The organism is Photobacterium kishitanii, assembly GCF_000613045.3.
Taxonomy (GTDB): domain Bacteria; phylum Pseudomonadota; class Gammaproteobacteria; order Enterobacterales; family Vibrionaceae; genus Photobacterium; species Photobacterium kishitanii.
In genome coordinates this window covers 2,476,336-2,534,006 of record NZ_LN794352.1, presented here as the reverse complement: position 1 = coordinate 2,534,006, position 57,671 = coordinate 2,476,336, and the positions used below count along the sequence as shown (strand labels likewise).

At 41.2% G+C, this 57,671-nt stretch carries 62 protein-coding genes and 1 tRNA gene (2 of these 63 only partly in view); 54 read left to right on the top strand and 9 right to left on the bottom strand.

Annotated elements, in window-relative coordinates; all coding sequences use genetic code 11:
- The 3 genes from PPBDW_RS11880 to wecA form a co-directional block, all read left to right on the top strand.
- Window positions 1-1,053, top strand: partial view of a glycosyltransferase family 4 protein gene (locus tag PPBDW_RS11880; protein WP_036795710.1) — the 3' portion only. Its footprint begins 60 nt before the window's first position; only the last 1,053 of its 1,113 coding nucleotides appear in the window; its start codon lies beyond the left edge, outside the window; the stop codon is at window positions 1,051-1,053.
- Window positions 1,054-1,063: 10 nt separating this feature from the next.
- Complete coding sequence (locus PPBDW_RS11875) at window positions 1,064-2,230, top strand: nucleotide sugar dehydrogenase (RefSeq protein WP_036795709.1); 1,167 nt, start codon at window positions 1,064-1,066, stop codon at window positions 2,228-2,230.
- A 143-nt stretch (window positions 2,231-2,373) separates the two neighbouring features.
- Complete coding sequence (gene wecA, locus PPBDW_RS11870; protein WP_036795708.1) at window positions 2,374-3,453, top strand: UDP-N-acetylglucosamine--undecaprenyl-phosphate N-acetylglucosaminephosphotransferase; 1,080 nt, start codon at window positions 2,374-2,376, stop codon at window positions 3,451-3,453.
- Between the two features lie 67 nt (window positions 3,454-3,520).
- On the opposite strand, the gene PPBDW_RS11865 is transcribed toward wecA, so the two are convergent.
- Window positions 3,521-3,597 (bottom strand) — tRNA-Arg (locus PPBDW_RS11865).
- A 46-nt stretch (window positions 3,598-3,643) separates the two neighbouring features.
- Complete coding sequence (locus tag PPBDW_RS11860; protein WP_036796457.1) at window positions 3,644-4,780, bottom strand: flagellar assembly protein FlgT; 1,137 nt, start codon at window positions 4,778-4,780, stop codon at window positions 3,644-3,646.
- A 146-nt stretch (window positions 4,781-4,926) separates the two neighbouring features.
- Between PPBDW_RS11860 and PPBDW_RS11855 the strand changes: the two genes are divergently transcribed.
- Together PPBDW_RS11855 and PPBDW_RS11850 are read left to right on the top strand one after the other, a co-directional pair.
- Window positions 4,927-5,562: a FlgO family outer membrane protein gene (locus PPBDW_RS11855; RefSeq protein ID WP_036795707.1), complete on the top strand. Its 636-nt coding sequence runs from the start codon at window positions 4,927-4,929 to the stop codon at window positions 5,560-5,562.
- 11 nt (window positions 5,563-5,573) lie between these two features.
- Window positions 5,574-6,020 carry an LPP20 family lipoprotein gene (locus PPBDW_RS11850; RefSeq protein WP_036795706.1) on the top strand — a complete coding sequence of 149 codons (447 nt, stop codon included), beginning with the start codon at window positions 5,574-5,576 and terminating at the stop codon, window positions 6,018-6,020.
- Here PPBDW_RS11850 and PPBDW_RS11845 read toward each other — a convergent pair.
- The 3 genes from PPBDW_RS11845 to flgA form a co-directional block, all read right to left on the bottom strand.
- Window positions 6,017-6,445, bottom strand: coding sequence for a flagella synthesis protein FlgN (locus PPBDW_RS11845; protein WP_036795705.1), 429 nt, complete (start codon window positions 6,443-6,445; stop codon window positions 6,017-6,019). The genes PPBDW_RS11850 and PPBDW_RS11845 overlap by 4 nt on opposite strands.
- Before the next feature lie 39 nt (window positions 6,446-6,484).
- A complete protein-coding gene (flgM, locus tag PPBDW_RS11840; protein ID WP_036795704.1) occupies window positions 6,485-6,790 on the bottom strand; it encodes a flagellar biosynthesis anti-sigma factor FlgM in 306 nt (101 codons plus the stop codon).
- Window positions 6,791-6,927: 137 nt separating this feature from the next.
- The gene (flgA, locus tag PPBDW_RS11835) at window positions 6,928-7,602 is read right to left on the bottom strand and encodes a flagellar basal body P-ring formation chaperone FlgA (RefSeq protein WP_036795703.1); all 675 of its coding nucleotides are present in this window, start codon (window positions 7,600-7,602) and stop codon (window positions 6,928-6,930) included.
- A 152-nt stretch (window positions 7,603-7,754) separates the two neighbouring features.
- Here flgA and PPBDW_RS11830 point away from each other — a divergent pair, with 152 nt between their 5' ends.
- The 11 genes from PPBDW_RS11830 (at window position 7,755) to flgJ (ending at window position 17,521) form a co-directional block, all read left to right on the top strand.
- Window positions 7,755-8,696, top strand: a complete 942-nt coding sequence (locus tag PPBDW_RS11830; RefSeq protein ID WP_036795702.1) for a chemotaxis protein — start codon at window positions 7,755-7,757, stop codon at window positions 8,694-8,696.
- A gap of 52 nt (window positions 8,697-8,748) precedes the next feature.
- A complete protein-coding gene (locus PPBDW_RS11825; protein WP_036795700.1) occupies window positions 8,749-9,576 on the top strand; it encodes a CheR family methyltransferase in 828 nt (275 codons plus the stop codon).
- A gap of 267 nt (window positions 9,577-9,843) precedes the next feature.
- The gene (gene flgB / locus PPBDW_RS11820; protein WP_036795698.1) at window positions 9,844-10,239 is read left to right on the top strand and encodes a flagellar basal body rod protein FlgB; all 396 of its coding nucleotides are present in this window, start codon (window positions 9,844-9,846) and stop codon (window positions 10,237-10,239) included.
- 3 nt (window positions 10,240-10,242) lie between these two features.
- Entirely contained in the window at window positions 10,243-10,659 is a 417-nt protein-coding gene (gene flgC / locus PPBDW_RS11815) for a flagellar basal body rod protein FlgC (RefSeq protein ID WP_036795696.1), read from the top strand.
- A gap of 16 nt (window positions 10,660-10,675) precedes the next feature.
- Entirely contained in the window at window positions 10,676-11,422 is a 747-nt protein-coding gene (locus tag PPBDW_RS11810; RefSeq protein WP_036795694.1) for a flagellar hook assembly protein FlgD, read from the top strand.
- Between the two features lie 8 nt (window positions 11,423-11,430).
- Window positions 11,431-12,783 (top strand): flagellar hook protein FlgE, encoded by a 1,353-nt coding sequence (flgE, locus tag PPBDW_RS11805; protein WP_036795692.1) that lies wholly within the window; start codon window positions 11,431-11,433, stop codon window positions 12,781-12,783.
- A 148-nt stretch (window positions 12,784-12,931) separates the two neighbouring features.
- Entirely contained in the window at window positions 12,932-13,681 is a 750-nt protein-coding gene (gene flgF / locus PPBDW_RS11800) for a flagellar basal-body rod protein FlgF (RefSeq protein WP_036795691.1), read from the top strand.
- A gap of 19 nt (window positions 13,682-13,700) precedes the next feature.
- Window positions 13,701-14,489 carry a flagellar basal-body rod protein FlgG gene (gene flgG / locus PPBDW_RS11795; RefSeq protein ID WP_036795690.1) on the top strand — a complete coding sequence of 263 codons (789 nt, stop codon included), beginning with the start codon at window positions 13,701-13,703 and terminating at the stop codon, window positions 14,487-14,489.
- Window positions 14,490-14,580: 91 nt separating this feature from the next.
- Entirely contained in the window at window positions 14,581-15,303 is a 723-nt protein-coding gene (locus PPBDW_RS11790) for a flagellar basal body L-ring protein FlgH (RefSeq protein ID WP_045044573.1), read from the top strand.
- A gap of 49 nt (window positions 15,304-15,352) precedes the next feature.
- Window positions 15,353-16,444: a flagellar basal body P-ring protein FlgI gene (locus tag PPBDW_RS11785; protein ID WP_036795688.1), complete on the top strand. Its 1,092-nt coding sequence runs from the start codon at window positions 15,353-15,355 to the stop codon at window positions 16,442-16,444.
- Window positions 16,445-16,540: 96 nt separating this feature from the next.
- Window positions 16,541-17,521, top strand: coding sequence for a flagellar assembly peptidoglycan hydrolase FlgJ (flgJ, locus tag PPBDW_RS11780; protein ID WP_036795687.1), 981 nt, complete (start codon window positions 16,541-16,543; stop codon window positions 17,519-17,521).
- Window positions 17,522-17,589: 68 nt separating this feature from the next.
- Here the strand turns inward: flgJ and PPBDW_RS11775 are convergent, their stop codons facing one another.
- Entirely contained in the window at window positions 17,590-17,775 is a 186-nt protein-coding gene (locus tag PPBDW_RS11775; protein ID WP_036795686.1) for a hypothetical protein, read from the bottom strand.
- 153 nt (window positions 17,776-17,928) lie between these two features.
- Between PPBDW_RS11775 and flgK the strand changes: the two genes are divergently transcribed.
- The 34 genes from flgK to PPBDW_RS11605 all read left to right on the top strand — a co-directional run bounded on the left by flgK (window position 17,929) and on the right by PPBDW_RS11605 (window position 54,099).
- Window positions 17,929-19,950 carry a flagellar hook-associated protein FlgK gene (flgK, locus tag PPBDW_RS11770; RefSeq protein WP_243423012.1) on the top strand — a complete coding sequence of 674 codons (2,022 nt, stop codon included), beginning with the start codon at window positions 17,929-17,931 and terminating at the stop codon, window positions 19,948-19,950.
- 12 nt (window positions 19,951-19,962) lie between these two features.
- Window positions 19,963-21,219: a flagellar hook-associated protein FlgL gene (gene flgL / locus PPBDW_RS11765; protein WP_036795685.1), complete on the top strand. Its 1,257-nt coding sequence runs from the start codon at window positions 19,963-19,965 to the stop codon at window positions 21,217-21,219.
- A 361-nt stretch (window positions 21,220-21,580) separates the two neighbouring features.
- Window positions 21,581-23,110 (top strand): flagellin, encoded by a 1,530-nt coding sequence (locus PPBDW_RS11760; protein ID WP_036795683.1) that lies wholly within the window; start codon window positions 21,581-21,583, stop codon window positions 23,108-23,110.
- Between the two features lie 86 nt (window positions 23,111-23,196).
- The gene (locus PPBDW_RS11755; RefSeq protein WP_036795681.1) at window positions 23,197-23,634 is read left to right on the top strand and encodes a flagellar protein FlaG; all 438 of its coding nucleotides are present in this window, start codon (window positions 23,197-23,199) and stop codon (window positions 23,632-23,634) included.
- Between the two features lie 11 nt (window positions 23,635-23,645).
- Window positions 23,646-25,094 (top strand): flagellar filament capping protein FliD, encoded by a 1,449-nt coding sequence (fliD, locus tag PPBDW_RS11750; RefSeq protein WP_036795680.1) that lies wholly within the window; start codon window positions 23,646-23,648, stop codon window positions 25,092-25,094.
- Window positions 25,095-25,102: 8 nt separating this feature from the next.
- Window positions 25,103-25,402 carry a hypothetical protein gene (locus PPBDW_RS11745; protein ID WP_036795679.1) on the top strand — a complete coding sequence of 100 codons (300 nt, stop codon included), beginning with the start codon at window positions 25,103-25,105 and terminating at the stop codon, window positions 25,400-25,402.
- 52 nt (window positions 25,403-25,454) lie between these two features.
- The gene (fliS, locus tag PPBDW_RS11740; protein WP_036795678.1) at window positions 25,455-25,856 is read left to right on the top strand and encodes a flagellar export chaperone FliS; all 402 of its coding nucleotides are present in this window, start codon (window positions 25,455-25,457) and stop codon (window positions 25,854-25,856) included.
- 251 nt (window positions 25,857-26,107) lie between these two features.
- Window positions 26,108-27,553: a sigma-54 dependent transcriptional regulator gene (locus PPBDW_RS11735; RefSeq protein WP_036795677.1), complete on the top strand. Its 1,446-nt coding sequence runs from the start codon at window positions 26,108-26,110 to the stop codon at window positions 27,551-27,553.
- Window positions 27,554-27,866: 313 nt separating this feature from the next.
- The gene (locus PPBDW_RS11730) at window positions 27,867-28,889 is read left to right on the top strand and encodes a sensor histidine kinase (protein ID WP_036795675.1); all 1,023 of its coding nucleotides are present in this window, start codon (window positions 27,867-27,869) and stop codon (window positions 28,887-28,889) included.
- Between the two features lie 29 nt (window positions 28,890-28,918).
- Complete coding sequence (locus PPBDW_RS11725) at window positions 28,919-30,295, top strand: sigma-54-dependent transcriptional regulator (RefSeq protein WP_036795673.1); 1,377 nt, start codon at window positions 28,919-28,921, stop codon at window positions 30,293-30,295.
- Window positions 30,296-30,357: 62 nt separating this feature from the next.
- Window positions 30,358-30,669: a flagellar hook-basal body complex protein FliE gene (gene fliE, locus PPBDW_RS11720; RefSeq protein ID WP_036795672.1), complete on the top strand. Its 312-nt coding sequence runs from the start codon at window positions 30,358-30,360 to the stop codon at window positions 30,667-30,669.
- A gap of 62 nt (window positions 30,670-30,731) precedes the next feature.
- Complete coding sequence (gene fliF, locus PPBDW_RS11715; protein WP_036795671.1) at window positions 30,732-32,477, top strand: flagellar basal-body MS-ring/collar protein FliF; 1,746 nt, start codon at window positions 30,732-30,734, stop codon at window positions 32,475-32,477.
- On the top strand, window positions 32,470-33,510 hold the full coding sequence (gene fliG, locus PPBDW_RS11710) for a flagellar motor switch protein FliG (RefSeq protein ID WP_036795670.1): 1,041 nt from the start codon (window positions 32,470-32,472) through the stop codon (window positions 33,508-33,510). Before fliF ends, fliG begins: the two co-directional genes overlap by 8 nt.
- Before the next feature lie 45 nt (window positions 33,511-33,555).
- Complete coding sequence (fliH, locus tag PPBDW_RS11705; protein ID WP_036795668.1) at window positions 33,556-34,362, top strand: flagellar assembly protein FliH; 807 nt, start codon at window positions 33,556-33,558, stop codon at window positions 34,360-34,362.
- Entirely contained in the window at window positions 34,359-35,675 is a 1,317-nt protein-coding gene (gene fliI / locus PPBDW_RS11700; protein ID WP_036795666.1) for a flagellar protein export ATPase FliI, read from the top strand. The genes fliH and fliI overlap by 4 nt, the downstream gene beginning before the upstream one ends.
- 45 nt (window positions 35,676-35,720) lie before the next feature.
- Window positions 35,721-36,164, top strand: a complete 444-nt coding sequence (fliJ, locus tag PPBDW_RS11695) for a flagellar export protein FliJ (protein ID WP_036795665.1) — start codon at window positions 35,721-35,723, stop codon at window positions 36,162-36,164.
- Window positions 36,165-36,294: 130 nt separating this feature from the next.
- Window positions 36,295-37,665, top strand: a complete 1,371-nt coding sequence (locus tag PPBDW_RS11690; protein WP_054262067.1) for a flagellar hook-length control protein FliK — start codon at window positions 36,295-36,297, stop codon at window positions 37,663-37,665.
- A 93-nt stretch (window positions 37,666-37,758) separates the two neighbouring features.
- Window positions 37,759-38,238: a flagellar basal body-associated protein FliL gene (gene fliL, locus PPBDW_RS11685; RefSeq protein WP_036795664.1), complete on the top strand. Its 480-nt coding sequence runs from the start codon at window positions 37,759-37,761 to the stop codon at window positions 38,236-38,238.
- 7 nt (window positions 38,239-38,245) lie between these two features.
- A complete protein-coding gene (fliM, locus tag PPBDW_RS11680; protein WP_036795662.1) occupies window positions 38,246-39,298 on the top strand; it encodes a flagellar motor switch protein FliM in 1,053 nt (350 codons plus the stop codon).
- A 15-nt stretch (window positions 39,299-39,313) separates the two neighbouring features.
- Window positions 39,314-39,700, top strand: a complete 387-nt coding sequence (fliN, locus tag PPBDW_RS11675; protein WP_036795660.1) for a flagellar motor switch protein FliN — start codon at window positions 39,314-39,316, stop codon at window positions 39,698-39,700.
- Window positions 39,701-39,709: 9 nt separating this feature from the next.
- On the top strand, window positions 39,710-40,066 hold the full coding sequence (fliO, locus tag PPBDW_RS11670) for a flagellar biosynthetic protein FliO (protein ID WP_036795658.1): 357 nt from the start codon (window positions 39,710-39,712) through the stop codon (window positions 40,064-40,066).
- Window positions 40,053-40,892 carry a flagellar type III secretion system pore protein FliP gene (gene fliP, locus PPBDW_RS11665; RefSeq protein WP_036795656.1) on the top strand — a complete coding sequence of 280 codons (840 nt, stop codon included), beginning with the start codon at window positions 40,053-40,055 and terminating at the stop codon, window positions 40,890-40,892. The genes fliO and fliP overlap by 14 nt, the downstream gene beginning before the upstream one ends.
- 36 nt (window positions 40,893-40,928) lie before the next feature.
- A complete protein-coding gene (gene fliQ / locus PPBDW_RS11660; protein ID WP_036795654.1) occupies window positions 40,929-41,198 on the top strand; it encodes a flagellar biosynthesis protein FliQ in 270 nt (89 codons plus the stop codon).
- A 58-nt stretch (window positions 41,199-41,256) separates the two neighbouring features.
- Window positions 41,257-42,039: a flagellar biosynthetic protein FliR gene (gene fliR, locus PPBDW_RS11655; protein ID WP_036795653.1), complete on the top strand. Its 783-nt coding sequence runs from the start codon at window positions 41,257-41,259 to the stop codon at window positions 42,037-42,039.
- A gap of 61 nt (window positions 42,040-42,100) precedes the next feature.
- Complete coding sequence (gene flhB, locus PPBDW_RS11650) at window positions 42,101-43,231, top strand: flagellar biosynthesis protein FlhB (RefSeq protein ID WP_036795652.1); 1,131 nt, start codon at window positions 42,101-42,103, stop codon at window positions 43,229-43,231.
- Between the two features lie 159 nt (window positions 43,232-43,390).
- Window positions 43,391-45,487 carry a flagellar biosynthesis protein FlhA gene (flhA, locus tag PPBDW_RS11645; RefSeq protein ID WP_036795650.1) on the top strand — a complete coding sequence of 699 codons (2,097 nt, stop codon included), beginning with the start codon at window positions 43,391-43,393 and terminating at the stop codon, window positions 45,485-45,487.
- A 51-nt stretch (window positions 45,488-45,538) separates the two neighbouring features.
- Window positions 45,539-47,161 carry a flagellar biosynthesis GTPase FlhF gene (gene flhF / locus PPBDW_RS11640; RefSeq protein ID WP_036795648.1) on the top strand — a complete coding sequence of 541 codons (1,623 nt, stop codon included), beginning with the start codon at window positions 45,539-45,541 and terminating at the stop codon, window positions 47,159-47,161.
- Window positions 47,154-48,044 carry a MinD/ParA family protein gene (locus PPBDW_RS11635; protein ID WP_036795646.1) on the top strand — a complete coding sequence of 297 codons (891 nt, stop codon included), beginning with the start codon at window positions 47,154-47,156 and terminating at the stop codon, window positions 48,042-48,044. Before flhF ends, PPBDW_RS11635 begins: the two co-directional genes overlap by 8 nt.
- A complete protein-coding gene (locus PPBDW_RS11630; protein WP_036795645.1) occupies window positions 48,037-48,759 on the top strand; it encodes an RNA polymerase sigma factor FliA in 723 nt (240 codons plus the stop codon). The genes PPBDW_RS11635 and PPBDW_RS11630 overlap by 8 nt, the downstream gene beginning before the upstream one ends.
- A gap of 76 nt (window positions 48,760-48,835) precedes the next feature.
- The gene (gene cheY, locus PPBDW_RS11625; protein WP_036795644.1) at window positions 48,836-49,207 is read left to right on the top strand and encodes a chemotaxis response regulator CheY; all 372 of its coding nucleotides are present in this window, start codon (window positions 48,836-48,838) and stop codon (window positions 49,205-49,207) included.
- Window positions 49,208-49,238: 31 nt separating this feature from the next.
- A complete protein-coding gene (locus PPBDW_RS11620; RefSeq protein WP_036795642.1) occupies window positions 49,239-49,958 on the top strand; it encodes a protein phosphatase CheZ in 720 nt (239 codons plus the stop codon).
- Between the two features lie 8 nt (window positions 49,959-49,966).
- Complete coding sequence (locus tag PPBDW_RS11615) at window positions 49,967-52,075, top strand: chemotaxis protein CheA (protein WP_036795641.1); 2,109 nt, start codon at window positions 49,967-49,969, stop codon at window positions 52,073-52,075.
- Window positions 52,076-52,148: 73 nt separating this feature from the next.
- Window positions 52,149-53,312 carry a protein-glutamate methylesterase/protein-glutamine glutaminase gene (locus PPBDW_RS11610; RefSeq protein WP_036795640.1) on the top strand — a complete coding sequence of 388 codons (1,164 nt, stop codon included), beginning with the start codon at window positions 52,149-52,151 and terminating at the stop codon, window positions 53,310-53,312.
- Between the two features lie 10 nt (window positions 53,313-53,322).
- A complete protein-coding gene (locus PPBDW_RS11605; protein WP_036795638.1) occupies window positions 53,323-54,099 on the top strand; it encodes a ParA family protein in 777 nt (258 codons plus the stop codon).
- A gap of 133 nt (window positions 54,100-54,232) precedes the next feature.
- On the opposite strand, the gene PPBDW_RS22960 is transcribed toward PPBDW_RS11605, so the two are convergent.
- Window positions 54,233-54,859 (bottom strand): hypothetical protein, encoded by a 627-nt coding sequence (locus tag PPBDW_RS22960; RefSeq protein WP_243423011.1) that lies wholly within the window; start codon window positions 54,857-54,859, stop codon window positions 54,233-54,235.
- Here PPBDW_RS22960 and PPBDW_RS22810 point away from each other — a divergent pair.
- The 3 genes from PPBDW_RS22810 to PPBDW_RS11590 are packed head-to-tail and all read left to right on the top strand — an operon-like array spanning window position 54,848 to window position 56,267.
- On the top strand, window positions 54,848-55,318 hold the full coding sequence (locus tag PPBDW_RS22810; protein WP_243423010.1) for a chemotaxis protein CheW: 471 nt from the start codon (window positions 54,848-54,850) through the stop codon (window positions 55,316-55,318). The genes PPBDW_RS22960 and PPBDW_RS22810 overlap by 12 nt on opposite strands.
- 20 nt (window positions 55,319-55,338) lie before the next feature.
- Window positions 55,339-55,833, top strand: coding sequence for a chemotaxis protein CheW (locus PPBDW_RS11595; protein WP_036795635.1), 495 nt, complete (start codon window positions 55,339-55,341; stop codon window positions 55,831-55,833).
- Window positions 55,833-56,267, top strand: a complete 435-nt coding sequence (locus PPBDW_RS11590) for a DUF2802 domain-containing protein (RefSeq protein WP_036795633.1) — start codon at window positions 55,833-55,835, stop codon at window positions 56,265-56,267. Before PPBDW_RS11595 ends, PPBDW_RS11590 begins: the two co-directional genes overlap by 1 nt.
- An 18-nt stretch (window positions 56,268-56,285) precedes the next feature.
- Here PPBDW_RS11590 and PPBDW_RS11585 read toward each other — a convergent pair whose 3' ends face one another.
- Window positions 56,286-56,597, bottom strand: coding sequence for an EscU/YscU/HrcU family type III secretion system export apparatus switch protein (locus tag PPBDW_RS11585; RefSeq protein ID WP_036795632.1), 312 nt, complete (start codon window positions 56,595-56,597; stop codon window positions 56,286-56,288).
- Between the two features lie 20 nt (window positions 56,598-56,617).
- Window positions 56,618-57,472 carry a hypothetical protein gene (locus PPBDW_RS11580; protein WP_036795631.1) on the bottom strand — a complete coding sequence of 285 codons (855 nt, stop codon included), beginning with the start codon at window positions 57,470-57,472 and terminating at the stop codon, window positions 56,618-56,620.
- A 114-nt stretch (window positions 57,473-57,586) separates the two neighbouring features.
- Between PPBDW_RS11580 and ccmA the strand changes: the two genes are divergently transcribed.
- On the top strand, window positions 57,587-57,671 hold the 5' portion of the coding sequence (gene ccmA, locus PPBDW_RS11575) for a cytochrome c biogenesis heme-transporting ATPase CcmA (RefSeq protein WP_036795630.1). The gene runs 566 nt beyond the window's last position; 85 of the gene's 651 nt are visible here — the first part of the coding sequence; the start codon lies at window positions 57,587-57,589; its stop codon lies off the right edge, out of view.

The window sequence follows — 57,671 nt, the reverse complement described above, 5'->3', positions numbered from 1 at the left end:
ACTATATTAGCGTTAATCGAAGCTGGTCATACTGTGACGGCGATTGCTCCTCGCGATGATTATTCAATAAAGCTTGAACAATTAGGGGCTCGATTCATTGATATTGATATTGATCAAGGCGGCACGAACCCGGTTAACGATGCTAAAACTTTTTTTGCGTTTAATAGTATTTTCAAGGCTGAAAAGTTTGACGTTGTACTAAACTTTACCCCTAAAAATAATATTTATGGCACCGTAGCGGCTTCTAAAAATGGCACAAAAGTCATTAATAATATTGCCGGTCTGGGCATTATTTTTATTAATGAAAATTTGACAGCAAAAATTGCACGCGGCTTATATAAATTTAGTCAACGTCGTGCAGATAAAATTTTCTTTCAAAACGAAGATGATCGCGGATTATTTATTGATAATAAGTTGGCGGATATTTCAAAGACGGATCGTTTACCTGGTTCTGGTGCTGATCTCTCACGCTTTGCAATATCACCAGCGGCTGACGATGGCGTAGTGAGCTTTTTATTAGTAGCACGGATGCTGTATGACAAAGGTATTGGTCATTATGTTGAAGCTGCTCGTGAATTGAAGCAACGCTATGGCGATAAAGTACAATTTAATTTACTTGGCTTTCTCGATGTCAATAATCCTTCTGCGGTGTCAAAAGCTGAAATGCAAGTATGGGTTGATGAAGGTATTGTTAACTATCTTGGTTTTTCAGATAAGGTTGAAGAAGAGATAGCTAAAGTAGATTGCATGGTATTACCTTCTTTTTATCGTGAAGGTGTTCCGAAGTCATTACTTGAAGCGGGGGCAATGGGAAAGCCTATTGTCACAACAGATAATGTTGGTTGCCGCGAAACTGTAGATCATGGTGTAAACGGCTATCTTTGTCAGACACGATCAACAGCAAGCCTGGTGGAAATGCTCACTAAAATGATTGAGCAAACTCACCAAGAACGGCTTAATATGGGCTTAGCGAGTCGCCAGAAAATAGAAAATGAATTCGATGAAAAGATTATAATTAACAAGTATTTAACAGCTATTGAAAGTATTATCTAAGAGAGATTTGATGAAAATTACTATTGCAGGTACAGGCTATGTAGGTCTGTCAAATGCCATGTTATTGGCACAAAACAACGATGTTATTGCAGTTGATATTATCGAAGAAAAAGTAAATCTTCTTAATAATAAAAAATCACCGATTGTTGACCGCGAAATTGAATATTTTCTAGAAAACAAAGAACTTAACTTTGTTGCAACACTTGATAAGCAAATGGCTTACAAGGATGCTGAATATGTTATCATCGCAACGCCAACAGATTACGATAGCGTTAATAACTATTTCAATACTTCTTCTGTAGAAGCTGTGATTCAAGATGTGTTAGCGATTAATCCTGATGCTGTAATGATCATTAAATCAACAGTGCCAGTAGGTTACACTAAAGAAGTTAAAGAAAAGTTTGGTTGTGATAATATTATTTTCTCGCCTGAGTTCTTACGTGAAGGCCGTGCACTATACGATAACTTATATCCATCACGCATCATTGTTGGTGAGCAAAGTGAACGCGCAATGGTCTTTGCTAAGTTATTACAGCAAGGTGCTATTAAAGAAGATATAGAAGTACTGTTTACTGACTCCACAGAAGCAGAAGCCGTGAAGCTATTCTCAAATACTTATTTAGCGATGCGCGTGGCTTACTTTAATGAGCTAGATACTTATGCTGAAACTAATAACTTGAATGCGCGCCAAATTATTGAAGGTGTTGGTTTAGACCCTCGAATTGGTAATCACTACAATAATCCATCATTTGGTTACGGCGGCTATTGTTTACCGAAAGATACTAAGCAGTTACGCGCTAACTATAAAAATGTACCTAACAGTATTATTGGTGCGATTGTTGATGCTAATACAACCCGCAAAGATTTTATCGCTGATTCTATTATTAGCCGTAATCCAAAGCGTGTCGGTATATATCGTCTTATTATGAAGTCTGGATCTGATAATTTCCGCGCTTCAAGTATTCAAGGTATTATGAAGCGTATTAAAGCTAAAGGTATTGAGGTTGTTATTTATGAGCCAGTACTTGCAGACGCTGAGTTCTTCCACTCTAAAGTCATTAAAGATTTAAATCACTTTAAACAAGAGTGTGATGTTATTGTTTCTAATCGTATGGCTGAAGAATTGAGTGATGTAGCTGACAAGGTTTATACTCGCGATTTATTCCAAGAAGATTAAATATAATAACAATCAATGGATTTATATCTTGGTATTAATTTAATTGATTAATGATCGCAAATAAATGAAACAGTAGGGAATTAATTGTTCGCTATTGTTTCTTTTTATTTGCGGAATGTATACGATTTAAAAAAGTGTTTGTTATGTTTACTGGATATTGTTTTATATTTATCTCATCATTGATATTTTTATTTGTGATGAGAGTTATAGCAAAAGTTGTTGGTTTAGTGGATAAGCCTAATGATCGAAAACATCACAAAGGAGCAATTCCTTTAGTTGGTGGTATTTCTATTTTTGCTGCTATATCAGTTACCTTTTTATCATTTCTACCCCATACCCGCGATTTATATTTATATTTAAGCTGTGCTTTAGTGCTGATTATTCTTGGAGCATTTGATGATCGTTTAGATATAAGTTTTAAAATACGCTTAATTGTTCAAGCCGCTATTTCTATCGCCATGATTGTGATTGGCGGACATAGCTTACATAATCTTGGCTTTTTAATGGGCAGTGAAACGATTCATTTGTCGGTCTTCACTAGTTATATTATTACTGTTATTGGTGTTATTGGTGCAATTAATGCATTTAATATGGTTGATGGTATTGATGGATTATTAGGTGGGTTAGCTGCGGTTACTATTGGCTCGATGGGCGTTGTTTTCTACTTATCTGGTAATACTTACTTAAGTACAGTTTGTGGTTTGATTGTGGTAGCGATTATTCCTTATATCATGCTTAATCTTGGCATTCCATTTGGCTCTAAAGCAAAAGTCTTTATGGGTGATGCTGGTAGTATGTTTATCGGTTTTACTGTTGTATGGTTATTGATTAAAGCAACTCAAGATCCTGCGTCATATGCTTTTAAGCCTGTAACTGCATTATGGCTTATTGCGATTCCATTAATGGATATGGCTACAATTATGATTCGTCGTGTTCGTAAAGGCCAGTCACCATTCAAGCCGGATCGTGAGCATCTACATCATATTTTTCAACGTCTTGGATTATCATCGCGTCAGACATTATTAACTATTTGTTCTATGGCATTAGTGTGTTCTGTGATTGGTCTATGGAGTGATTATATTGGTATTGCAGAATCAACAATGTTCGTTGCTTTCTTAGTGATGTTTGTGTGTTACTTTACTGCAATTAGTCATATTTTTCGTATTGTGACTTTTGTTCGTAACATACTGGGTATCAAAACGCATAAATCAAGATCTCGTTAATTCGTCAATACTATCCCAGAAACGACAAAGGCTTAGTAATCGATGATTACTAAGCCTTTGTTTAATATGGCGCTCCCTGCTGGAGTCGAACCAGCGGCCTTCCCCTTAGGAGGGGGACGCTCTATCCATCTGAGCTAAGGGAGCATTCGCACAGTATACGCGAAAATTAGCAGAGTTTAAGAAAATAGTATCATTGATTCAACTGCTTGGTTAGTAAATCACCAGGTTGGATGCTTGAAGCCAGTTGTGGTTGGTTAACGCGAAGTTCTGCCGACTTTTCATAGACGCGATCAACGGTTAGGGTAATTGCAGTTTCAACCATGCGATTACGCGGAATCCCCTTTTGATCGATAAACCCTGCACTATGCCATAATTTAAGTTGATCACCATTACGTACGCCATGTACTCGGCCAACATTGATTTGAGCCACACCCTGATGAATATTAATGATTTCAGGTAAGCTAGCACGACATGAAAGTGCACTTTCAATATCGAGCATCATATTTTGAGTAATGCGTTGAATACTTTGGCCATAGGGTGAGACCCAAAAACGTGCGCTTTTAGTATCAACATGACTCGTGCGAGCAAAAGGCCATAAGCCAATATCACGGTAGCTATTTTGATAGATCATTTCACCCGTTTTGCCATCCATAATATCTAAGCTAACAGCAAACTGACGGTTAATGGTGTCAGCTTGTAATAAGTGATCATCAACGGTGGCTGAAATATCAGTGATCTCGCCACTGACTAAATATTGTGCGTCATTATCTTCAGCTAGCATCATCATGGCATCGGCATGGTTGGCACTAAAAGGGACTTGAGTAACTCCCGTAACTAAAAAACTTTGTGAACGTCGCTGAATGTTTTTTTGTAATACTGTTGAAAAATCTTCACCTAATCGATAAATACTCCCCATTGCCGCCTGTTGCGGCTCTGCTAGTGAAAATCTCCCCAGTAATAATCCTTTCTTATATTGTACCTTGTGGCAACTTTTTGCCGAAGGGTAAATATCTATTCTGGCTGTGACATACATTTTGCCGCCAGCATCTTTTTGTTCTAGCACACTGATATGCCGAATCTCATTGCCACTAAAGCGGTATTGTTGCCGATCTTCTTGTAAATAAGTTTTGAGCTGCGGTAGGCTCGCAATCTCACCGCCAGTAAATGTCATCGCTTGAAATACAGCATTCTCTAACGCATTCACTCGCGCTGTGGCTTTACTTTCAAGAATGGTTGCTTCGCCTGTCACTTGTACCCATTGCGCGTTACTGGAGTTTGAGATCAGTAGGCACAATGCGCTCAAACAGATTAATATTTTTTTATTCATAAAAGACCAGTTTAGGTATGTTTTTTGCTTTAATCGAGACATAGCCGTAAATGAATGCAAAGAGTGTTCCCAATTGGTGTTTATCATTAAAGAAATTGTGTTCGTGAACGATATATTCTTTATCACGCGTATCGAGAGTGGCAAAAATGAACAATATTATACTGGTGGTGTGTGCGCTGTTATTAACAGCCTGTGCAGCACCCCAAGTTTATAACGGTAAAGAGCAATTTTCCTCAGCAGGGTATTCATTAACAACAACGCCACGCCATACGGTTGATTACTTTGTTGAAGGCCTTACTAATCAGTTGATTGAATCCAATCAATATTTAACTGCAAGTACTCCTTTAGCGGTGACTTCATTTGTTGATTTGCAGGATATGGGGGCAACTAATTGGCTCGGAAATGTAGTCAGTGAAAACTTTATGTTTCAAATGCAGCAGCGCGGTTTTACGGTGGTTGATTATAAGTCAACAGGCGTAATTAAAGTCACTCGTAATGGTGATTTTAGTATTAGTCGAAATTGGCAAGAGCTATCTGCGCAACAGCCTGTTGATTATGTACTTACTGGTACCATGTTACGTCAAAGTGGGGGGGTGTTGGTGAATGCGCGTATTATTGGTATGCGATCGCATGTAGTGATTGCCACCGCGCAAGGCTTTTTACCTGCTGAGCGTATTGGGCGTGATTTAGACTTCATGAATAAGATTCAACTTCGTAATGGCGTGATTATGCGTACTGAACTACAACAGCCGACTACTAATAATGTGGTACTGCGACCTTAAGGATAAGCTCAATGACTCAATGGCTAATAGTAATGTTATTAGTAGTAATATCAGGATGTTCAACTTCAAACGGTGGGCTTAATCCTGATTTAACCCATAGTAATGAAATCGTGTCTGCGGTTGGTTATGCATCAATAAGTGAACAAAGTGGTCGTACTCAAGAAGAAAAAAGTTTACGAGCTATGCGAGCATCTAAGCTAGATGCTTATCGTGAGCTTTCTGAGCAAATTTATGGCCTTCGAATATCTGCCACGACGTCATTATCGAACCAACAATTAGGGCCTGAAAATACCGATGGCGCGGTTGATGGTATTATTCGAGGCGCGAAAGTGATCCGCAGTTACCCTGTTGGTGATAGTTATGTGACGGAAATGGAATTGAATCTAGGTTTAATGGAGCGCATGAAACAACACGGTGAAGTGTTTCATGTGCCTAATAATCAGCAAGTGATGTTTTAGGCTTTAAGGTTGGTGCCTAATGAGCGCACATTTTGCGCCTTACCATCACAATTGTAGGTCATTTGATGGCGACCACGACTTTGTTGAAAGAGGTTATTGAGTTTATGAAAACTTAATTGTGCCCGTTGTAATACTTCGCCATTGATGTCATTACGCTGTTTACATAACGTAACCAGTTGCTGAATTTGTTCAACTTGTTGGCTTAGTTGGACATCATCATGCAATTGTTGCCGTTGCGGATGATTGGCAATTAAATAATCATGCTGTTGAACACTATTAATGATCGCAAGCTTTTCTTTAGCAAATTGTTCTATTTCTAATGCTCGTCGATGAGCGATGGCTATTTTTTCTTGGTTGAGTAATTCAGCAAGTGATACCAAAGCTGCATGTTGAAGCTCAAGCAATTGCTCAATAGTGTATTTCATAACCAAGATCCTTACAGTGAATGCGTAATAACATTAGTCTTAAAGACCATTAAGTTCATCTTCAAATTTAATCATGTTATTAGCAAGTTTATCGGCATCAATAGTATAGCTGCCATTGGCGATTGCTTGTTTAATTTCAGCCACTTTTGTGGAGTCAAAGCTGGTTTCAGCGGCTAATTGTTGATGGATTTGACCAACAGCTTTACCTTGAGAGCTTAATGATACCGCATCGTGCTGTGGTTCTACCGTTGTTGTTGGCGTATTCACTGTCGCTGTTTTGGTATGATTAACAGTACGAGTTGTGTTTAGTGGTTGCCCACCGCGTAAATGATCAATACTTGTCATAATGTTGTACCTGTCGATGTCAATGGTTATAGTCAGTTATCGACGTATAGACTACAAACTTTAGCTTTTTTTATTCACTAGCGCCAAAATATTATCGCTTATTGTATTGAGCTTGATAAGCATATTTTGTGGGTGAATTAATATTTTACTGACACTTCACCTACAGCAGTAATTACGCCATCGATAATACGTTTTGATTTACTGTTCTGGACTCGAATCTCGTCACCTATCGCCCCATCAGATAATGCCTTCCCTGTTGTTACTATCGCTAATCCAGCTTGGCCAGCTCTAATTAATACGCTGTCATTACGGCATACTAAACAGATATCATTGGCTTGAATAACATCACCTGCTTTAACGGTTCGTTTTACTTTTGAGCCGATAATTTGTTGTGGATCATTAAAGCTGACACCGCGTTGAAAACGGCTTTCTACCATCGCAACTTTTAAATTGGCAGCACTAAGTAGTACGCCACGGCCTAAATGAGTAGTGGCAATCACTTGCGGCAATGTTTGTTGGACACTGACGGGTACATATAACTGCCAATTTTCACTCTCACAGCGAACTAATACCGTAACATTGCCTGATAAGGTTTGTTTACCTGGAATAGATGCCAGTAGTGGACTGGTGCAGGGAGAAAACTTTAATCGTGTATCGAGTTTGGCTGCGGTGACGTTAATGCTGCCAAACTCGGGTTGAATTAGGGTGTGTTTTATGTGATCTGCTGCTGTTTTTTGAATAAGACTTTGCTGTGATTGTGGGCTTGCATGAATATTTACACTAAAGCTCAGCAATAGACTGCCGATAATCATGCAAACTAGATTTAAATATCGATGAGTGATCACGGCGTTATATTCTCTATCGGTGTTAGAAAGTCGGTCGTTAAGTGGTATATCATAAGTAATTATTCATAACATTGCATGTATTGGTCAGGTTAATATTCTCAGATAGGGAGCTATTTCACATGTCAGGCATTCTAGATTCCGTCAATCAACGTACCCAGTTGGTAGGACAAAATCGATTAGAGTTACTTACTTTTCGACTTAATCGGCGACAGCGATACGGGATTAATGTATTTAAAGTCAAAGAAGTTTTACAGTGTCCTAAGTTGACCTCGATGCCGAATTTACACCCCTTTGTAAAAGGGGTTGCGTATATTCGTGGACAGACTATTTCAGTCATCGATATTAGTCTCGCAACGGGTGGACGACCAGTCGAGGATGTCAGTAATTGCTTTATTATTATTTCTGAATTTAACCGCTCAGTGCAAGGGTTTCTCGTCTCAGCGGTTGAGCGCATTGTTAATATTAACTGGGAAGCAATTTTGCCACCGCCACAAGGCGCTGGACGAAGTAATTATCTCACTGCAGTAACCGAAATTGATAATGAGCTGGTGGAAATACTTGATGTTGAAAAAATTCTTGATCAAATTTCACCTGTTGATACCCGTTTATCAAGTGATTTACTTGATGAAATTAGCTTGATCACGCCTACCGTAAAAACAGTTTTAGTTGCTGATGATTCGATGGTGGCACGTAAGCAAGTTCAGCGTGCGATTGAGTCTATAGGTTGTGATTGTATTTGCGTTAAAGATGGTAAAGAAGCACTGCAAACGTTACAAAATATGGCGAAAAAGGGCAGTATTTATGACCAATTAGCGTTGGTTATCTCTGATATTGAGATGCCAGAAATGGATGGTTATACCTTAACTGCTGCTATTCGTGGCGATCAAGCATTGAAAGATCTGCATGTTATTCTGCATACCTCTCTGAGTGGCGTCTTTAATCAAGCAATGATTGAGCGTGTTGGTGCTAATGCCTTTATCCCTAAATTTAATCCTGATGAACTAGGACGAGCGGTCAAAAATGCCATGACACCCATTGCGACAGTGAACATAAACGCTTAACCATAAATATACTCGATGTGTAGTAATAGTCTAAAAATAAAAAGAGCAATTAATGACAACATTAACGGTAAATGATCAGGATTATTATGACTTTTGTCATTTTCTTGAAGCACAATGTGGCATTGTTTTAGGGGACAGTAAGCAATATTTAGTGCGTAGCCGTTTAAGCCCGTTAGTTAAACGTTTTGGGTTGTCGTCTTTGTCTGATTTATTGCAAGTGACGCTAAAAGGGCGTAACCGTGAGTTACGGGTTGCAGTGATCGATGCGATGACAACTAATGAAACATTATGGTTCCGTGATAGTTATCCTTGCGCTGTCTTAGCCGATAGGGTGCTACCTGAATTAGCGGCCAATAGACGGCCATTAAAAATATGGTCTGCGGCGAGCTCATCTGGGCAAGAACCGTATTCTATTGCGATGACTATTTTAGAGCAGCAGCTGAAGCGGCCGGGGTTATTACCGAACATTCAGATCACCGCGACAGATATTTCACAAACGATGCTCGATATGTGCCGTGAAGGAGTGTATGACCAGCTTGCGTTAAGCCGTGGGTTATCTCCCGAGCGTCGACGAATATTTTTTGAGTCGCATCTCAGTGGTGGTATGCAAGTGAATCAGCGGGTGAAGCAGCTGGTTAAATTTCGCCCACAAAATTTAAAAGATAGTTACGTTTTATTGGGTAAATTTGACGTGATATTTTGCCGTAATGTATTGATTTACTTTTCAGCTGAAACCAAAATTAAAGTGCTTAATCAATTAGCTGCTAGTTTAAATCCTGGTGGTTATTTATTTCTAGGTGCATCAGAATCATTAACAGGGCTTTGTGACCGCTTTGAGATGGTGCGTTGTAATCCTGGTATTATTTATAAATTAAAATAATATTATCAATAGCAAGTGCAGGTAATTTAGGTGCGAGGTTTTGAGGCTCGAGTTTTCGAGGTTTAAAACCCGAACTGGAGAGGCTGACACAACATTGTCAACTATCAAGCTCATATTCTCGCCACTTGCTCTTCCTTGTAACTAGTAAACTAACTCTTGCTTTCTCTGCTTTCTCTACATTTTCCTCTTCCCCTTTTCCATGTTGGCATTGTCCTTGCTTTATTACTGTTGTCATTGTGACTGTGAATAACACCGTAGAGGCAAAGCATGTCGATTTCTTTTGATAAAGCATTAGGTATTCATCAACATACTGTTGGCGTTCGCGCAACACGCGCTGAAACCTTGGCTAGCAACTTAGCGAATGTCAATACTCCTGGCTTTAAGGCAAAAGATGTCGACTTTAGCCGCGTTCTTCAATCGGCAACCGCAGGGGCAAACGTTGGCCTTAATCGTACTAATGGGCGGCATATTGCTGCCTCATCTGCCGCTAGTGGTGAGCAGCTTTATCGCGTACCAACCCAGCCTGATACTGGTGATGGCAATACAGTTGATGCTCAATTAGAACAAAACTTATTTATGCAAAACAGTATTGAATACCAAGCATCGTTGGATTTTTTAGGTTCTAAATTTAAGAACTTAACCAAGGCATTGAAAGGGGAATAATGGATGAGTTTATTTAATATCTTTAATGTTACAGGCTCTGCCATGAGTGCAGAATCGGTGCGACTTAATACCACCTCAAGTAATCTTGCTAATGCCAACAGTGTCAGTAGTTCTGCGCAAGAAACCTATAAAGCCCGTCATCCTATTTTTGCCGCTGCGCTTGATAGTGCTTCTTATCAAGGTGGTGCCAGTGTGCCAGTGCAACTGCAAGGTATTGTTGAAAGTAATGAACCATTAAGTGCGGAATATAATCCTGAGCACCCATTAGCGAATAGTGCTGGTTATATTTACAAATCTAACGTCAATGTGATGGAAGAAATGGCAAATATGATTTCTGCGTCACGCTCTTACCAAAATAATGTTCAAGTGGCAGATGCAAGTAAGCAAATGTTGATGAAAACGTTGCAGATGGGCAAATAAGTTAGGAGTTCGCTTTATGACAACAATTAATGGCACTGGGCAATCTCTTTCTTATCTTGACCAGCTAAAAGGCATGCAAGACAAAAAAGTCGCGCAAGAGCAGCCAACCACGGGGACGAATCAACTAAAACAAGATGATTTTTTATCTTTGCTAACCAAACAATTAGCCCAGCAAGATCCGTTTAAACCCGTGGGTAACGATCAGATGATCGCTCAAATGGCCTCTTTTGCTACCGTTGACGGTATTAATAAAATGAATGAGCAATTTGGCTCACTCAATAGTGCAATGACATCAAATCAAGCCTTACAAGCCTCATCCTTGGTTGGGCAGGATGTGTTGATTCCTAATGTATCTGCATTGAAAAGCCATGATGGTGAGATGGCTGGCATGGTGCGAATGCAGCAAGGGGTTGATAACGCGATTTTACGCGTTGAAAATGAACAAGGGGTATTAGTGAAAACGGTCACTTTAGGTGCTAAGTCAGCGGGAGAACACCCGTTTGTTTGGGACGGTAAAGATGATGCTGGCAACCTGATGCCACAAGGTAAATATAATTTTTCAGTGTCTGGTGCTGTCGGCGGTGAAAGTCAGCAATTTGAAGTGTTAACGCATGCCAATGTTAATAGTGTATTGCTTGGTAATGGGGACGGTAAGGTGATGTTAAACCTTGCTGGGGTGACAAAACCAGTCAACTTAGCAGATGTATTACAAATTGGTAAAAGTGCACAATCTGCGACACCACTTAGTACACAACAAGGATAATTGAATTTATGAGTATGAATATTGCTTTAAGTGGCTTGGGTGCTGCGCAAAAAGATTTAAACACCACCAGTAATAACATTGCCAATGCCAATACATTTGGCTTTAAAGAGTCTCGAGCTGAGTTTGGTGATGTGTACTCTAATTCAATTTTTTCAAATGCAAAAACCACCACTGGTGGCGGTGTACAAACATCGACAGTTGCACAACAGTTTCATGAAGGCTCAAGCATTTATACCAATAACCCATTAGATTTACGGGTTTCTGGTTCGGGTTTTTTTGCCGTTGCAGATAATAAAAATGAAGCAGCAAATAGCAATTTAACCCGTAATGGTGCATTTCAATTAAACAATGAAAATGAATTAGTTAACTCTGAAGGTAAGTTCTTATTAGGTTATCCCGTTAATAAAGATACCAATACTGTCGCTTCTTATGAAGCAAAGGCACTGAAAATTGATGATATTTTTGGGCAACCAACAGCATCTAAAAATATTACAGTATCGGTTAACTTACCCAATAAAGAGACGGTACCGAAAACTCAGCCGTTTGACTTTAATAATGCTGATTCATTTAGTCGTTCAACATCCTCGACTATTTATGACTCATTGGGTAAACCCTATAAAATGACCACTTACTATGTGGCAAAGTACGATCCTAATGCTGTTGCTCCTGCTGTAACTAATGCGAATACGTGGGACGTTTTTCAAACAGTTACGGATAATAATGGCACTGAAAAAGCATTAGATGCACAAGTGCCGGGAGTTGCGCCTAATCCAAATTCAGCTGCTGGTAGCAATGGACACATGGGTTACGTCTTGAAGTTTGATGCCAATGGACAACCATTACAAACAACACCATTAAATATTCAAATGGAAACTTTTGCTAATGCTGGGATTGAGGTTGGTGGCGCCGATGCAACGCAAGCTATAGCCATGAATTACGATGATTTGACTCAATACGCATCAGCGTTTGAAGTGCGTAAATTTCAAGATGTTGATGGCGCATCTACTGGGTACTTATCAAAAGTTGATATCGATCCTGATGGTAATATCTTGGCATCGTATTCTAATGGTAAAGATTTGGTTGTGGGTCGAATTGCGATGGCACGAGTTGCCAATGAGCAAGGGCTAACTCAGCTTGGTGGTTCGCTATGGAACTCGACTCAAGAGTCAGGTGAAGTTATTTGGGGCGATGCTTCTCAAGGGTCATTTGGCGCTATTAAAAGTGGTACTTTAGAGCAATCAAACATTGATATGACCCAAGAGCTAGTGGATCTGATTAGTGCGCAGCGTAACTTCCAAGCGAGCTCGCGGGCATTGGATGTTAATAACCAGCTTCAACAAAATATTCTTCAAATCCGTTAAATTAGTATTGTGATCTTCTAACGCCACCTATGCTGGTGGCGTTTTTTTCCTTCTTAAGTTCTCATTTCTTACTCGTCATTATTCTCTCCTCACATCTTGGCGTAATTTTTGCTTTAAAACAGCTAACGAACAGAGGAGTGTCAAAAAAATGGATCGGGCGCTGTTTCTCGCCATGAGCGGGGCAAAACAAGATATGCAAGGTATGCGAGTTCATGCCAATAACCTTGCCAATGTCAGTACCACTGGTTTTCGTGCTGATTTACAGCAAGCACGCAGTATGCAGGTATTTGGTGAAGGTGTTCCGAGTCGTGTGTTTACTATGGCTGAACGTACCGGTAATGATTTTGCTCAAGGCTCAGTGATCAATACTGGTCGTGAGCTTGATGTTGCCGTTCAAGGTGATGGTTGGCTAACCGTTCAAGATGCAAGTGGTCAAGAAGGCTATACCCGTGCCGGTCATCTTAAAGTTGATCAAATGGGAATGCTTCAAAATACCAATGGTCAGCTAGTCCTTGGGCAAAGCGACAGTCCTATTTTTATTCCTCTGCCAATCAATAAAATTGAAATCAGTAAAGATGGTACGGTGTCGGTATTACCTAAAGGCGCACCGCCAGATGCAATGGTAACGATTGATCGTATCAAGCTAGTTAAACCTGACAATCGGAGCTTATTTAAAGATACCGATGGTTTATTTAAAGTGATTGGTGATCGACAACCGTTGGATGCTGATGCCAGTGTCAGCTTAGCCAAAGGTATGCTTGAAGGCAGTAATGTTAATGCCGTGGCTGAAATGACCAGCATGATCGATTTACAACGGCATTTTGAAATGCAAGTGAAGTTAATGAAAACAGCGGAAGAAATGGATAAATCCTCCTCTTCACTGATGCGTATCAGCTAATTACTAAAGGACAAGTATCATGCATCCAGCATTGTGGGTCAGCAAAACGGGTTTAGATGCCCAACAAACTAATATCTCAACAATTTCTAATAACTTAGCTAACGCCTCGACCATTGGTTTTAAGAAAAGTCGTGCTGTTTTCGAAGATTTGTTCTACCAAAACATTAATCAGCCGGGGGGGAAATCAACCCAAGATACCACCTTGCCGAGTGGGTTAATGTTGGGAGCTGGTGCCAAAGTGGTTGCTACCCAAAAAGTATTTACTCAAGGTAATACTCAAACGACTAACAACGCCATGGACATGATGATTGAAGGCGACGGTTTTTTTCAAGTGTTACTGCCCGATGGCAATATTGGATATACCCGTAACGGTCAGTTTACTATTAATGATCAAGGTATCTTAGTGACTAGTGGCAGTGGTTATCCGGTTCAGCCTGAAATTGTCGTGCCTGATAATGCGGTGGGTATTACTGTTGGTACTGATGGTGAAGTCTCCGCGCGTATTCGCGATCAACAAGAAAATGAAGCGCTCGGCCAGTTAACGACAGTTGATTTTATTAACCCAGCAGGTATGGAACCGATTGGACAGAACTTGTACTTACCAACGGGTGCTAGTGGTGATCCTCAAGAGGGTACGCCTGGCTTAGAAGGTTTTGGTTCTATTCGTCAATCAATGCTTGAAACTTCAAATGTTAATGTGACCGAAGAGCTAGTAAATATGATTGAAGCACAGCGAGTATATGAAATGAACTCGAAAGTGATTTCAACCGTTGACCAAATGCTGAGTTATGTTAATCAGCAGTTATAAGTTTATTTACTAGGGAATCGCTGTGAAAACACACCAAAATCGTTATTGTCGCTGGGGATTTATTGCGCTTATTTGTGGTTTAAGCGGTTGCATGTCAACGCCAGATACTGTTGGTAGTGATATTGAAAAAGCCACCACCAATGTTGATGCCGTTGAAGGTAAGCAAACTCAATCTAAAAGTTTAATTGACCGTTTGCGCTCGCGTGATGATGCCCAAATGAATGATCCTGCGTGGAATCCAGTTCGTCCTCAAGAAAAACCTGAACATTATGCAACTGCAACAGGATCGTTATTTAATCAAGCTCAAGCGCAAGATTTATATGATGATACTAAGCCGCGTGGTATTGGCGATATTGTGACGATCCTACTGGAAGAAAAAACGGCCGCTAAGAAAAGTGCTAGTTCTGATCTGGATAAAAAAACCGATCTTAATATGAAGCCGATTGATCTTGGTGGTAAGCCAGTCACTTTGCATGATTTCACGTTGTCTTATGCCATGGCGAATAATAATACTTTTGCTGGCTCTACCTCGGCAGATCAAAGTAACAGTATTAAAGGCTCTATTTCGGTAGAAGTTGTTGATGTGCTCAGTAATGGCAATTTAGTGATCCGTGGCGAGAAGTGGCTAATGCTCAATACTGGTGAAGAATATATTCGAGTCAGCGGCAATATTCGCCCTGATGATATCGATCAAGATAATACTATTGCTTCAACCCGTATTTCCAATGCTCGAATTCAATATTCAGGTACTGGCGATCGTCAAGATATTCAGCAGCAAAATTGGCTGTCGCGGTTTTTTAACGTTGCCTTTTAATATTGCCTTTTAACTTGATTTATAGCTTTAACCTGTATCGGAGAGTCGCTTGAAATTTTCGACAATATGTATTTTAGCATTGGCTTTATTTACCTCAACCGCTCAGGCGGCACGCATTAAAGATGTCGCGGCTGTTGCAGGCGTGCGTAGTAACCAATTGGTTGGTTATGGGTTGGTGGTTGGTTTACCAGGGACAGGGGAAACCACCCCGTTTACCGAACAAACCTTTAACGCCATGTTGCAAAATTTTGGGATTCAACTTCCAGTTGGCACTAAACCAAAAACGAAAAATGTTGCCGCAGTTGCTGTTAATGCAACTTTGCCAGCGTTTACTAAGCAAGGACAGACAATTGATATCACCGTATCTTCGATTGGTTCTGCGAAAAGTTTACGTGGCGGTACTTTATTACAAACATTTTTAAAAGGTCTTGACGGTAAAGTGTATGCCATTGCGCAAGGCAGTTTAGTCGTTGGTGGTTTTAGTGCAGAAGGCGCAGATGGTTCTAAAGTGGTCGGTAATACGCCGACTGTGGGTCGTATTAGTAATGGTGCGATGGTAGAACAAGAAGTCTCAAATCCATTTGGACGCGGTGATTATTTAACCTTTAATTTATACGAATCTGATTTTACTACTGCGCAACGAATGTCAGATGCGATTAACCAGTTTTTAGGCCCACAAATGGCATCAGCGGTAGATGCAACTTCGATTAGAGTACGTGCTCCGCGAGATGTGAGTCAGCGGGTGGCATTCTTATCAACGGTGGAAAATTTAGAGTTTGATCCAGCCGAAGGTTCAGCCAAAATCATTGTTAATTCACGTACTGGTACTATTGTTATCGGTCAGCATGTCAAATTACGGCCTGCTGCAATAACCCATGGTGGTATGACCGTTTCAATTAAAGAAAATGCCCAAGTTAGTCAGCCCAATGCGCTTGCTGGTGGTGAGACCGTGGTGGTACCTAATTCTCAAATTACGATTAATGAATCTGATGCTCGTATGTTTAAATTTGAGCCGGGAGTAACCTTGGATGAATTAGTGCGAGCAGTTAATCAAGTTGGTGCTGCGCCATCAGATTTAATGGCAATTTTACAGGCATTAAAACAAGCTGGTGCGATTGAAGGTCAGTTAATTATTATCTAAAGCGGCATCGTCATTCCCTGCACTGAGTACCTGTGAGGATGGTAGGGAATCATGCTTTTTAATGTGATCAACTAATTAATATTTGAGAAAATTGCAATGAAGCAAATAGAGCCAGGTTTTATTCATGATTTAAGTAATCTAGATCGCTTACGTGCAGGGATTAGTGAGGATAAACAAGGCTCTTTGCGTGAAGCGGCAACTCAGTTTGAATCTATTTTCACACAGATGTTATTTAAATCGATGCGTGAAGCCAATAGTGCGTTTGAATCTGATTTAATGAGCAGTAATAACAGTAAATTCTATCAGCAAATGCATGATGAACAAATATCATCCCAACTCAGTACTACTGGCAGTTTGGGGCTAGCGGATATGATAGTTAAACAACTTGGGGGCGAGCCACAAGATCTGAGTCAGCATCAGCCGACGACCGATTTATATCCGCAGCAGCCATCACAACCGTTTTCAATTAGGGCGATAAATGCCGATCCAGTCGCTTTACCAACAATAATGAAATCCCAATCATCAGCACCTTTATCAGCCCCACCATTACTCGACAAAGTCGCTCCTGTTGCCGCAGCTGAAACATTACCAACCAAGCAATTGCAGCCGACAAGTTTTGCCTCGGCAGAAGCATTCGTTAGTCATATGAAACCTTACGCCCAACAAGCAGCGCGAGCATTAGGTACTGATCCTGCATTATTGATTGCTCAAGCGGCATTAGAAACGGGCTGGGGAAAAAAAGTGATTAGCAATACCCTTGGTTCAAGCAATAATTTATTTAATATAAAAGCGGATCCACGTTGGCAAGGGCAAAAAGTTGCCACAAAAACATTGGAATTTCATGATGGGATTGCCGTTCAAGAGCAGGCCGCATTTCGTTCTTATGATTCTTATCAGCACAGTTTTGATGATTTTGTGAATTTTTTGCAGCACAATCCACGTTATTCAAAAGCACTGACTCATAGTAACCAGCCGCAGCAATTTATTCGTGAAATTCATCAAGCAGGTTATGCCACCGATCCTAATTACAGCAACAAAGTATTAGCGGTAATGAAAAAAGTGCGGAGCTTATTGTAATCAGGGTTTATTGTGATCAAAGAAGTACAACAATAGCAGAGTTAAAGCAGCAGTAAACAGCAATTATATTACACAACAATATCAATTAAACTCGAGACCATTTTAATTAGGTCATTACTCTCAAATAACGCACCTTCTACTTCCTTATCAGATACTTGCTGTGGCTGTTGTTTATCATCGACACTGTCAGTAATGAGCGGTACTACTACTTCTTTTATCGCGTAACCAATTAATCCTGAAAGTAAAATATTCATTAACTCGATCCTTTGTTAGGTATTTGGTTTTGCCGTTAGTTTACCTATATCGGCAGCACCGCCAAAAGTATAAGTAAATAAATGCCAATTAACAGTATTTATTTAAACACGGATGTTACGAAGGGATTTATTTAAAAGTGGTTCATTTCTTGCTTGTTAGCTGCAGCGTTATCGCAACACGTTGTAGGTAATGGTTTAATTTTCAGTGGGGAGCAATGGGCAATGGCGTTAGATTTGATGCAAATTGGTGTGAGTGGCTTACGCACATCTCAAAAACAATTAGATGTGGCAAGCCATAACATCACCAACGTCAACACTCCTGGTTATAGCCGTCAAGTTGTTGAACAAAAAACCGATGATGCCCAATGGAATGGCAATAGTTACTATGGTACTGGTGCTTACATTGATAATGTCAGTCGTGCTTACGACCAATTTGCTGCCCGCGAACTCACACTTTCAACGACTCAGTTAGAAGAAGCGAATGTTAAACAGCAACATTTAACGATGTTGGATGACTTTACCTCTAAAAGTGCGGTCAATAGTGTTAATAGCATGAATGATTTTTATCATTCCGTACGCTCACTAGCTGATACCCCCAATGATCTTGGTAGCCGCCAAACCGTGTTAGAACATGCTAATCAAGCGGCGGCTAATTTAAATAATGCACATGAAATGCTGACGAATATTCGCACTGATGTTAACCAACAATTAAGTGTGTCATTGGAGCGGGTGAATGCATTAGGGCAAGAACTTGCCGCGGTAAATACCAGTTTGCAACAACAATCTAGCCGTGATGGCAGTAATGATCTGTTTGATCAACAGCGTACTCTTATTAATGAATTAGCCAAATATACCCAAGTTACTGTCTTGGCGGATAAAGGCAGCTTAGCCCACACCGTTATTATTGGCAGTGGCGATACTTTAGTGTCAGGCGTGAGTGCATCACAGCTGAAAGTCGTTGATGGTGATCCAGATATTGCCAATAAACAAATAGCGTTAGTTAATGGCAATAGTAGCAAGCCAATAAAAAGTGACACCATTGGTGGTAGCTTAGGCGCGATGCTGACAGTACGTGATGATGTTATTGATAAAAGCCTAGATCAACTCGGACAGATGGCGATTGGGTTTGCTTCTCAAATGAACCAATTGCAAAAACAGGGCGTTGATCTTGAAGGTAACCAAGGCCAAGATTTGTTTAACGATGTTAATAGTGCTAATGCTATGTCGCAGCGCGCGCTTAAACCGTTTGGTAGCCAAAGCGATATTAGCGTTAAAATTGAGGATATTAATCAGCTTAAAATCGGTGATTATCAATTAGTCAGTGAGGCTACTGGGCATACGTTAATTGATCAACAAGGTAATAAAACTCAGCTGACCGTCAATGCTAATGGTAAATTTTCTACCAAGATTGATGGTTTAGAAATTACCGTAAATACCCCACCGACGTTAATTGCAGGTGAAACAGAAACAGCAGTGATTCAACCATTGCGCCGTGGCGCTGCTGATATATCGCTCGCCATGACAGATCCTCGTGGACTTGCTGGACATAGCCAATTAATGGCGATAGCAACAGAATCCAATACTGGCTTGGCAACCATTGCTAAAGTATCGACGGCGGTTCCCGATAATTTTTCTGGCCGTTACCAATTACAGTTGAATGCAGCGGGCGATCAAATCACGGTTACCGATTTAAAAACTAATGCTACGGTTGAATTAGCTGATAATAGTTATTCAGCCGTAAATGGTGCCACTGTTGCTTTTAAAACCGGTACTACAACGTCAACACCAGTGATGACTTTGTCGGCTGGTGCGCAAGCTAATGACAGTTTTGAAATTGAGCTCGGTGCTCAAAGTGCCCAAGGTGGTAACGGCAACTTTTTAGCAATGCAGCAAGTGCAGCATCAAAAAACCATGGCAGAGGGTAAATCAAGTGTGATTGATTTATTTGAAGGCTTAGCAACCGATATTGGTATGCTTAAAAAAAATGCCGATAAATCGAGTGAGATTAATCAGCTTGATTTTGATTCCGCGTCTGAACGAGTATCCAATTTATCAGGGGTTAACCTTGATGAAGAAGCAGCAAACTTAATGAAATTTCAGCAATCGTATATGGCGTCATCACGGATTATGTCGGTGGCAAAAGAAACCTTTGATACTTTAATGCGCGCAGTATAACGAGGAGTTGTCATGATCAATCGCGTCTCAACCGCAAGCCAATACCAAAATCTGACTTCCAACTTAATGCGTAAGCAAGGTGAACTTAATCAAACTAATAGCCAACTCTCTAGTGGCAAACGGGTTGAAACCGCCGGTGATGATCCAGTGTCATCGGTCACTATCCAGAACTATCGCCAGCAGTTAACTCAACTTGATCAATACAATAGTGCGATCACTTTGGCTAATAATCGTCTGCAAACTATGGAAACCGCGGTGGCTGGGGTTGAAGATAATTTAAGCGCGACCAAACAAAAAGTGCTGGGAATGATCAATGGGGCGATGGCAAGTAATGATCGTACTGCGTTTAAAGACGAATTAATTAGTTTGCGTGATGGTTTACTTGAATTGGCAAATAGCCGTGATGAAGCCGGTAATTACGTGTTTGCGGGTAATCAAGTTGATACCAAACCATTTATGCAAGCCCGTGATGGCAGTATGGATTATCACGGTGATAGCCAGTCACGTTATGCGCAAATAGATAAATCGGTCAATGTTAAAACCAGTTTACCGGGTGATCAATTGTTCACTGATATCCCTAATCGCTATGGTGATTTTAGACCAGTATTTAGCGATGGTGCCGGCGGTTTAACGGAAGATTCTAAACTACATTTACTGTCCGCTACCACTACCGATTTTGCCAGTGCTGAAGAGATAGGTGTTAGTTTTGAGAATATTGAAACCACTGATACTGCAGGTAATACAACCACTACCATGCATTACAGTTTAACGGTTGGTGGTAACTTAGTCGCTGATAAGCAGCCTTATGATCCTGAGCAAGGGATAAATTATCAAGACCCCGCTGTTGCAGGGAGTCCGAGCTTAGAGTTTAAATTTGGGGCGGTGAGTAGTGGCGATAGCATCACTTTACAACCTGCTCAAACCATCAATATTTTTGATTCGATTCAAGACGCGATTGATAATGCTGAGCGTCCAACATCATCACCTGCGGCAGAAGCAAACTTACAACGGGTGATTGATGATCTCGATAGTGGCTTTGTACACATGAACCAACAACGTTCAGAAGTCGGCACCATCATGCAGCAGGTTGATCGTCAATTAGAGCAACATCTTGATTTTGAGTTAACCCTAAATCAGGCTCAAAGTGGTTTAGAAGATCTTGACTACAGCAAAGCAATCATGGATATGAATCAACAAATGATGGCACTGCAAGCCTCGCAACAAGCGTTTGGGCAAACCAAGCAATTGTCATTGTTTAATTATATTTAAGGGAAGAGCAGGGACGAGTTTCGAGGAAGAGCAGAAACGAGTAAAAGCAGTGGTAAGTAATGAGAATTTATTTTTTGATACTTGACTATAAGTTGAGGATATTGAAAACTCGCCACTCGCCACTCGCCACTCGCCACTCGCCACTCGCCACTCGCCACTCGCCACTCGCCACTCGCCACTCGCCACTCGCCACTCGCCAAATATTCCCTCTATTTATCAATTGTTAAATTCATATACAAAATCCTAAAAATAATCCTAAAGCTTCGCCAAAAGGTGCCGTTAACTTAAGCACAAGTTAATTAAATCTCTTTTTAACCCGGCAACACGTCTGGGAAAGATCATATCAAGGAGTGTCACCTTTATGGCTATTACAATTAATACCAACGTAACAGCAATGACTGCCCAGCGTAACCTTAACAATGCAAGTAGCAGTGTTGCCGACAGCATGCAAAAGTTATCATCTGGTCTGCGTATCAACTCAGCAAAAGATGATGCTGCGGGTATGCAAATTTCAAACCGTTTAACTAACCAAACCAATGGTCTAAACGTAGCAATGCGTAACGCCAATGATGGTGTGTCAATGGCTCAAACCGCAGAAGGTGCGATGTCAGAATCAACTACCATCATGGAGCGTATGCGTGAGCTGGCACTACAATCTGCGAACGGTTCAAACTCAGATAAAGACCGTGAAGCAATGCAGAAAGAAATGGGTGATCTGCAAAGCGAAATGAACCGTATTGCTGATACCACGAGCTTTGGTGGTCAGAGCCTACTTGATGGTTCGTTTGGTTCAAAATCATTCCAAATTGGTTCGAATTCAAATGAAACTCAAAGCCTTGAGTTAATGGATGTGTCTGCGCATGCTGTGGGTCGTTCATACTCAGGTGTTGCAACTGCTGCTGATGCAGTTAAGACTGGTTTTGATGGCGGTATGTCAACTGGCTCATCAGAGTTTGCATTTAAACTCGGTGATGCTGAGCATAAGATTGCTGTAACACAAGACATGACTGCTGAAGATTTCCAAAATAAAATTAATAATGCAGGCGGCGTGAGTAATGTCTCGGTAACAGAAAAAACTGCAGGTGTTAAAGCTGAAGATGCAGTTGTTGCTGAACAAAAGCTATCAGGTATCACTGGTAAAGTTAGTCTTGCAATTGGTACCGTTACTGTTGCTGTTGATGCTGCAACTCAAGATACAGATCAAAAGATGGTTGCTCACATTAATGCTGAAATTCAAAAGAGTAGTAATGCTGATGAAAAAACAATGAAGGCATCTATTAATGATGACGGTGAAATTATCATCTCGGGGCAAACAAAAGGCGCAGATTTAGATATTCAAGCAACAGTAGTAGCTGGTAATGCTGGTACAGTTACGGTAGGAACTGAGACTGCTAATAGTGATGGTACAGCTATTGTTGCACAAGGTACCAAACAAACCACAACTGGTGAAGCAGCTGTCACTGAAGAAGCCGCAACCTTTAATATCGATTTCTCGAAAGCGAAATTTGATACTGATATTAAAACGTACGATATTGGCGCTGGAAATAAAGATATTGCAACTGGCACAGTAACCACTGAATCAGTAGCAAGCCTAGATCTATCAACTCAAGAAGGTGCACAAAACGCAATCGACGTGCTTGATTCAGCGATGGAGCAAGTGGATGAGAAGCGTGCTGAAATCGGTGCTTTCCAAAACCGCATGAGCCATACCATGAGTAACTTGGCTAACATCAACGAAAACGTAAATGCGTCAAACAGCCGTATTAAAGATGTTGATTTTGCCTCTGAAACTATCAACATGACCAAAGGTCAGATCCTGCAACAAGCGGGTACTTCTATCCTTGCGCAAGCAAAACAAATTCCCCAAGCAGCACTTAGCCTACTAGGTTAATTCGCCGCACAGTTATGCCCTGCTGATACTATCAAGCAGGGCATTATTATATTTTAATCGCTGATAATAAGCTCAAGGAACTAGCTATGGCGATCAATCCTACTTCATTACCTTATAACGTGTTTACTCACTCGTTAGTACAAGAGTCCAATAGCAAATCAGCGACTCAATCAACCGCATTAAATGTCCCCTCAGAATCTGGTACCGATATTAATACAGGCAATGATTTGCCGCCAACAGAACAGGTTAATGCGCTTAATCGAACTGACATTGACGATCCTCTTAATTCATCTTTGCCACAAGACCATTCAGAGCAAGAGAGAATTAAGCAGATTGAAATGGTTTTACAGCAATTTAACCGTAGTTTACGTTTCCACCAAGATGAAGAAACAGGCAAGCAGATTGCCACAATTGTTGATAAAACCAGTGGTGAAGTGATTCGCCAAGTTCCGGCACAAGAATTGCTAGAGTTAAACAAAAATTTAGCCAAGCATGCACTGGGCTCTATCAGTAAAACGGTGTAGAGGACATAACTATGGGGTTAAGTGCTGCCGGAATGGCATCAGGGCTCGATATTGCAGGGATGACACAGCAGCTGGTGGCTGCTGAACGTAAACCGAAAGCGGATCGAATTGAAACGCAACAAAAACAGGTTAATGTCTCCCTTAGCGCTTACGGTCAGGTAAAATCATCCGTGAGCGCGATGCAATCTATGTTAGAAAAATTTGGCAAAGATGAAGCGTTTAATGGCCAAAAAGCCACTTCAGATAACAGTGATTATTTATCGATAAAAGCCACATCAACAGCCAAAAACGGGGTGTATAACATCAACATCCAGCAAATGGCACAATCACATAAATTGATGAGCAAAGAGTTATTCAGCGCTGATCCGGAAGCCTCTTTAGGTAGTGGTGAGATGGTGATTAAGGTTGGTGATAAATCCATGACCTTAAATATCGGCGAAGATAATGATGATCTATCGTCAGTGGTTGATGCGATTAATAACGCTAATGATAACCCCGGCGTTACCGCAACTTTAATCAATACCGGCGAAGAAGGTGGCTCTAAAATTGTATTTTCAACCACTGAAACTGGTGAGAATAATACTATTGAAATAGATACCTCGGCCATGACGGGGCAATTAGCCTCGTTAGCTTACAACGCAGATATGCCCGAGGTAGAAAGAAAAGTTGAACAAATGCAGGCTGCGCAAGATGCAAAGATTAGGATCGATAATTTCACCACTGTTAGCAGTAGTACTAATACCTTTGAAGATGTAATTGAAGGGGTAACGTTAGATCTTAAAAAGCTCACGGGCACATCAGGTACGAGTAATCCTGAAACTGATGATATCGACGTCAAATCGGTAAAAATCACTATCGAAAGTGATGAAAAAAGTACCAAGGATTCACTTAAATCATTTGTTGATAGCTACAACAGCTTGATGAGTACCATCGATAAGCTAACTGGATTTGATGCAGATAAAGATCCTGATGATCCCAATCGTGCCGGCGCATTGAATGGCGATAGTTTAACTCGTTCAGTGACCACGCAAATGCGTAACTTACTTAATGAGCCGATTGATATTAACGGCAAGCTTTATCAAATGTCTGATTTCGGCATCTCGATGCAACGCGATGGTACGTTAGAGCTTGAAGAAGACAGCGATAAACTTGATGACATTATCAGTGACAATTTTGCCGTTATCGGCCAATTTTTTGCTCAAGAAGACACTGGCTTTCTGGCTAAAGCGGATAAGTTATTAGACGGTTTTACTGATAAAACTGACGGTTCATTAACTGTTAAAGAAGACACATTAAAAGAACGGCAAAAATCGTTAGACGATGATATGACAGATCTCAATAAACGTATGGTCGCTTATGAAGATCGTACCTATAAACAGTTTTTAGCGATGGATGAAGCCATCGGTCAAATGAATAATCAGCTCAGTAGTATGATGAGCTTAATGTTGTCATTTGACTAAGGATAACAATGCAACAGCTAACTCAATTAGAACACCAAATCGAGCAATTATTGCTAGCAGAAGATTATCCTGATGATTTTCCGCAGCAATTAGAAAACTTAGTTGCTTTGCGTCATCAACAAGTGGAATTAGTGCTTAAACAACCGAATTTATCGCGGGCTGTTTTTGATGATGTGGTGGCACGTACGCAAGTCATGAAAGGGTTATTACAACAACATAAAGATCGTATTGGCGCACAGTTAGTACGCTCGAAAAAAAGTCAAAAATCATTATCGCTCTACAGCAATATTCAACAACATGGACAATAACGATTGATCTCAGGGTTATTGATAACGTCCCAGCTATTTAAAGGATAATAACATGCGTGGTTCTCTTCAGGCATATAAGCAAGTTTCAGTGAATGCACAACTCGCTAGCGCATCACCGCACCGTATCATTCAAATGTTATACGCAGGAGCGATAGAACGTCTGATTCAGGGCAAGGCGGCGATGGAACAGGGTAATATAGCGGTTAAGTGTGAGCGTTTGACTAAAGCGTTAGATATTGTATTAAGTCTACGCGATTGCTTATCAATGGAAGAAGGCGGTGATATTGCAAAGAACCTTGATGCACTTTATGATTTTATGGGTAGCGAGATTTCACGCGCTAATGCGGAAAATGTGACTCAGCCTCTTGATGATGTGATTGGTATGCTACGTGAAATAAAATCAGCATGGGATCAAATTCCAACAGAATATCACTATCTTACTGAAACTAATTAAAGGTTATTTATTATCGGCAACCATCATCAATGTTGCCGATAATAGTTATTTTTAGTGTTTTTAGGCTAAAAATGGAATAAAAGCCGTTCAAATGCATAGTTATTTGTATTGGTATCACAGCTTTTATACGTCAAATCTTGCCTTATGGCGCGCATTAATTACAATGTAGCTACCATCTTCTTGACTGTTGTTCCCTTCACTACATTGAATATACAGTCAGGGTGTACTCTTATAAAGGCAATATCCATCTTATGCTCGGTTTAGTAAATACGCTTGTTATTGATGACGATCCACAGCAACGTCATGATTTAGGTGTCATCCTTAATTTTATGGGTGAACATCATAGTGCGCTGTCATCACAAGATCTTACCGTGTCATTATGGGAACAGCCATGGGGTATTTGTCTGTTAGGTACGATCACTAATACCAAAAGGTTAACTGGTATTATCGATATGCTTAAACTATATCCACAGATTCCTGTTGTTGCATTAACTAATCATCATGAGCTGTTGTCAGAATTGCCTAATTATATTGGCGATCTTAAACTCCCGCTACATTATAACCAATTAGCAGATGCCTTCCGTCATTGCCAAGAATACTTAGGTAAACGAGTTCATCAAGTGCCTTCTTTAGGGCGTAAGAACATGCTATTTCGAAGTATGGTGGGTCGTAGTGAAGCCATTAGTGATATTCGTCGGTTAGTCGAGCAAGTTGCCGCGTGTGATGCTAGTGTATTGATTTTAGGTGAGTCAGGTACAGGCAAAGAAGTCGTCGCGCGTAATGTACATTACCATTCAGAGCGTGGTAAGGGTCCGTTTGTACCAGTGAACTGTGGTGCTATTCCACCAGATTTACTTGAAAGTGAATTGTTTGGTCATGAAAAAGGTGCATTTACTGGGGCTATTTCAACCCGTAAAGGGCGGTTTGAGTTAGCAGAAGGTGGCACCTTATTTTTAGACGAGATTGGTGATATGCCAATGTCGATGCAAGTTAAATTGTTACGTGTATTACAAGAGCGCAGTTTTGAACGAGTTGGCGGTAGTCAAACGATTAAAGTTAACGTGCGTATTGTTGCAGCAACCCATCGCGATCTAGATAAAATGATTGCTGAAAGATTGTTCCGTGAAGATTTATATTACCGCTTGAATGTATTTCCAATTGATATGCCAGCTCTAAGGGATCGCATTGAAGATATTCCGTTGCTATTGCAAGAACTGTTAACTCGTATGGAAGCGGAAGGTGCTAAACGGATTCATTTCACACCGCGAGCAATTGCATCGTTAATGCTGCATGATTGGCCTGGAAATATTCGTGAATTAGCTAATTTAGTTGAGCGTCTAACGATTCTTTATCCTGGCGAAATGGTAGATGTAAATCATCTGCCAGTGAAATATCGTTATGGGCATTTACCTGATTTTGTACCAGAAATCAGCACGACTTCAATAGAAGAGCAAGAGCAACAAGCGTTGGCTGATATGTTTGCCGCGGAAGATACTGAGATTACACCATTAGGTAATGGTTTACCGCCAGAAGGGTTAAATCTTAAAGAGATGTTAGCAGAGCTTGAAGTGGAAATGATCCGTCAAGCATTGGGTGCTCAATCGAGTGTGGTTGCACGTGCTGCTGATATGCTGGGTATGCGCCGTACTACTTTGGTTGAAAAAATGCGTAAATATGGCTTGTCGAAAGACAGCTAATTCACCCTGACCATTTTTATAAAAAAGCCACTGTCATTAATTTGGCGGTGGCTTTTTTTATGTGATATTGAGAATAGTTGTTTAATAAACAATCACAAAATATAGCTATTACCAATATTTGACAGCTAAATGAGAGCATAAATTCATCATTATCGATAAAGGAAGCTAATTGCATTCATTAAATTGTTACTAGTGTCATAAAAGTGACACTACGTGTGAGTGGTTGCAATTATTAACCTATTGATAATTAAGTATTAATAGTGGTATGTAACTTGCATTTGGTTACTGTTATTGTATTCGTTTCAGGTTAATCATGAGTGACTCACCCGCAACATTATTGGCGTTAAACCAGCAAGTAGAACGTTATCAACAGGTATTAAAAGTGATGCCCGTTGCTGTCATTTTGTTGGATGAGAAAGGTGTTATTACTGAAGCTAATCAAGAGGCATTGCGGCTGTTAGGTGAGCCATTAACAGGTCAACGTTGGGGAGAGATTATTCAACGTAGCTTTGCTCCACAAGATGATGATGGTCATGAAGTATCACTACGCAGTGGTCGTAAAGTGAAATTAGCCATTTCAGCCTCAGCAGCAGGACAGTTAATAGTGATCACCGATTTAACTGAAACGAGGCAGTTGCAATCACGGTTAAGTGAAATGCAACGTTTATCATCATTAGGGCGGATGGTTGCATCATTGGCACATCAGGTACGGACACCCCTTGCCAGTGCGTTGTTGTACGCGGCTAACTTGGCTTCATCAGGGTTAAGCCCAACGACTCGCTCACGGTTTCAAACTAAGCTAGTGGATCGATTGTACGATCTTGAAAAACAAGTCAATGATATGTTGCTATTTGCTAAAGGTGGTGACAATAAAGTGGTGAGTGAATTTACTGTTGAAAGTTTACTCAACAGTTTAGAGGCGATGATAGAAACCCAAGTACTGAGCAATGACGTTGATTTTAGTATTGACTGCGATGATGAAACATTACAGTTGCTAGGTAATGAAAATGCGTTAGCTAGTGCAGTCTGTAATTTGATCACTAATGCGATTCAAATGGCGGGTAAAAGCTGTCGCGTCGCAGTGCGGTGCCAGCAACAGGATCAGGTGTTACTACTTAGTGTGACTGACAATGGTCCCGGCATTGCTGTAGAGGATCATCAAAAAGTGCTAGAGCCCTTTTTTACCACTCGAAAACAAGGTACTGGATTAGGGTTAGCGGTAGTACAGATGGTGGTATCAGCCCATAAAGGCCGTTTGATATTAAATTCACAGCTCGGATGTGGGGCAACATTTACCTTGCAGTTACCGTTAGTTGCATCAGCCCAAATAGCATAATGGTTCAAGTTAACGATGGAGAGTAAAACATGAGTCAAACACGGGTATTAGTCGTAGAAGATGATGCAGGTTTACGTGAAGCTTTAGTCGATACACTCGCACTGGCGGGCTATCAATGGCTAGAAGCGGAAAGTGCAGAGCAGGCGTTAGTGCTACTGAAATCTGAACCGATTGATATTGTAGTGTCTGATGTGCAAATGGCTGGTATGGATGGTTTAGCTTTATTACGCAGTATTAAATTACAGTGGCCCAAAATACCAGTGCTGTTAATGACAGCTTACGCCAATATTGAAGATGCAGTCGCTGCGATGAAAGATGGCGCGATTGACTACATGGCGAAGCCGTTTGCACCGCAAGTGTTACTTAATATGGTTGGTCGTTATGCACCAATTAAACGCCATCCTAACGATACTGTCGTGGCTGATCCTAAAAGTATTCACTTATTAGCAATGGCAGAAAAAGTCGCTAAAACCGATGCCAGTGTCATGGTATTGGGTCCAAGTGGTTCTGGTAAAGAGGTGTTGTCACGTTATATTCATGATCATTCACTGCGCTGTGATGGGCCATTTGTCGCGATTAACTGTGCTGCAATTCCAGAGAATATGCTCGAAGCAATGTTGTTTGGTTATGAAAAAGGTGCATTTACAGGGGCTGTGCAAGCTTGTCCTGGTAAATTTGAACAAGCACAAGCCGGCACTATTTTGCTGGATGAAATCAGTGAAATGGATATCAACTTGCAAGCTAAGCTATTACGAGTATTACAAGAACGTGAAGTTGAGCGGTTAGGTGGTCGAAAAAGCATTAAATTGGATGTACGGATTATTGCAACCAGTAACCGTGATTTAAAAAGCTATGTTACAGAAGGTCATTTTCGTGAAGATTTGTATTACCGCTTAAATGTATTTCCAATTACATGGCCTGCGCTCACTGAGCGTGAGGGCGATATCGTGCCGTTAGCGCAGTTATTTCTCCAGCGTCATGCTTGTCAGCAAGGTATCGCTGTACCTGTGATGAGTGATTGTGCGCAGCACAAATTATTACAATATTCATGGCCTGGAAATGTGCGTGAGCTTGATAACGTGATTCAACGCGCGTTAATCATACACGATAACCTTATGATAACTGGGCAACATATTCTACTTGAAGGGCTTGATTGGTTGCAGATAACCAATGTACCAGTAGCGTCTGAAAGTGCAGCAGTAGTTGCCACCTCAGCAGGATCACCAACCGTTAATGATAGTTTGGGTAATGAATTACGGGGGCAAGAATTCAGTATTATTTTAGATACTCTAGTTGCTTGCCAAGGTAATCGTAAACACATGGCAGATAAATTAGGAATTAGCCCTCGAACATTGCGCTATAAGTTAGCCAAAATGCGTGATGCAGGGATTGAGTTGCCAGTGTAAGCCGATTGACTATATACAATAACAATCCTTTTTAGTTGTAAATAAAACAGTGAGATTATGCAATGAAAGTTAATGGATTAGCGACTGAAATGCAGACGATGCGTTTAGAAGCACAGAACACTATTCGTCCAGCTACAGGCCAGCAAGTGAGTGCTGATTTTGGCAATTTACTCAATGACGCGATTAAGTCGGTTAATACCCTTCAAGGCCAATCAAGTGATTTAGCAACCAGTTTTGATCAAGGTGATCGCGGCGTGTCGTTATCGGATGTAATGATTGCGCGCAATAAATCCAGTGTGGCTTTTGAAGCGACGGTTCAAGTGCGTAATAAAATGGTTCAAGCCTACAAAGAATTAATGAATATGCCGGTATAAAGACCGTTATTATCGTCGATGTGGTAAGCGCATCATTTTGCTATATGTGTGAGTAATAAATAGTGTCAGATCAAATTGTTAATCAACAAGTTACGGTTGCAAATAATAATACTTCGCCGGTATTGCGCGATGAATCTCAAGATCCCGATCTTGCAGAGAAGAAAGCATCGCGTACCGACAGTATTTTAGGCAATCTTGATCTGTTACGGCAGGTAATTTTAGTGCTATCAGTCGCTATTTGCGTGGCGTTGATTGTGATGGTCGTGGTGTGGATAAAAGAGCCAGAAATGCGGCCATTAGGTAGCTATGATACCGAAGAATTGATCCCGATATTGGATCACTTTGATCAAAAGAAAATTGATTATCAACTTGATGGCAATACCATTCGTGTTCCGGCGGATAAATACAGCAGTATAAAATTAGATTTAACGCGTAGTGGTTTAAACAGTCGCACCGCAGAAGGCGATGACATTTTATTGCAAGATATGGGGTTTGGTGTTTCACAGCGATTGGAAAATGAACGTTTAAAATTAAGTCGTGAACGTCAATTAGCCCGTGCTATTGAGCAAATTAGCCAAGTGCGCAAGGCACAAGTGTTGCTGGCAATGCCAAAGCAAAGTGTATTTGTGCGCCATAATCAAGATGCAACCGCTACGGTTTTTTTAACCTTAGCTTCAGGCAGTGCGCTGGGCCAACAAGAAGTTGATTCGATTGTTGATATGGTTGCAACAGCGGTTCCTGGTTTACGTCCGACTCGAGTTACTGTCACCGATCAACATGGGCGTTTATTAAGTTCTGGCACCGAAGATCCTAGTTCCAGTGCTAAACGTAAAGAATATGAACTAGAGCGTAAACAAGAACAGTCATTACGTGAAAAAATTGATGCGATTTTAATGCCCGTTTTAGGTTTGGGTAATTATACCTCGCAAGTTGATATCGCGATGGACTTCTCCGCCTTAGAAGAAACGCATAAACGCTACAATCCTGCAACGGCCGCTACTCGAAGCGAATTTACCCGCGAAGATAGCAATGGTGGCCAAGTGACTGCTGGTATTCCCGGCTCATTAAGTAATCAACCGCCAGTCAGTAGTTCTATTCCTGAAAATATTAAAGATATGCAAGCGGGTAGCAGTAGTGGCAGCGGTCGTATGCACCGTGAATCAACCCGTAATTATGAATTAGATACCACGATCAGTCATAAGCGCGCTCAGACTGGGGTGATCGATCGCCAAACGGTGTCGGTTGCGATTGACTATAAAACCATTGTTGATCCCAAAACGGATGCCGTTACGCGAGTACCGATATCTGAAGCTGAAATTATTAAAATTCGTCGTTTATTAATGGGCGGGATTGGTTTTTCAGAAGCTCGAGGTGATTTATTAGAAGTCTTATCAGTGCCGTTTGCATTACCAGAAGAGCAATTGTTAGCCGAGATGCCGATTTGGGAAAATCCTAATTTTAGTAGTTGGATTCGATGGTTGGCTGCTGCATTAGTGATTATTGTGGTGATCGTAGTATTAGTGCGTCCGGCAATGAATAAGCTGCTATATCCAAATAAAACGGCTGACGGTACGTTATTAGATGAAAATGGTGTACCCATCTTAACTCACAGCAGTAATAGTGATGGCACAGGCTTAATTGGTGGTGATTTAGACCCACATGAAAGTTTTGAGTTAAGCAGTAGTAGTTTAGATCTCCCTAACTTACATAAAGATGAAGACTTACTTAAAGCGGTGCGTGCCTTGGTTGCCAATGAGCCAGATCTTGCCGCGCAAGTAGTGAAAAGCTGGATGAATGAAGATGGCTAATGACGTAGCAACAGTTGATAATAAATTTGATATTAAAAGCCTTAATGGTGCTGAAAAAGCAGCTATTTTATTATTAAGTCTCAATGAGCAAGATGCAGCGAGTATTATTCGTCACCTCGATCCAAAGCAAGTGCAGCGGGTCGGCGGAACAATGGCAAGTATGAAAAACTTAAATCAAGATAAAGTCTCTAGCGTTCATCGTTTATTTTTAGAAGAGATTCAAAAATACACCAGTATCGGCATGGGTAGTGAAGATTTTGTTCGTAATGCATTAGTGGCAGCATTAGGTGAAGATAAAGCTAATAACTTGGTCGATCAAATACTGATGGGAAGTGGTTCACGTGGGCTTGATTCCTTAAAATGGATGGATCCACGTCAAGTTGCCAGCATTATCCTTAATGAGCACCCTCAAATTCAAACTATTGTTTTGTCATATTTAGAACCCGAACAATCTGCTGAAATTTTATCGCAATTTCCTGAGCGAGTACGGTTAGATTTGATGATGCGTATTGCTAATTTAGAGGAAGTACAACCTGCAGCATTACATGAATTAAACGATATCATGGAAAAACAATTCGCTGGCCAAGCGGGTGCGCAAGCTGCAAAAATTGGTGGTCTTAAAGCGGCAGCTGAAATCATGAACTATCTCGATAATAATGTTGAAGGGTTGTTGATGGATCAAATTCGTGAAAACGATGAAGAGACTGCTACCCAAATTCAAGATTTGATGTTCGTGTTTGATAACTTGATAGAAGTTGATGATCGCGGTATTCAAATTTTATTACGTGATGTACCTCAAGAGCTATTACAAAAAGCCCTTAAAGGTGCTGATGATATGTTGCGTGATAAGTTCTATAGCAATATGTCTAAGCGTGCGGGTGAAATGCTGCAAGAAGATTTAGAAACAATGGGACCGATTCGAGTTGCTGATGTAGAAGCGGCTCAGAAAGAGATCTTATCTATTGCTCGCCGTTTATCTGATTTAGGTGAATTAGTGTTAACGGGTAATGGAGGCACTGATGAATTCTTATAATCGCGTTGTTATTTCAGCGGTTGATGATGAGTGTGAAAATCTATTATGAGTAATGAGCGCCGCCGTGGTTTCATGCGAGTATCTGAACATCAAGCTCAAGAGCTTGAACGTTGGGCGTACCCAGATTACAGCAATGATGAGCATGAGTCTGAAAATGCCTTTAATTATGATCATCAGTATTATCTCGATCAGCAACAGCCGGAGCCCGAACCTGAGCCACCACCGCCACCATTAACGGCTGCAGAACTAGAAGCAATGCAGCAATCAGCCTATGACGAAGGGGTTGATCAAGGTCGCCAAGCAGGACATAGCGAAGGTTTTAGTCAAGGTCATGCGGAAGGGATCACTGCCGGACATGCAGAAGGGCTAGCCCAAGGACTCCAGCAAGGACTTGAACAAGCACAAGCACAAATTGATCAGCAAGTAGCATTGTTAACTGCTGTGATGGATAAATTTGCTGATCCAATCGCGCAGGTCGATGCCGACGTTGAGCAACAATTATTGTTATTAGTTAATGGTCTAACGAAGGCACTTATTCGTGTTGAGGTTAAAACTAACCCCCAAGTGTTACTTAACACGCTACGTGAAGTTGTCGCTACGCTACCGATTGTTGAGCGAGAGATCAAAATGCATTTGCATCCTGAAGACGTTGCATTAGTGAATGCCAGTTTTGATGATGCTGATTTACAGCAGCGTAAATGGTCATTAATTGCAGAGCCCAGTTTACAACGAGGCGATCTGCAATTGGAATGTGGTAGCTCAAGTGTCGATTATTTAATTGATGATCGTATTCAGCACTCATTAACGACCTTTAATGATCTCAATAGTAATTTACAAGAGCCAACGGTATGACGCTTGCGCAACGCTTAAGCCGTTATCAAACTGCTAATACTGCTTGTAAACCAGTGGCTTCTGGGCGTTTAGATCGCGTTGTCGGGCTAACTCTGGAAGCTATTGGCTGTCGAGCACCCGTCGGCAGTGTGTGTAAAGTCGAAACCCTTAATGGTGAACTAGAAGCGGAAGTGGTTGGCTTTGCTGGTGAAACGCTGTTTTTAATGCCAAGTGAGCAATTATTAGGGGTGATGCCTGGGGCGAAAGTGACTCCTATTTTACATAACAGTGGTATTCCCGTTGGTCCTGAATTATTGGGACGAGTGATTGATGGCATCGGTAATCCTCTCGATGGCTTAGGGCCCATTTTTACCGAGCAACGGGCTTCATTTACCTCTGCACCTATTAATCCCTTATCACGTAAACCGATTAAAGAACCGTTAGATGTTGGAATTAAAGCAATTAATGGCTTATTAACTGTCGGTAAAGGTCAGCGAATAGGTTTATTTGCAGGTTCTGGTGTTGGTAAATCGGTAACCTTAGGCATGATGACTCGCGGTACTAGCGCCCAAATTGTGGTTGTGGGATTAATTGGTGAGCGTGGACGAGAAGTAAAAGAGTTCATTGATGAAATTTTAGGAAAAGAAGGCCGTGAGCGAGCCGTTGTTATTGCTGCACCTGCGGATGCTTCGCCATTAATGCGTTTAAAGGGCTGCCAAACATCATTGACGATTGCGGAATATTTTCGCGATCAAGGATTTGATGTGTTGTTGCTAATGGATTCATTAACTCGTTTTGCTCAAGCACAACGTGAAATTGCGTTATCCGTTGGCGAGCCGCCAGCAACCAAAGGTTATCCCCCCTCTGTATTTGCTAAGTTACCTGCGCTCGTTGAACGTGCTGGTAATGGTAATGAAAATCAAGGTTCAATTACGGCTTTTTTCACCGTCCTAAGTGAAGGTGATGATCTGCAAGATCCTATTGCTGATGCCTCACGTGCGATCCTTGATGGACATATCGTACTATCGCGTGAAATGGCAGATGCCGGTCATTATCCTGCCATTGATGTAGAACGTTCTGTCAGCCGAGTAATGCCTGCGATTGTTAGTGATGAGCATATGCTGATGTCGAAAGCGGTACGTCAAATTTTATCTATTTGTCGTAAAAATCAAGATTTAGTCGCGATTGGTGCTTATAAGCCGGGTACTGATGCCACTATCGATCAAGCATTCAGTTTCAAACCCAAGTTAGACAGTTATTTGCAGCAAGAAATGAAAGAAGCAGTGCCCTATGAAATGTGCGTCAATATGTTGCGCTCAACATTAGGTGGCTAACAGTGCTCGAAGGTACGGTGCTCGAAGATATAAGGTCATTATAATATGCCATTGAGAACGTTTGAATTATTGATAGAACAAGCCCAACAACAAGAGCATCAAGCGAGTCTTGCTCTTAATCAAGCCCAACTAGAACAACAAAACTATTTACAACAATTAGCTCAAATTGAGCAGTACCGGTTAGATTATTGTCGTCAGCTTTCTGAGCGAGGACAGCAAGGGCTAACTGCCAGCCAATATAGTCATTTACAAAAATTTTTAACTCAACTTGATACTACCTTAGAGAAGCAAAAACAGGCTGGTGGCTATTTTGCCAATCAAATTGAACAATGCCGTCAGCACTGGCAAGCAATGCAGCAAAAAAAACGCGGTATCGAGTGGTTATTAGAAAAAAAACAGCGCGAACGGCAGCTTTTTTTAGATAGACAAGAACAAAAAATGATGGATGAATTTGTAACGTTACAATTTGCGCGTCGCCAGCAACGGTAGAAGTAAAAACTGGTTTGCTTTTTGCATTAACATAGAACATCAGTGTTGAATAAACGTTTTTTTGACGATTTATTTCAAACAGTTATTCATTTATCTGTCGTTTGTAGCGGCACGTATTAAAAGAGTTATTATGAATCTATTTAATGTGTCATCAATGCAAACGGCAAAGTTAGCAGGAGCATCTGCTGCAGCAGAGTCTGAAACCGTCGCTATAAGTGATAATGACTTTTCACAACAATATCAGCAAGCTATTGATGAAAACCAGCCGTTGCCAGTCGTTGATAGTGAGTTAACCGCGAGCATTGATGCTCCCGCAATCGATACTGAGATAATCAGTGCTGATCTCAATATTAATATCACTGATATTAGCAGCACCGATATTTCCTCTGAGCGATTAGTTAGCGATCCAATGGCAGCCACAGATGCAGTGGATAACACCTTAATCAATATCGATAATACGACTATTGTTGATGACGCGACTCAGTTAATGGCAGCTGGGAGTGCTTTCTTACAACAGTTAACCCAATCTAATCAGCAGCTTAACTCGGAAGTTAAAACGGATGCTAATGCCGTTAATACTAGCGGCAATAGCTTGCCTCTTTCTGCGCCGCTCATTACTGATGTTGTTTTAGTTGATGGTGTAAAAGTGCCGATTCAAGTATCGGCAACAGAGACTGATACAACAACAGTATCATTAGCCTCGACAGCATCATTAACTACGCCACTTACCAGTGCCACATTGGTATCACCAGCAGCAATGGTTGCTGATGGACAAAAATCTGACATGAATGTTGATGGTGGTGTCAATAATTTGCCACTACCAACAACCACAGCAATAACCGCTTCGACGTTAATAATGCCAACCCCAAATACGCCTCTAGGTGCGACAAAATTCGATGGTTCACTAGTGGATGATAGTCGTCTCAATTTGGGGGAAAGTGTCAATACTTATAATGATTCATTGGCTCAACAACTTTCTGGTTTAACTTCTACTAGTTCAGGGCTTAAGCCTGAGCAATCAGTCGTCATGACGAATGTGCAATCCCCATTACTACTCACGCGTGAACAGGCTGGTGAACAGGTACATGAGCGGATCAATATCATGATGGCAAAGAATCTTAAATTCGTTGATATTCGTTTAGATCCGCCTGAACTTGGAAAAATTCAAATTAAATTGACTCTCAACCAAGATCAAGCGTCAGTGCAATTTACTGTTAATAACCATCAAACGCGTGACATTGTTGAACAGGCCATGCCGCGCCTACGAGAGATGCTGCAACAGCAAGGACTGCAATTAGCGCAGAGTTCAGTACAACAAGAAACTAGCCAGCAATTTTCAGGACAACAAAGTAATAGTTCAGCACATTCACAGTCTGGTCAGCCCCCCTCGACAAAAGCAACGGCTGTAGAGGGACAATCTGTAGCAGAGAGTGATCAACTTGATCAACAAGCTAGTGTGTTTGTTACTGAGAATAAAGACCAAGTTGATTATTACGCTTAGCGTTTTTGGTCAGGCTTATAACGAACACTTACTTAATAAGGACAAACATGCAGCAATGTCATGTGGCAAGAAAACAGCAACCAAGGATCAATAATGGTAGGTGAAAATAGTAAAAAAATAACCATTATTAGTTTGGTGTGCGTGGTAATAGGTGTTGCGATAGCTGGCGTTTTTTGGTTTTTTTACTCAGCACCAACAGCGTCTCAAACAACGGCGGTGTCATCATCAGAGTCTCCTCAAGCGCCACTAAAAATGTCGTCGTATTACATCGTATTACCTGATCCATTTATTTTTAATGTGAGTGGTAAAGATCGTGATCGAGTGGTGCAAATAAAAGTGCAGCTCATGGTACGTGGTGAAGTCAATGAGGCATTAGCAAATAAACATGCGCCATTAATTGAAAGTGTGTTGTTACAAACTTTTGCAGCAACCACTGTTGAACAATTACGTCAGCCTCTCGGGCGTGAGCAATTACGTCAACAAGCGTTGACGACAGTACAAGCAACAATGAACAAGATGACTGATATGCCTGTGGTTGAACGGGTGTTATTTACTGGCTTTGTGATGCAATAGGTGCGCTGTGAGTGATTTATTAACCCAAGATGAAATTGATGCATTATTGCATGGGGTCGATGAGCCTGAAGATGAGGAGGATGGCGATCAAGGTTCCGGTATTACCGCCTTTGATTTTTCCTCACAAGATCGCATAGTCCGTGGACGGATGCCGACCCTGGAATTGATCAATGAGCGATTTGCCCGCCATATGCGGATCAGTTTATTTAATATGTTGCGAAAAACGGCTGAAGTGTCGATAAATGGCGTTCAAATGATTAAATTCGGTGAATATCAAAACACGCTTTATGTGCCAACTAGTTTAAATATGGTGCGCTTTAGACCACTAAAAGGTACAGCATTGATTACCATGGAAGCACGATTAGTGTTTATTTTGGTAGAGAATTTTTTTGGTGGTGACGGTCGTTTTCACGCCAAAATTGAAGGGCGAGAGTTTACTCCCACTGAGCGCCGTATTGTACAAATGTTACTTAAATTGGTGTTTGAAGATTACCGTGAAGCATGGTCACCCGTGATGTCGGTTGAGTTTGAATATATCGATTCTGAAGTGAACCCAACGATGGCCAATATTGTGAGTCCGACAGAAGTGATCGTGGTGAGTTCATTTCATATTGAGATCGATGGTGGTGGTGGCGATTTTCATGTGGTAATGCCGTATTCGATGGTTGAGCCAATCCGTGAATTACTCGATGCGGGGGGGCAAAGTGACAAGATGGACACTGATGTTCGTTGGAGTAAAGCTCTGCGTGATGAAATCATGGATGTGCCCGTGAATCTACGCGCTAAGTTATTGGATGTTGATATTTCATTACGTGACTTAATGGAGTTACAAGCTGGTGATGTTATTCCGATTACGATGCCAGAATCTGCGACAATTTTTGTCGAAGATCTACCAACATATCGCGCCAAAATGGGCCGTAGTGGCGATAATGTCGCGCTAAAAATTACCGATAAATTAAAACGTCCAGACATGGTGAAAACGGATTTGGCTTTCTTAGATCGTGAACTATTAAGCTCTACATTATTAGAGATGAATAGTGACAATGAAACGCACTCATAATTAGCAGGAATAATAATGTCTCAAAATGATCAACAAATGGCAGATGATTGGGCGGCAGCTTTAGCTGAACAAGAGGATCATGTTCAACCCGCACCATTAGAAGAGTTAACCGATGATACCGTGCCAATCTCAGATGATGAGCGCCGTAAATTGGATACCATCATGGATATTCCAGTGACCATTTCAATGGAAGTCGGTCGCACTCAAATTAGTATTCGTAATTTACTACAACTTAACCAAGGTTCGGTGGTTGAGCTTGATCGTATAGCCGGCGAATCATTAGATGTGATGGTTAATGGCACCTTGATTGCTCACGGTGAAGTCGTGGTGGTAAATGATAAGTTTGGTATTCGTTTAACTGATGTTATCAGTCAAACCGAACGCATTAAAAAATTACGTTAAGAGTCAGTGATGGATCAGTCAATGACATTAGGGCAAGCGCCCGATCTTAATTTAGCCACGACATTAGCGTCATTAGTACTCGTGATTGTGATTATTTTATTTTTAGCGTGGCTGCTGAAAAAAATGCGTCTGGTCGGCGTTCACAGTAATGATAATCGACTGACTATTGTTAAGCAGTTAACACTTGGACAACGGGAAAGAATCGCATTGATTCAAGTGGGCGATGAGCAATTGTTAGTCGGCATTACTCAGCATAATATTTCGTTGCTCAGTAAACTTGAACAGCCTTTAATCACGGAAGATGTGCCAGCTAAAGATTTTGCTTCTCAGCTGAGCCGGTTGATAATTACTAATGATAAAAAATAATCTTGCACTGGGTTTAAAAGTGGCATTGCTGGTGCTGTTTATCGGTAGTTGGAGCATTTCAATGCCAGTATCAGCAACAGAAACTATTACTCAAACAGCAATGACCGCGGAAAATAGTGCTGCACATTTAACGACTGGTGCGCGTAGTGGGGGCGGTATTCCCGCATTGTCTGTCACTATGAACCCAGATGGCAGCGAAGATTATTCAATCACGCTGCAAATATTAGCACTCATGACTGCATTGGGTTTTTTGCCTGCGGTGGTGATTCTAATGACATCCTTTACTCGCATAGTGGTAGTGATGTCGATTTTGCGGCAAGCGATGGGATTACAACAAACCCCCTCAAATCAGGTGATTATTGGGATCGCGATGTTTTTGACCTTTTTTGTGATGTCACCTGTCATCGATAAAATTAATGTCGATGCAGTACAACCCTATATCAATGAACAGATCAGTGCTCAGCAAGCATTAGCTAAAGCAGAAGCCCCGATGCGGCAGTTCATGTTGAAGCAAACGCGAGTGAAAGATCTGGAAACTTTTGTCAATATTTCAGGATCAACCGCAACCGATCCACAAACTGTGCCGCTAACGGTATTAGTACCAGCATTTATTACTTCAGAGCTTAAAACCGCGTTTCAGATTGGTTTTATGTTGTTTTTACCCTTTTTAATTATCGATTTAGTAGTGGCATCGGTATTAATGGCAATGGGTATGATGATGCTATCGCCGATGATTGTATCGTTGCCGTTTAAGTTGATGTTGTTTGTGCTGGTTGATGGTTGGAATTTAATTCTGTCTACGCTAGCAGCCAGTTTTGGAACCTAATAAAAAAGTGGCTTCAATGGAGAGGATAACCCAATAATGACCCCTGAAGCGTTTGTCGGTATTTTTCAAGAAGCGTTATACATGGTGTTAATTATGGTGTGCGCGATTGTCATTCCGGGCTTATTAATAGGCTTAGTGGTGGCAGTGTTTCAAGCCGCCACCTCGATTAACGAACAAACATTGAGTTTTTTACCACGCTTAGTTGTGACCTTATTAGCATTGATGTTTTTTGGCCATATGATGACGCGAATGTTGATGGATTATTTTTTTCGCATCATCGATCAAATTCCACAGTTGTTATATTAGGATGATTAATTGCATTGCTATCACAACCTAATATTCGCTTCATGAGTAACCATAGCTTATGCACTATACCTCGAGCGTGTTATTAGAGTGGATTGCCAATTATTTTTGGCCGTTCACTCGAATCTCTTCAATGATGATGGCAATGACCTTCTTTGGGGCGCGTTTTGTGTCACCCAAAATTCGGTTATATCTGGCGTTAGCAATCACTTTTACGGTGATGCCAATGTTACCCAAAGTACCGACGGATATTGCCTTACTGTCATTGGCTGGATTTATCGTTACTACCCAGCAAATCATTATTGGGGTTGCGATGGGATTAGTGACTCAGTTTATTACTCAGACATTTGTGCTGTTGGGGCAAATTATCGGTATGCAATCGAGTTTGGGTTTTGCCTCGATGGTGGATCCTGCTAATGGCCAAAACACGCCAGTGCTGGGGCAGTTTTATATGTTTTTGGCTATATTGCTTTTTTTGGCAACCGATGGTCATTTAACCATGCTTAATGTCGTCGTGTTAAGTTTTACAGCCTTGCCTGTCGGCAGCAGCATGTTGGTCGCGACAGATTATTACCAATTAGCTGGTTGGTTCGGGCATATATTTAAAGCTGGGGTTGATATGGCACTTACGGGTGTTATTGCATTATTAACCGTTAATCTCTCGTTTGGGGTTATGACGCGTGCGGCACCACAGTTAAATATTTTCGCGTTAGGATTTTCATTTGCGCTGTTACTTGGTTTAGCCATTAGTTGGTTTATTGTGCTAGGGATTGTGCCGCAGTATGAAGCGATTTGGCAAACAGGGTTAGATCAAGTCTGTAGCTTGGCAAGGCTTAACTGTTGAGTTTAATATCGTATTAACCATCACCATTTTTGTTGTATAACTTCACCATGGACGTACCAATATGTCGGATGCTGACGGTCAAGAACGTACCGAAGACGCCACCGCGCGAAAACGTGAGCAGGCGCGGGAAAAAGGTCAAGTACCGCGCTCAAGAGAATTAGCCTCCGTAGCAGTATTGGTGTCAGGTGCTGTGAGCTTAATGTGGTTTGGTGAAGGGCTTAGTATTGCGTTAGGTAAGGTCATGACGCGCATGTTCACTTTAAGCCGTGAAGAAGTGTTTGACGTACATTTATTGCTGACGGTAGTTTCTAATGCGGTATGGCAGGTTTTTTTGCCATTAGTACTGGTATTAGTGTTTCTCTTTACAGCAGCCTTAATCGGTGCTGCAGGCTTGGGGGGAATACGATTTTCTTCTGAAGCGGCGATGCCAAAATTATCTAAAATGAGTCCAATAAGTGGTCTTAAAAGGATGTTTGGTAGTCAAAGTTGGGTCGAATTAATTAAATCCATCCTCAAGGTTGGCTTGGTAGCAAGTGTGGCTGGGTATTTAATTTATTCAAGTTTGGATGATTTTTTTCAACTCAGTATTGAAACCTTTCCGGCTAATTATTTTCACGCCTTGGATATTCTACTTAACTTTGTGTTATTGATTTGTTGTTCGTTGTTGGTTGTGGTGGCGATCGATGTGCCTTATCAAATTTGGCATTTTAGCGATCAATTAAAAATGACCAAGCAAGAAATTAAAGATGAATATAAAGATTCTGAAGGTAAGCCTGAAGTAAAAGGTCGTATTCGTATGCTGCAGCGTGAAATGGCACAACGACGAATGATGGCGGATGTACCACAAGCTGATGTAGTGATCACTAACCCTGAACACTATTCAGTGGCATTACGTTATGATCCTAAACTTGACGCAGCCCCAGTTGTTATTGCTAAAGGTGGCGATCACTTAGCACTAAAAATTCGCGAAATTGCCAATAAACACAATATTGATATTGTGCCTGCTGCGCCATTAGCGCGTGCGATTTATTATACTACCGAGCTAGAGCAGCAAGTACCTGACGGCTTGTTTGTTGCAGTAGCACAAGTGTTAGCTTATGTTTTTCAATTAAAAGCCTACCGTCGCGGTAAAGGTCAAAAACCCATTTTATCAGCCGCAGCAACAGATATTCCCCAAGAATTACGTCATTAATAACGCGATATAGGAAGCATAATTTTGCCGTCAAAATAATGGCAGAATTATGCGGCACGATACTTGCTATAAGCGATTGTATCTGTGAAGGATTATGGTGAATTATTCGTTAATAAGTGCCGCCTTCATATCAATAAATCGTGATTTGATGATAATAGAATGAAGCTTTCAATTCCTTTTGCTGCGCGACTACCTTTAGCTCGTTTACAAAATATGCCTGCAATAGGTGCACCTGTGATGGTGCTAGCAACCTTGGCGATGATTATTTTGCCAATACCGCCACTCATGTTGGATATGGTATTTACCTTTAATATTGCGCTGGCACTAGTGGTGTTGTTAGTCACTGTTTACACCCGTCGTCCTCTTGATTTTGCTGCCTTTCCAACGGTATTGCTTATCGCGACCTTATTACGGTTAGCGCTTAACGTTGCTTCAACTCGAATAGTGTTACTGCATGGTCATGAAGGGCCAGAGGCCGCCGGTCAAGTGATTCATGCTTTTGGCGCCGTTGTTATTGGTGGTAATTATGCTGTCGGTTTGGTGGTATTTATTATTCTAATGATTATTAACTTTATGGTAGTAACCAAAGGTGCTGGTCGTATATCTGAAGTTAGTGCTCGCTTTACTCTTGATGCTTTACCCGGTAAGCAAATGGCAATTGATGCTGATTTAAATGCAGGCTTAATTGATCAAGAACAAGCCCGTACTCGTCGTTTTGAAGTGACCAAAGAAGCTGATTTTTACGGTTCGATGGATGGTGCCTCTAAGTTTGTTAAAGGGGATGCGATAGCCGGTATTCTGATTTTATTTCTTAATATTATCGGTGGCTTAATCATCGGTATGACACAACATGATTTAGCTTTTGTTGAAGCGCTGGAAATATATAGCCTGCTGACTATTGGTGATGGGCTCGTCGCGCAGATACCGTCGTTATTATTGTCTATTGGTGCTGCAATGCTGGTTACTCGTCAAAATACTGACGAGGATATGGGCCAGCAAATGTATTTCCAAATGTTTAATAATCCTCAAGCTTTGATTATTACAGGCGCAATTTTATTTGTGATGGGTATTGTTCCTGGTATGCCCCATGTGCCGTTTTTATTTTTGGCGGCCATTATTGGCGGGGTTGCTTATTGGCGTTACAAAAAAGATCAGACTGCTGCGTTAGTGACCAAAGAACCGCAAACTCACGATATGGCGCCGATTCAACCAATGAAAGAGTTGTCATGGGATGATGTTCAACCTGTCGATACCATTGGACTTGAAGTAGGCTATCGACTGATTTCGATGGTTGATAAAGACCAAGGCGGTGAACTGTTAGAGCGAGTAAAAGGGGTACGTAAAAAACTTTCGCAAGATTTTGGCTTCCTCGTCCCTCCGGTACATATTCGCGATAATTTGGAGTTACCACCGAACAGTTATCGTATCAGTTTAATGGGAGTGACCTGCGGTGAAGCAAATATTCATCCGAATATGGATTTAGCTATTAACCCTGGGCAAGTGTTTGGCAGTATTGATGGAGAACGAACCCTTGATCCTGCGTTTGGCTTAGAGGCGGTATGGATTCAAGTATCACAACGTGAACATGCTCAAGCTTTAGGTTATACCGTGGTTGATTCTGCTACCGTCCTCGCGACTCATTTAAGTCAATTGTTGACTAACCATGCCGCCCAGCTATTAGGCCATGAAGAAGTTCAAAATTTACTTGAAATGCTTGGGCAATCAACCCCGAAATTGGTAGATGGTTTTGTCCCTGATCAATTACCACTTGGCGCGGTGGTGAAAGTGATGCAGAACTTACTCAATGAAGCGATTCCATTACGGGATATTCGAACGATTGTTCAGACCTTGTCTGAGTACTCAACCAAGAGTCAAGATCCTGACATTTTAACTGCCGCTGCACGTATTGGCTTAAAACGTTTAATTTGTCAGGAAATCAATGGAATAGACGCAGAATTACCCGTCATAACCTTAGTGCCTGAGTTGGAACAAATATTGCATCAGACAATGCAATCTGCTGGGGGGGAGTCATCAGGGATTGAACCTGGGTTAGCTGAGCGTCTACAACGATCATTAACAGAAGCGACCCAGCAACAAGAATTAAAAGGCGAGCCTGCAGTATTATTAACATCCGGTGTTTTACGTTCCACTTTGGCAAAATTTGTCAAAAATACCATTCCAACCTTGAGAGTGCTTTCTTATCAAGAAGTACCAGATGAAAAACAAATTCGTATTGTTAATGCGGTTGGCCATTAATGGTGTTGAAACTGAATACTAATTTAAGCGCTTGCGGATAGGGAATTAAGTTTGAAAATTAAACGATTTTTTGCCAAGGATATGAGAACGGCACTTAGCGAAGTCAAAGAAGAACTTGGCCCTGATGCAGTGATTATGTCAAATAAAAAAGTGTCTGGCGGTGTTGAAATTGTTGCTGCTGTCGACACTGATGCCAGTCCAGTGTTAGCGAAGACTAATCATGCTGTCCGTGATGAATTAGAGCATGGCTTAGGGCAAGCGCGACGTAAACTTGCTGATGATAAAGTCAATGTTACTCCGTCAGTATCTAAACAGTTTGCGAGTGTATTGCAAAATTATGCAGCAACAACTGAAACCCCTGACAATATGGCATCTGTTGATTCATTAACAGCATTATTGCAACGTCAATCTAAGCATCAAGATCAGCAGCAATCACAATCGAATCGTGCAACTGAGCTTAACCGAGATCAAGCTCGACAACATTATTATCACAGTGATAACCATGAACAACATCGCCAACAGCATGGTATTGATCGTCAACAGTCATCGTCACGAACGAAGCAAGGTCGTCGTTATGATGAGCATTCACAAGATCTTAATGTGGGCGATTATAACCGTCCATCATCAAAACAATACGAACGTGAAGTGAGTGTAGGTCGCAATGATTATGGCACCGCCTCACATAAACCTCGCTTAGATCCTAGCCGTTATGAAGTGAAAGGCGCTCGAAAAGATGATGAATTAGACGCTATGCGCGCTGAAATAACCTCTATTCGACGTTTATTAGAGCATCAATTATCAGGGTTAATGTGGCAGGAAGTTGAACGCCAAGAGCCGATGCGGGCGATGATGATTAAACGGCTTGAAAAGATGGGATTGTCTGATCAATTAGCCGATCAATTAGCGTGTTATATTCCAGAAGATTTACCGACTAACGAAGCATGGCCTGCGTTACTGGATCTATTATCAGATCAATTACTTACCACTAACGATTGTATTTTAGAAACCGGTGGCGTGGTGGCGCTACTTGGGCCGACTGGCGTCGGTAAAACAACCACGATCGCTAAACTTGCAGCTCGAGCGGCAATGGAGTTTGGCCCTAATCAAATCGCACTGATTACCACTGATAATTATCGTATTGGTGCCCATGAGCAACTTGCTACTTATGGCCGAATTATGGGATGCCCAGTAAGAGTGGCTAAAGATGCGCAGGAACTGGCCGATATACTACATCAGTTACGTCATCGTCGTGTAGTGTTACTTGATACCGCAGGTATGGGTCAGCGTGATATTCGTTTATCCGAGCAATTAGATACATTGATGCAAAACAGTGGCGCCAAAATACGTAGCTATTTAGTGATGCCAGCAACTTCACAGCGGCGAGTGCTTGAAGAGACGATTGAACATTTTCGTCGTATTCCATTATCTGGGTGTGTGTTGACCAAACTTGATGAATCGTTAAGTTTGGGCGAAATAATTAGTGTCGCTATTCAGAGTGCTCTACCGATTGCCTATTTAACTGATGGTCAACGGGTTCCTGAAGACTTGAAAGTAGCAACTGGAAATTACCTAGTTTCGCGTGCCAATGAGTTGTTAGAGCTAGAGCTTTCACAACAATCTCATGTCTGGTCTAGTGATAGTTCAGATAACAATGCGGCCGATTTTTATGACTGAGAACATCATGTACGATCAAGCGAGTGGTTTACGTCGAATGACCCAATTAACCTCGACGAAAGTCATTACGGTTACTGGCGGTAAAGGGGGCGTAGGCAAAACCAATGTCACTCTTAATATGGCAATTTCAATGGCTCGTCAAGGCAAGCGCGTTATGGTGCTTGATGCTGATCTTGGGTTAGCAAATGTCGATGTGATGCTCGGTTTACGTGCAGGGCGTAACCTGTCGCATGTGCTGGCTGGGTTATGCGAACTTGAAGATATTATTATCGAAGGGCCTTACGGCGTAAAAATTATTCCGTCGGCTTCTGGTACGCAAAATATGGCAGAATTAACCCCAGCCCAACATGCCGGTTTGATTCGAGCTTTCGGTAATTTGCAGCATGAGCTTGATTTTTTTATTGTCGATACTGCGGCTGGTATTTCTGACATGGTGCTGAGTTTTGCTCGTGCCGCTCAAGACATCATTATTGTGGTGTGTGATGAGCCGACATCGATCACAGATGCGTATGCATTAATGAAAATTTTGAGTCGTGAGTATGATATTCAACGATTTAAGATTGTTGCCAACATGGTTCGTAGTTATCGTGAAGGACGTGATTTATTTATTAAATTAACTCGAGTAACCGAGCGTTTTCTTGATGCCAACCTTGAACTTGCTGCGTGTATACCGCTTGATGATAATGTTCGCCAAGCGGTTAAACGCCAAAAAATTGTGATCGAGGCATTTCCACATAGTCCTGCGGCGCTAGCATTGAATTCATTAGCATCAAAGGCGATGACATGGCCTGTTCCTCATCATCCTGGTGGGCATTTAGAGTTTTTTGTTGAACGATTGTTGGTGCATAAACCACGAGCCATGGAGGCCTCTATTCGTGAATAAGACGTTAACTTATAGCCGTTATCAACAAAGCCCACAGGCATTTATTGAACGTTACTCAACCTTGGTAAAGCGGATAGCACACCACTTAATGGCACGTTTGCCACCCAGTGTATTAGTCGAAGATTTGATTCAATCTGGCATGATTGGCTTGTTAGAAGCACAGCAAAATTATGATCCAACGAAAGGCGCTAGTTTTGAGACCTTTGCGGGTATTCGTATTCGAGGTGCAATGTTAGATGATATTCGCCGTGGTGATTGGGTGCCGCGATCAGTCTATAAAAATAGTCGTCGTATTAGTGATGCGATTTCACAACTTGAACATAGTCTTGGCCGAGATCCGACCGACAGTGAAATATCACAACTGCTTGAGATGCCATTAGAGCAGTATTATCAGGTGTTAAACGATGTTAATTGTGGCCGCATTGTCGGTATTGCTGATCTCGCTGGTGGCGAGGAAACGATGACTAATGACGATGATGTTAATCAAAACTTGCCATTTCAAGGGGTTGTTGATGACAGTTTTCGTCATAGCTTAGCAGCAGCGATTAAAACCTTGCCAGAGCGGGAAGCGTTGGTGCTATCACTGTATTACGACGAAGAAATGAATTTAAAAGAAATAGGTGCCGTTATTGGGGTGAGCGAATCGCGTATTTGTCAGATTCATAGCCAAGCTATGCAACGCTTACGGGCTAAGTTACAAGCTTGGGTCGCGTGATTTCAATAATAACAGTCATTATTTTATAACTTACAACAACACAGGTTTTGCTGTGGAGGCAATTTTGAATACTAATATGAAAATTCTTATTGTTGATGACTTTTCAACAATGCGCCGTATCGTTAAAAACTTACTGCGAGATTTAGGGTTTAACAATACTGTCGAAGCTGATGATGGCGTAACTGCATTGCCATTATTAAAGCGCGGTGATTTTGATTTTGTGGTGACGGATTGGAATATGCCTGGTATGCAAGGTATTGATTTATTACGCCACATTCGCGCTGATGAGCAATTAAAACATTTACCTGTCTTGATGATTACCGCAGAAGCTAAGCGTGAACAAATTATTGAAGCTGCTCAAGCCGGCGTGAATGGCTACATTGTAAAACCTTTTAATGCAGCAACATTGAAAGAAAAACTCGCGAAGATTTTTGAACGGTTACAGTAGTTATTGTGTTTTGGCATAGGAAAATATAACCATGATTTCATTAGAGCAAGCACAGCAATTAGTGATGTTGCTTGAGCAAGGACAGCAGCAACAAGCTAATACTTTAGTGCAAACTTTAGTTGAACATCATCATGCGCCTATGTACGAAGAAGTGGGAAAAATGACTCGGCAGTTGCATGATTGTTTGGTGAGTTTTCGAAATGATACGCGTTGGAATGATTTAGCTAAAACGGATATTCCAGATGCACGCGATAGTTTATCTTATGTCATTGATAAAACAGAAGCAGCCGCTAATCGTACCATGGATGCTGTTGAAATAACTTTGCCTATTGCCGAACAATTACAGCAAACATTACATAACCTTCAGCCTCAATGGCAGCGATTAATGGTCGGCCAAATTGCTTTAGCTGATTTTAAACAGCTTTGTCATGATATTAATGGCTTATTACTCCAAATTGATCAAGATAGTTCGCTGTTACGTGAGCATTTAACTGATATTTTAATGGCACAAGATTTTCAAGATCTTACCGGTCAAGTTATACGACGGGTGATCACCTTAGTGCTTGAAGTTGAACAGCGGATGCTTGATATTTTACAAGCATTTGATAGCGAACAAGCGTCACTTTCTAGTGTAAAAACACCGCCGTCAGCGGTTACTGCCGAAGGGCCGATTATAAATCCCCAGCAACGTAAAGATGCACTTTCATCACAAACTGATGTTGATGATTTACTTTCAAGTCTTGGATTTTAGAGGAATTTATGAGTTTTGATTTAGATGAAGATATCCTACAAGACTTTTTGATTGAAGCTGGGGAAATTCTTGAATTATTGTCTGAGCAATTGGTTGAACTTGAACGAAGCCCAGACGATGGTGAATTGTTAAATGCAATCTTTCGTGGTTTCCATACCGTAAAAGGTGGGGCTGGTTTTTTATCATTGTCTGAGTTGGTTGATGCCTGCCATGGCGCTGAAAATGTGTTTGATCTATTACGAACAGGTAAGCGTAAAGTGACATCAGAACTGATGGATGTCATTTTAGAAGCGCTTGATTGTATTAATGTTATGTTTGCTCAAGTACAGGCACATCAGCCATTGATAAAAGCCGAACAAACGTTATTGGATCAATTACACCATTACAGTTTGCCACCAACGGCAATTGAAGCGACGACGGCTAAGGTTGAGTCTCTTCCTGTCACATCCATAAGTAGTGCGATTAGTGCTGATTCTGTTGATGATATTACTCAAGATGAGTTTGATCGGCTATTAGATGAATTACACGGTGTTGGTAACTCACCCTCTGCGCCATTACCAACATCGAAGGTTGATAATGTTGTTGGTAATGTCGAAAGTAGTGACATTACTGATGATGAATTTGAACGCTTATTGGATGAGCTACATGGCAGTGGCAATGCTCCAGGTACAGCCGTTAACACTGGTATAACGACGTTAATAACTGAAGATGAAAATCTGGAGGTTGTTAATGATGACTTAATGACAGATGACGAGTTTGAAAATCTGTTAGATGAATTACATGGTATTGGTCGCGCGCCTTTGGTTGAGACAACCCCTGTTGTTGATCTTTCATCAAGTGCAGTATCGGCTGCCGTTAATCCCCATTTAGCGACCAATAATATTGTGGCTGAGCCTACAAATACCTCTTCAATACCTACCAATAAAGATAAACCTAAACCTCAAGCTGAAACCACTGTCCGTGTAGATACTTCAACACTCGATATCATTATGAATATGGTTGGTGAATTAGTTTTAGTACGTAATCGTCTAGTTAGTTTAGGGTTAAATACCACTGATGAAGAAATGTCAAAAGCAGTCTCAACACTTGATGTGGTGACCGCGGATCTTCAAGGTGCGGTAATGAAAACACGCATGCAGCCGATTAAAAAAGTATTTGGTCGTTTCCCTCGCGTAGTGCGTGATTTAGCCCGTAGTCTTAATAAAGAAATCGTGTTGGAGATGGTGGGTGAGGACACTGATCTTGATAAAAATTTAGTCGAAGCACTTGCTGATCCATTAGTGCACTTAGTCCGTAACTCGGTTGATCATGGTATTGAAATGCCAACGGTGCGCGAGCAAGCGGGTAAATCAGCCGTTGGTAAAGTGTTGTTATCAGCCTCACAAGAAGGCGATCATATCCGTTTAACCATTGAAGATGATGGCGGCGGTATGGATGCTAATAAGTTGCGTCAAATAGCGATTGATCGCGGCATGATGGATCATGATGCCGCTTCACGTTTAAGCGATAATGATGCCTATAATCTGATTTTTTCGCCTGGATTTTCAACCAAAAAAGAGATTTCGGATATTTCAGGACGCGGTGTTGGTATGGATGTAGTGAAAACTAGCATTAACCAACTTAATGGTTCGATAGTGATTGATTCCGTGCTAGGTAAAGGGACGCGAATTGATATTAAAGTACCATTAACGTTAGCGATCTTACCGACATTGATGGTTGGTGTAGCGCAGCAACCGTTCGCTTTACCTTTGGCAAGTGTTAATGAAATATTCCATTTAGATCTCACTAAAACCCATACCGTAGATGGTCAACTGACCATTATTGTACGCGAAAAAGCGATTCCGTTATTTTACTTGCAAGATTGGTTGTCAAAAAAATCATCAGTGAACAAACAGCAATATAACAATTATGGTCATGTCGTTATTGTACAAACAGGACATCAGCGGGTCGGATTTGTGGTCGATAGTCTGATAGGCCAAGAAGAAGTAGTGATTAAGCCGTTAGATAAGTTGTTAAAAGGTACACCAGGCATGGCAGGGGCAACCATTACTAGTGATGGTCATATCGCACTTATTTTAGATGTGCCGAACCTGTTAAATCATTATGTAAGACGTTAATAACTAGCAATAATGACCGTTAATTGTGAGTGCTTAGGCTGGTGATATTGTTTAAGTAAAGGAATGAAAACAAATGGCAATAAAGGTGTTAGTTGTTGATGATTCAAGTTTTTTTCGTCGTCGTGTTAGTGAAATAATTAATTCTGATCCTCGATTAACCGTCGTTGGTAATGCCACTAATGGTAAAGAAGCGTGTGAGTTGGTCAAAGTTTTACAACCCGATGTCATTACCATGGACATTGAAATGCCAGTAATGGATGGCATCACTGCAGTGCGTGAAATCATGAAAATTGCGCCCACACCTATTTTGATGTTTTCTTCTTTAACTCAAGATGGCGCCAAAGCAACCTTAGATGCGTTAGATGCTGGCGCTTTAGATTTTTTGCCGAAAAAATTTGAAGATATTGCGCGTAACCGTGATGAAGCTGTCGATTTATTACAAAAACGGGTCGCAGAGTTGGCCGGGAAACGTTTTTATTTACGGCGTAATAATGGTTCATCTGCGGCGATAAAGTCGCTATCTACGCCGCCTGTTCGTAGTACTGCGGCAACGATGACTGAAACGAGAGTTTTACCTGCTGCAACTGCAAGCTGTGGGCGTACAATGACAGAACATGCCACAATATCTAGAATGCCATTACGTTTTCGAGCATCAGGTAAAAAATATCAATTGGTGGCGATTGGAACCTCAACCGGTGGGCCGGTTGCTTTACAAAAAATCCTGACTCAATTGCCAGCTAATTTTCCTTATCCGATTATCTTAGTGCAACATATGCCAATGACATTTACTGCTGCATTTGCTGCACGATTAAATAATTTGTGCGGTATAGAAGTAAAAGAAGCTCAAGATGGCGATATACTACGCGCTGGTGTGGCTTATTTAGCCCCAGGTGGACAGCAGATGATGGTCGATGGACGCGCAGCGGGAGCACGACTACGTATTATCGATGGTGGCGATAGGATGAATTATAAGCCTTGCGTTGATGTGAGTTTTGGATCTGCGGCCAAAGTGTTTAATGAGCGGGTGTTGTCAATCGTACTGACAGGTATGGGAGCCGATGGCCGCGAAGGCGCACGAATGCTAAAAGCTAATGGTTCTACCGTTTGGGCACAAGATGAAGATAGCTGTGTGGTATATGGTATGCCACAAGCAGTTGCTAAAGCGGGCATTTCTAGTCATGATCTTCCCCTTGACCGCATTGCGGAATGTATTTTAATTGAATTGGGTTTGTCGTGAGGAGTTAAAGGTGGTTGTTTGGAGTATTGCAAACCAAAAAGGTGGAGTAGGGAAAACGACCACTACCATAGCATTAGCAGGATTATTAAGTGAACAAAACCAGCGGGTATTAGTGGTTGATACCGATCCTCATGGATCATTAACAACTTATTTAAATTTTGATGCTGATTATGTGCCTGCGAGTTTGTTTGATTTATTTCAATTACCACACATTGATTATGATGGCGTAAGAGAATTAATTTTAAGTACCACATTCAGCCATATTGATATTATTCCCGCCCATATGTCATTAGCGACCTTAGATCGCTCTATGGGTAACCGCAGTGGTATGGGATTAGTATTAAAAAAAGCATTAAACGCTGTTGCCGCAGACTATGACTATGTATTGATTGATTGCCCACCGATTCTAGGGGTTATGATGGTTAACGCGCTGGCTGCTAGTGATCGTATTTTGATTCCAGTACAAACTGAGTTTTTAGCCATGAAAGGCCTAGAACGAATGTTACGTACATTGCAGATTATGCAGCGTTCTAAACCAGGTGGCTTTGATGTCACTATTGTGCCGACAATGTATGACAAGCGTACTCGAGCATCATTGCAAACATTACAAGATTTAAAAACCCGTTATCCAGATCAAGTGTGGACATCTGCTATCCCGATTGATACTAAATTTCGAGATGCGAGTATTAAGCATATGCCGCCATCATTGTATGCCCATAATTGTCGCGGTGTGTTCGCTTACAAAACGTTATTGAGTCATTTAACAAGGTTGGCGCACAATGAATAATAAGCGTTTAACTAGTGAACAAGCATTGGATGATTATTTTGGTGACTTACTGTTAGATACTGCTTCAGATTCACCAGCGACGATTAAGCCGACTGAGTTTTGTGAGCCGTCATCGTCACAACAGTTACAACAACTATTGGCACAAGTGCCGCCGCAGCTTGACGTTGAGCCTCAAGTAGTGGTCATTGATGCAGAACCAGAACCAGAACCAGAACCAGAACCAGAACCAGAACCAGAACCAGAACCAGAACCAGAACCAGAACCAGAACCAGAACCAGAACCAGAACCAGAACCAGAACCAGAACCAGAACCAGAACCAGAACCAGAACCAGAACCAGAACCAGAACCAGAACCAGAACCAGAACCAGAACCAGAACCAGAACCAGAACCAGAACCAGAACCAGAACCAGAACCAGAACCAGAACCAGAACCAGAACCAGAACCAGAACCAGAACCAGAACCAGAACCAGAACCAGAACCAGAACCAGAACCAGAACCAGAACCAGAACCAGAACCAGAACCAGAACCAGAACCAGAACCAGAACCAGAACCAGAACCAGAACCAGAACCAGAACCAGAACCAGAACCAGAACCAGAACCAGAACCAGAACCAGAACCAGAACCAGAACCAGAACCAGAACCAGAACCAGAACCAGAACCAGAACCAGAACCAGAACCAGAACCAGAACCAGAACCAGAACCAGAACCAGAACCAGAACCAGAACCAGAACCAGAACCAGAGTTTGTTATGTGGCAACATCACGGTCAGCAACAACCGTTTCAAGCATTATTCTTTGAAGTCAATGGGATGATGTTTGCGGTGGCATTAACTGAACTTGGTGCAATTCATCAACTAGGGGAGTTGAACCATATTGTTGGTCGTCCAGCTTGGTATCTAGGACTGGCGCCACTAGCACAATATAATGTTGATGTTGTCGATACTGCAGGTTGGGTCATGGCAGATAAATTAACCAATGATCGCTATCGTGCTAATTATCGTTATATGGTGATGCTAGGCGATAGTCAGTGGGGACTCGCTTGCGATACCTTACATGGTACTCAAACCTTGATGACTACCGATATTCGTTGGCGACAACAAGCAGGTAAGCGCCCGTGGCTAGCGGGAATGGTAAAACAAAAAATGTGTGCTCTGATCCATGTTGATGCATTAATTCAAATGTTGAATAAAGGCTTAGATGTTAATAGCGGCGCGAGTTGAGACATTAAAGAGGAAATAATATGTCCCAAGTAAATATAACGGAAATACAAAAAGATAGCGTTAACGATCAAGTATTACAGTGGGTTACATTTCAATTGGAAAATGAGACCTATGGTATTAATGTTATGCAAGTGCGTGAAGTTTTACGTTATTCAGATATAGCACCTGTGCCTGGTGCGCCTGATTACGTGATTGGCATTATTAATTTACGTGGCAATGTTGTTACCGTTATTGATACTCGTGCTCGATTTGGTTTACAGCATGGTGATATTTCTGATAGCACTCGTATTGTGATTATCGAAGCAGAAACACAAGTCATTGGTATTTTAGTTGATAGTGTGGCTGAAGTGGTTTATCTACGTAGCTCAGAAATTGATAGTACGCCATGTGTTGGTACAGAAGAAAGTTCCAAGTTTATTCAAGGTGTAAGTAACCGAGATGGACAGCTATTGATCTTGGTTGATTTAAATAAACTCTTGTCTGATGACGAGTGGGATGAGATGGCGTATTTGTAATGGATATCATACTTCAACAATGGTTACCTGTTGCTATATCTCTGATTATTGCGTTAGCTGCCGCAGTGCTAATTAGTCGTGAGCGTCAAGCACGAAAAACATTAGAAGTAAAATTTGCAGCGATTGAAACAGTATTAAAAAATTCACGGTTACAGAATGAAAGCTTAACTAAACAATTTAATGAATTACGTACTGGTAGTATCGGTATGAGTGATAAGTTGGTTGATTTGATTGAGCTGATTGAACGGGTTGAAGTTCGTCAAAATGAAATCTCTATGAATGATTCTGGTGGGCGGCTATACAGTCGTGCTAGTAAAATGGTTGAACTTGGTGCAGATGTTAACGAATTAATGAAAGAATGCGATTTGCCAAAGGCCGAAGCTGAATTATTACTGAGTTTACAAAAAAGTATGCCCCAACATTATCGACGTTAGCAGGTTAATACATTATAGCTATGCGGTAATATCAATGTTTTCAAACCCTTCCCAACCTGGAGGGGTTTTGCCGTTTAAATACCATGAAAATGCAATTAACTCAGCAATGATTTGGTATAACTCTTCCGGAATATGATCACCAAGCTCAAAACTATTGAGATATTGTGCCAGCACAGGATCTTGGTGAATCAATCCGCCTTGTTGCTTTACTTGCTCAATAATATGTTGCGCTAATTTATCGTAGCCTTTAGCTGCCACATAAGGATTTTGCTCACCATCGTAACGTAACGCAATTGCTTGTTGAACGCTTGAAGTTGATTTGGTTGTCATGTCTACAATCCTTGTTGTTACTAAATTTTTATTGATAGTCCCGATGGTGTTGGTGGTGTATTTTCTTGTTGGCGAGTGAGCAGTTTATATTGTGGTGGGGTGCTATTAATACCTAATTGCTGTAATCGTGAAATTAAATACGGTGTTACTCGTTCAATTCGGAGTAATAATTGCTGATTAGCACACTCAAACCGAGTGCTTAACTGTTGTTGATGCCAGCAGGCGGTAACATTCATATTGTCTATTGCACCAATAGGCAAACTCAATTTGACGGTCCATTGGTTATTGTTATCCTTAACAGTATTTTTTTTATTTTGCGGTTGCTTATTAATTTGTAGCTGGATGGTTTGACCATTTTCCTGCACCCATTGTAAATGGATATTGTTATTGTCTGGTGAACGTTGGTTTTCTGGGCCTCTTTGTTCACTTGCAAGGCGCAGTAATGCCATAAATTCTTGTTTTTGTTCAGAATGAAGTTGATTTAACCATAGGTTTAGTGGGCTTGATGACTGTGATAGCTGGAGTAATAAGACTGCTAGTGTTTGATGATCGGTATTGTGTTGTAGCCAGCTAATTAATGTGGATTGGTTATTGGGCAGTAATAATTGGCTAAATAATTGCTGCAGAGATGACGGAATAGATTGAGATGATTTAGCTGTACCTAAGTTTAACGGAATCAATAAATTTGTAACTAATCGTTGCAAGCTATTCATAGATAATAATAATTGCGGCAGCTGAGAGATCAAATTTGATTGATTGTTGGCAGTGATTGTTGATGAGAGTAAATGAGAAGTTTTAGGTATTGAGGTAATCCTTTCAATTGTCGAAAGTTTTTCTATAAACAGCGATGAATTCGGCAATAGTTTAGTTTGCATTTGTTTCACATTTACTTACGTTAGTTAACGACTAAGAAGCTGAGCAGTTTAGCCAATTTGTTAGCCATTGTGGTACTATGCGGCTATTTTGTGGCACCTAGGATATAGCATTTTATGTTGTCAGTAGCAAATTTGAGCTGTGTTCGTGATGAGCGCGTATTATTTGATGAATTAAATTTCACTATTTCAGATGGTGAAT

Coding starts and splice junctions, on each gene's coding strand:
- PPBDW_RS11875 (WP_036795709.1), top strand. CDS start 1,064: ATGAAAATTACTATTGCAGGTACAGGCTATGTAGGTCTGTCAAATGCC.
- wecA (WP_036795708.1), top strand. CDS start 2,374: ATGTTTACTGGATATTGTTTTATATTTATCTCATCATTGATATTTTTA.
- PPBDW_RS11860 (WP_036796457.1), bottom strand. CDS start 4,780: ATGAATAAAAAAATATTAATCTGTTTGAGCGCATTGTGCCTACTGATC.
- PPBDW_RS11855 (WP_036795707.1), top strand. CDS start 4,927: ATGAACAATATTATACTGGTGGTGTGTGCGCTGTTATTAACAGCCTGT.
- PPBDW_RS11850 (WP_036795706.1), top strand. CDS start 5,574: ATGACTCAATGGCTAATAGTAATGTTATTAGTAGTAATATCAGGATGT.
- PPBDW_RS11845 (WP_036795705.1), bottom strand. CDS start 6,445: ATGAAATACACTATTGAGCAATTGCTTGAGCTTCAACATGCAGCTTTG.
- flgM (WP_036795704.1), bottom strand. CDS start 6,790: ATGACAAGTATTGATCATTTACGCGGTGGGCAACCACTAAACACAACT.
- flgA (WP_036795703.1), bottom strand. CDS start 7,602: ATGATTATCGGCAGTCTATTGCTGAGCTTTAGTGTAAATATTCATGCA.
- PPBDW_RS11830 (WP_036795702.1), top strand. CDS start 7,755: ATGTCAGGCATTCTAGATTCCGTCAATCAACGTACCCAGTTGGTAGGA.
- PPBDW_RS11825 (WP_036795700.1), top strand. CDS start 8,749: ATGACAACATTAACGGTAAATGATCAGGATTATTATGACTTTTGTCAT.
- flgB (WP_036795698.1), top strand. CDS start 9,844: ATGTCGATTTCTTTTGATAAAGCATTAGGTATTCATCAACATACTGTT.
- flgC (WP_036795696.1), top strand. CDS start 10,243: ATGAGTTTATTTAATATCTTTAATGTTACAGGCTCTGCCATGAGTGCA.
- PPBDW_RS11810 (WP_036795694.1), top strand. CDS start 10,676: ATGACAACAATTAATGGCACTGGGCAATCTCTTTCTTATCTTGACCAG.
- flgE (WP_036795692.1), top strand. CDS start 11,431: ATGAGTATGAATATTGCTTTAAGTGGCTTGGGTGCTGCGCAAAAAGAT.
- flgF (WP_036795691.1), top strand. CDS start 12,932: ATGGATCGGGCGCTGTTTCTCGCCATGAGCGGGGCAAAACAAGATATG.
- flgG (WP_036795690.1), top strand. CDS start 13,701: ATGCATCCAGCATTGTGGGTCAGCAAAACGGGTTTAGATGCCCAACAA.
- PPBDW_RS11790 (WP_045044573.1), top strand. CDS start 14,581: ATGTCAACGCCAGATACTGTTGGTAGTGATATTGAAAAAGCCACCACC.
- flgJ (WP_036795687.1), top strand. CDS start 16,541: ATGAAGCAAATAGAGCCAGGTTTTATTCATGATTTAAGTAATCTAGAT.
- PPBDW_RS11775 (WP_036795686.1), bottom strand. CDS start 17,775: ATGAATATTTTACTTTCAGGATTAATTGGTTACGCGATAAAAGAAGTA.
- flgL (WP_036795685.1), top strand. CDS start 19,963: ATGATCAATCGCGTCTCAACCGCAAGCCAATACCAAAATCTGACTTCC.
- PPBDW_RS11760 (WP_036795683.1), top strand. CDS start 21,581: ATGGCTATTACAATTAATACCAACGTAACAGCAATGACTGCCCAGCGT.
- PPBDW_RS11755 (WP_036795681.1), top strand. CDS start 23,197: ATGGCGATCAATCCTACTTCATTACCTTATAACGTGTTTACTCACTCG.
- fliD (WP_036795680.1), top strand. CDS start 23,646: ATGGGGTTAAGTGCTGCCGGAATGGCATCAGGGCTCGATATTGCAGGG.
- PPBDW_RS11745 (WP_036795679.1), top strand. CDS start 25,103: ATGCAACAGCTAACTCAATTAGAACACCAAATCGAGCAATTATTGCTA.
- fliS (WP_036795678.1), top strand. CDS start 25,455: ATGCGTGGTTCTCTTCAGGCATATAAGCAAGTTTCAGTGAATGCACAA.
- PPBDW_RS11735 (WP_036795677.1), top strand. CDS start 26,108: ATGCTCGGTTTAGTAAATACGCTTGTTATTGATGACGATCCACAGCAA.
- PPBDW_RS11730 (WP_036795675.1), top strand. CDS start 27,867: ATGAGTGACTCACCCGCAACATTATTGGCGTTAAACCAGCAAGTAGAA.
- PPBDW_RS11725 (WP_036795673.1), top strand. CDS start 28,919: ATGAGTCAAACACGGGTATTAGTCGTAGAAGATGATGCAGGTTTACGT.
- fliE (WP_036795672.1), top strand. CDS start 30,358: ATGAAAGTTAATGGATTAGCGACTGAAATGCAGACGATGCGTTTAGAA.
- fliG (WP_036795670.1), top strand. CDS start 32,470: ATGGCTAATGACGTAGCAACAGTTGATAATAAATTTGATATTAAAAGC.
- fliH (WP_036795668.1), top strand. CDS start 33,556: ATGAGTAATGAGCGCCGCCGTGGTTTCATGCGAGTATCTGAACATCAA.
- fliI (WP_036795666.1), top strand. CDS start 34,359: ATGACGCTTGCGCAACGCTTAAGCCGTTATCAAACTGCTAATACTGCT.
- fliJ (WP_036795665.1), top strand. CDS start 35,721: ATGCCATTGAGAACGTTTGAATTATTGATAGAACAAGCCCAACAACAA.
- PPBDW_RS11690 (WP_054262067.1), top strand. CDS start 36,295: ATGAATCTATTTAATGTGTCATCAATGCAAACGGCAAAGTTAGCAGGA.
- fliL (WP_036795664.1), top strand. CDS start 37,759: ATGGTAGGTGAAAATAGTAAAAAAATAACCATTATTAGTTTGGTGTGC.
- fliN (WP_036795660.1), top strand. CDS start 39,314: ATGTCTCAAAATGATCAACAAATGGCAGATGATTGGGCGGCAGCTTTA.
- fliO (WP_036795658.1), top strand. CDS start 39,710: ATGGATCAGTCAATGACATTAGGGCAAGCGCCCGATCTTAATTTAGCC.
- fliP (WP_036795656.1), top strand. CDS start 40,053: ATGATAAAAAATAATCTTGCACTGGGTTTAAAAGTGGCATTGCTGGTG.
- fliQ (WP_036795654.1), top strand. CDS start 40,929: ATGACCCCTGAAGCGTTTGTCGGTATTTTTCAAGAAGCGTTATACATG.
- fliR (WP_036795653.1), top strand. CDS start 41,257: ATGCACTATACCTCGAGCGTGTTATTAGAGTGGATTGCCAATTATTTT.
- flhB (WP_036795652.1), top strand. CDS start 42,101: ATGTCGGATGCTGACGGTCAAGAACGTACCGAAGACGCCACCGCGCGA.
- flhA (WP_036795650.1), top strand. CDS start 43,391: ATGAAGCTTTCAATTCCTTTTGCTGCGCGACTACCTTTAGCTCGTTTA.
- PPBDW_RS11635 (WP_036795646.1), top strand. CDS start 47,154: ATGACTGAGAACATCATGTACGATCAAGCGAGTGGTTTACGTCGAATG.
- cheY (WP_036795644.1), top strand. CDS start 48,836: ATGAAAATTCTTATTGTTGATGACTTTTCAACAATGCGCCGTATCGTT.
- PPBDW_RS11620 (WP_036795642.1), top strand. CDS start 49,239: ATGATTTCATTAGAGCAAGCACAGCAATTAGTGATGTTGCTTGAGCAA.
- PPBDW_RS11615 (WP_036795641.1), top strand. CDS start 49,967: ATGAGTTTTGATTTAGATGAAGATATCCTACAAGACTTTTTGATTGAA.
- PPBDW_RS11610 (WP_036795640.1), top strand. CDS start 52,149: ATGGCAATAAAGGTGTTAGTTGTTGATGATTCAAGTTTTTTTCGTCGT.
- PPBDW_RS22810 (WP_243423010.1), top strand. CDS start 54,848: ATGTGGCAACATCACGGTCAGCAACAACCGTTTCAAGCATTATTCTTT.
- PPBDW_RS22960 (WP_243423011.1), bottom strand. CDS start 54,859: ATGTTGCCACATAACAAACTCTGGTTCTGGTTCTGGTTCTGGTTCTGG.
- PPBDW_RS11595 (WP_036795635.1), top strand. CDS start 55,339: ATGTCCCAAGTAAATATAACGGAAATACAAAAAGATAGCGTTAACGAT.
- PPBDW_RS11590 (WP_036795633.1), top strand. CDS start 55,833: ATGGATATCATACTTCAACAATGGTTACCTGTTGCTATATCTCTGATT.
- PPBDW_RS11585 (WP_036795632.1), bottom strand. CDS start 56,597: ATGACAACCAAATCAACTTCAAGCGTTCAACAAGCAATTGCGTTACGT.
- PPBDW_RS11580 (WP_036795631.1), bottom strand. CDS start 57,472: ATGCAAACTAAACTATTGCCGAATTCATCGCTGTTTATAGAAAAACTT.